Source organism: Hymenobacter seoulensis (assembly GCF_054780535.1).
Map to the genome: position 1 here is coordinate 1 of NZ_BAAGWD010000009.1, position 57,671 is coordinate 57,671.

The window sequence follows — 57,671 nt, forward strand, 5'->3', positions numbered from 1 at the left end:
TGTCTACGTTTCTCGCCTCTGAATTTCAGCGCTTCTATCATCAGTATGGCTTCCTGCCGGGCGCCGGAGACTATTACACGACCGCTGAAGGGAACACTTTCGTGGTGCGCCTGCGCGGATACGATGCCGAAAGTCAGACGCTCTTTCTGGTGGTGGATGAAGCGACCCAGAGCAACGTCACCGAACACTAGTAGCGACGCAGATCCACTATTGTATCAATTTTGGTTAGGCCCGGGTATCGGCGAAGGCTCAGAGCTCTGAGTTCAGAACCTAAGATACCTAGTTACAGGAGCTAACGGCAGCTGACGTCGATCGAATTTTTCAAAAGAAGAGAAGGGGCACCTGCACAACCCGGCCTGAACTGGACAAGATGCCGGCCCTGCTCCGACCAGGCGATACGGTAATCGTCAACCGTCTCTCACGCTTAGGGTACCATACCGCGCACCGGATCCACCTCATTGCCGACCTCAGCCGGCAAGACGTACGCTTTGTGGCGCCGGAATTACGGATCGATACGAACTACGCCGGCTACCTGGTACTGACGATATGTGCTGCTCTGACGGAGTTTGAGCGGGGGAGCAGCGGGGAGTGGCGACAGGCCGGTATGGCGTTAGCCACGGTGCAAAGCAAACACCTGGGCCCCCAGCCAGGCGTGGACGAAGAAAAGCTCACGAAGGTAAAGACGTGCTTGGCTGCTGGGCTCTCGGTGCATTAAACGAGCGAGGGTACAGGCAGCAGCAAGAGTACAGTAAAGCGGTATAGAGGCTTGCTTAGTAGGGAAGCCAAGTTAGTTTGGAAACCGAGTATTAGGTATGGCCTTCAGCAATAGTCGGATACGTGAGTTGTAATTAAGCTACTGGTTGGTATATTTCTGAGCCTATCGGCGCCTACGTAGTGTGGACCCATGGAAGATTATTGCGCCCAAGAGAGTATGCATGTTCTCCAAGCCTCTCGGATGCTTTCCGTGGGGCTGCTGGTTATGTTATCCGTACTGCTGTATGTAACGGGCTAGAAAAGCTAGGGCGCTCAACGTAGCAGCAGGGTAAGCACTGATGTCGAACTTCCTGAAGCAATCAGGCACTCAATACAGTCTAGCCGGCTAGCTGCTTCTTACTTTGCCAGGCAAAAATCCCTTCGTGAAGCACGAAGGGATTTTTTGGAATCATGCCGGAAAGCACAGTCACACACCTTACGCCTTCCACGCGACTAAAATACACTATTTAATTAATATAGTTATATATATTGAAAGTTGACATTTCTGCTAGTTGATCATCGGCATCGAATATGCCCAACTTGCGTAGGTAGCCGTGAGGCGGCCGGGGTGCAGCAACGGCAATTCCTCCACGGCTTGCAGCACTGCTGCCTCTGCCCGCGTGCGGGCACCAGTCTCGGGTATTTCCCCGTACTGAATCTGAGCCTGGAAGATACCCCCGTAGGGACCGACGATAAAGCCGACCGGAATTGTATCTGGTTGTAATTCCGTCGGATCCAAATGGGGTGTTGCCGAGCGACTGAGCCAATGGGCCAGCTCGCGATACGACTCGCGCTGCTCAGATCGGAACTCCGGTTTGCCGGTGAGGCTGGGCATCTGATCGGCTGTATAGTACAGCTGGGTAGAATCCCGGCCTGCGTAGGGATGCGCGCGGGCAATGGCCTGTCGTTGAGCCACTGCAGCACGGGTGAGGGCTGCTCGCCGGGCTTTTATCCGCGCTTGCTCCTGCTCCTCGGCAGCCTGCTGGTCGGCAGGCGATACTGCACGGGTACTATGGCCACTCACTTCGTAGACAAAGAAAGCCAGCACCCCCACCGGGGCCAGGCCCAGCAGGATAGCCAGCACGTGGCCGAATTTGCGAGAGAAGCAGCCGGCAATCAGCCCACCAAAACCCAGCAACACACTGAAGAAAATCAGCAAGTAAGAGCCCGCCTGGAAGTCGTCCTGGTCTCTGGAGAAATTCGTGAACTCAATCACGACCACGCCCCCCACGACCGCGCAGCTCCCCACTAAGCAAAGCACGAACAGGGTCAGGCTACTCATACCCGAGGAGCGGGCGGGTAGTGAGGTGGTCTAGGCACGACGGACAGAAGAAGGACGTATATTTCTTCTGTCATGGCAACCAAAACCAGCGGGGCGTCGCCCGACAAACGGCGTAAACATGACGAGGCGTTCAAGGCCGAAGCGCTGCGTCTAGCCGGCGAGAGCCGCAGCACGCAGGCTGCGGCGCAGCAGCTTGGGGCTGATGCCCAGCTGCCGCGCCGCAGCCTGCGTGCTGCGGCTCGTGGCCGAGGTGGGCAGCGAGGAAGTGGCGCGCGACCCGGAGGTCCGCGCCCTGCGGGCCCGCCTCAAACGGGCAGAGCAGGAGCTCAGTATTTTAAGAAAGCCTTAGTCAGTTGCCTGCTATACGCACAGGCTTGGCCAGCCGACCCGGCGCGCAGCAGTTGGGCCGCGTGGCACTCTTCCTGGTAGTAGCCCTGACCAGCTGTCAAGACCAACGACTGGCCGGCCGGATGCAGGTGCCAGTTATTGCGGGCGCCCGGCCTGAAGGTCACGTCGCCGACGGTGCAGTCGGTCGGATTCTCGCCGGTCAGCATGGTGACCCAAGCCGTGCCAGTAAAGTACTCGGACGGACCGCGCTTCGTGCCGGCCGGCGTGCTGTGGTGGTTGGTGGGCTTGCTCATACTAATTTGCATATAGTCCGCTGCGGCATGCGGGAGTTGGCTATACAAAGGTCTGGCAAGCAAGCCCCTGTATAAATAAGCTTTTCAAAGGAGTTCTTATGAATATCAAACAGGTAGGCAAGCCAAGAATACAGGCGAAGTCCTGCCGCTCTCTTATTGCGCTGCTGATTTACAGGAACCCCTGCCCGGGAATTCCTGATCATCTCATCGCTTAATGAGCTGCTAAAGGTGATTACCGGGTGATTTCCGAACCGCGGTCGGGCATCTCGGTCGCCCGGCCCCGGGCCGCCTCTTGCCGCTCGGCCCGGTCGCTGCCGTGCTCAATCAAGTGGTTCCCTGCCTGCTGGCCTATGGCGTCGAGTGCCTGGCTTACCTGCGCTATTTCGGGCTGGTCGGTTCGGTACGACACTTTCATCTCCGAGTGGCGGATACCTTCGGCGTCAACCGTGCTCTGCAACTCGCTGGCTTTGGCCCCGCTCGCGGTCAAGGTTGCCTGCACCGCCTCTGCCTGCCCCCGCTCACCGGGCGAAGAGGCCGGCTCATCCACTTTGATAATTACCTGTTTCTCGCTTCCCGTGACACTGGGAGCCACTGTTTCGTTAACAGCCAGACTGGCCTCTGCGCTTGGCTTGACAGCCACATCCTGACTCCGGTCCCGATTGTGGGGTTGAATGGCCGCGGCCTCGGCCGCCAGCTGCCGGGCGGTGCGGTCAGCCCCGGGCTCAACGACGCTCACGCCCGCATACTTTTCATTGCCGGCCTCGGCGCGGGCATTGGTGTTGGTCACAATGACGTGAATAATGGCAATATCTGGCTGGTCGTTGCGGTAGCTCATGTCAAATTCTGCCCGCCGAATGCCCTGCTCATCCACGGTGCTGCGCACTTCGCTGGTCTGCATAGAGTAGCCTGAATTATCCAGAATTGCTTTCCAGGCCTCCGCGCGGCCGGTGGTGTTGGCTTCCAACTCATCCACCTTCCAGGTCGCCGTTTTGACTTCGGCCGGCGAAGGAGCGGCCAAGCTGACAACCGCGGCGGCTTCAGCGAAGCGGGCCCGGCCGCGCAGGTCTTCCCGCTCCGCTTCCTCGAACTTGCGGCCGGCTGGCAGGGGATTATCGTGGATGTACTCTTTTAGTAGCACCAGGCCAGCGTCTTTGGCGTGCACGAACTGCGCGGTGTGCTCCGCCGCTTCCAGCTCGCTGCGGTATGAGCGGGTTGACCGTTGCTGCTGTTCCTCGGATGTTGCTGCTCCCAGCACTGCCTGGTTAAAGCGTTTATCGTTCCGTTCACGCTCCTGCTGCGCTTCGGGGCTGCTTTCCCGCTCGCGCCGGGCCTGGCGCTCGGCCTCCCGCTGTTCCCGCTGCTGGCGCTCGGATTCCCGCTGCTGCTCTTCACGCTGAGCGGCGGCCCGAATCTGCTCGGCACTCAGGCCCTGGTTGGTGTACTCCAGCTCCTTGTTGAAATCCTTGGCCAGCGGGTAATCCACGCGCAGAAAGCTTTCCTGCTGGCGCTCGGCCTCGGCCCGCAGCTGCTCGCGCTGCCGGTACAGCTCCTGGGCCACCACCTCCAGCTGGGCCGTGTCGGCGCGGGCCACGGTCAGGCGCAGGATGGTGGCCTGCTCGGTGCTGCGCTGTATTTCCACCGCCAGCGAGGGGCCGTCCTGCTGGGTCTGGTTGATGTGCTCCACCCGCTCGCGCAGCTGCTGCACCTGGCCGGCGCCCTGCTCGGCCGAGTCGTGGTGAAAGGTCACCTTCAGGCTGGTGTGGTACTTGTCGCTGGTGGCGTGCCACTCCACGGGCCGCGAGGCTTCGCGGTAGGCTTCCTGCTCGGCCACCGGCACCAGCGGCCGGGCTGGCTGCAGCTCGTTGAGGTAGTTGATGTTGAACTGCCGGCCGCCGGCGTCGCGGTCGTTGGCCAGCACTACTTCCCGGGGTTGCTGCTTGTCGATGACGCGCTGAATCAGGGCCACCTGGGCCTCGGTGGGCGTGCCGCTGGTGGCAATGTAGAGCGTGTTCCGGGGGTCCTGCCCGTGCTTGAGCTGGAAGTGCGAGAGCGAGTCAATGGCCGACTCGCTCACCACCACGCGCTCCACCGGCGTGTCCTTGCCCTCGGTGGGGTGGGACACCCAAATGCCGTTTTTGGGCAGCGGTAGCAGGCTTTTGTAGTGCTCGTTCTTCTGCTCCACGCTGGCCAGCCCGTGCTCGTTATACAGCGGAAAGGCCGTGTTTCGGTGCTCGTTCTGCTGCGCCGTGAAGATGCGCCCCTGAAAGGCCGGGCTGTCAATCGTGCTATCTGTAATACCCCGGCTGTACAGGTAGCCGCGGTCAGTCAGTTCCTTTTTGACGCCCAGCACCTCGGAAATCAGGCGGGTGCGGCGCTCTTCCTCGGCCTGCCGGGCCGCGTGCTCCGGGTCGCCCACGGGCAGGCTGCTTAGGCGCGCGGGGTGGGGCGGGGTGGCGTACTGCGTTGCATACTGGCGGGCCGGGGCGGGCGCGCCGTCGAGGTACTCGCGCAGCTGCTGGCGCACCTGGCCCAGATTGAGGCCGTGGCCACCCCGGCCGCCCCGGGTCTTGGCAAAGTCGATGATGGAGCCCGCGTCGCGGGCGTCGCCGGGATTCAGATATACCTGGTGGCCCCCGGCCTTGCGGGTGACGATGACGTGCTCGTCATCCTTGACCAAGTGGTGCCAGTCGCCGCGGCGGCTTTCCTTTTTGATGGTGTAGCCCTGGCGCTGGGCGTAGTCTACCAGGTCAATGTCGCGCTTGAAGCGGTCGAGCTCGGTGGGGTCGTTTTCCCGGGGTGCGTTCATGGGGTGGGGCGAGAGGATGTGGAGCCGGACAGCTCCACATCCTCCCAGCGCCCGGACGGGCCCGGCAGGAAAGCTATCTGGGGTTAAGTAGTCGGCGGCGGGTTACCGGCCCGCTGCGCGGCCGCGTCGAAGAAGGCCAGCTGCTCACGGAACTGGGCCAGGAGCTCGGCGCTGCCGAACACGTACTGGTTGGCGCCGCTGCCGATGTCGATGCGCACGATTTCGGTGGACACGCCCAGCGCGCGCAGCACCTTTTGCACGAGGCGCAGCTCGTCGCGCTTGAGCTTGCCGTTCTTCAGGTTGACGACGTTGGTATAGGTCAGGCCATGCTGGGCACAAAAAACGGTTAAATCGCCCTGGGGAAGGGCTTTTAGACGGGACTGCACGTAGCGCAGGCACTCGGGGTAGGGCGCGGACAGGCTAAGGTCAGGAAACCCCAACGGGGCGGATAGGTGGTCGGATGACGACATGCGAAGAGGTGTGCTGCAGGGGCAGTAGGGAGCTAAAAAATCGGAGCAATACTCCAAAGGACGCAAACCACGGCTATAAGATGCCATGCCCGCCGGGAAAAACTCAAATCTTCTATCTACTACCGCCTGCGGAGTTGCAACTACTAGCACTCCACCTCGCTGGTAGCCATTTCATACGACCAAGTAGTTTTTAAGTTTTCACTAACTTTTTACTAACACTGACGCGCTTCTTCCCGTAAGGGGCCGGTATGCGCTCTGGAATACTCTTACTGGTGGTGATACTGGCCCTGGCCGCGCTGGCGGCGCTGCTTTGGTGGCGCTTCCGGGGCCCTGGCCAGCCGGCGGCTCCGGCTGCGGTGCTGGCCACGCGCAACCACCATTCCCTGCGGACCTTCCACTACGACACGGCGGCGGCCGCCGGCAAGCTGGCCGCCGCCGCCCTCACCGCCGAAGCCGGCACGGCGCTGGCCCGGCTGCTTCCCAAGGAAGACCGGGCGGTTTCAGAACCAGTGCCTTCGGCCGAAGACGAGCCTACAACGCCCCCGGCTGACGCTTCGCAGTCCGGGGCTGAACACCCGGCAGAAGCCAGCCAGGATACCCCCACGGACAAAGCACCGCGCCCGGCCTCTATCCGCCACGCAGCCGGCGCCCTGGCTTCGCTGCTGGATGCCCAGGAAGTAGCCGCAACTCCCACTGCAGCGGCTGACGAGCCAAGGCCGGAACTCGACGAGGAGCCGGCGGAAGCCCTGTTCCACAACCCCCTCACCGCGCCGGCGCCCACGGCCAACGACCAGGCCAACCGCGCCGCCGAAATCGCCCTGCGCCAACAGCGCCGCGCCCGCATGAGCGCCGATGCTGCCACCCAGCGCGCCGCTCTGAACGGCCTGTTCCCCGGCGCCGGCAGCTCTGTTCCCACCGCCAAACCTTCCTAGATGCCACACTTGGCTTTTTGGGGAGATAAGCACCCTGTTTCCACCAATATCCCTTTTCTATGCTAACCCACTTCTTTTCCCGGGCCCGTACCCACGCCGCAACGGCCACTGAAACCCTGCACACCCTGGCCGCGGCCGGCCAGACCTACCAGCCTTCCCGCGCCGAGCAGCGCGTGGCGGCGCTGCTGACCACCCTGGCCCTGGCCGCCAGCCCGGCCCGCGCCCAGCTGGGCGGCGGGGGCGCCGCGGCCGCGCTCGAAGGCGTGCAGGAAACCGTGGTGGGCATTGTGCAGGTCATTTTCGCCATCGTGCTCATCGTGGGCCTGATTCGCGTGGTGATGAAGTTCGTGCAGGGCGCGCCCGATGCGCTGGGCGCCCTGGGCTGGCTGGTGGGCGGTGTGATTCTGTGGTTCGGCTTCCAGCTCTTCAAGGACGATTTGGTCAGCGCCGTGGGCGGCGGGGACGGGGGCGTCCGCTAAGCTCATGCGCTCCTATAAATCCATCGAGCGGCCCGCCCAGGTGCTGGGAATGAACATCCAGGACCTGGGGCTAATGGTCGGCCTGTTCATCGGCTCGGTGCTGCTGCTGGGCTTTCTGGGTATGGCCGTCCACATTCCCCGCCTGGTGTACCTGCTCGTCATGCTGGTGGAGCTGGGCCTGATTCTGGGCTTGCGCTACCTGAGTAGGAAGCAGGCGCCCGGCTTTCTGATGGGCTGGCTGTCCTTCACCTTCATCCAGCCCCGCCGTTTGGCGGTGGGGCCCATTCCCACCCCTTCCACAAATGACCAAAAAGCCCAAAACGGCCGCGTTTAACGCCGTGATGCCCGTGCACAGCTTCGAGGGCGACAAGGTGGTCTTCAAGGACGGCCGCGTCGCGGTGGGCTTCCGCGTGGAGCCCGCCGAGATGGAAAGCTGGACTTCGGACGACTACGAAGCCTTCCAGACCGCGCTGGTGGGCGTGCTGCGGCCCCTGCCGGTGGGCACCATCGTGCAGAAAACCGACATCTACTACGACCGGCCCTACCGCGAAGACAAAACCCAGCAGACCTACTTCGAAAACAAGATGAACAAGCACTTCTTCGAGCGGCTGGTGCTGCTGCAGAAGTCCTACCTGTTCCTCTCCTTCGCTCCGGTAGCGGTCAAATCGCCCAAAACCAACGCGGTGAATGCGCTGGTGGCCCGCGCCGGCGAGGCCGTGCTCAAAAACCCGTTTGCCCAGCTCGTGCACACGCTCGAAACGGCCGAAAGCGGGGCCGTGGAATTCATCCAGGGCATCAAGAACCTGGGCGGCGTCACCTTCGAGCGGCTGCCAAGCGCGGAGATTCACCAGCTCTACCTGCAGTACTTCAACCTCAACTTCGACGGCCGGCCCACCCGGCAGGAGCGCGAAATCGGCAACGACCTGGGCACCTTCAGCGTGGGCGAGCACAAGGTCAACGTGCTGAGCATGGTGGGGCAGGGCTCCGACGCCTACCCGGCCGTGCGCAACTCCTACGGGGTGACGGCACCCATGCTTTACCCGCTCACCCACATCCTGCAGTGCCCGCACGTGCTGACGCAGGCCCTGCTGATTCAGGATACCCGCTCGGAATTAAGCAGCCTGGACACCGACCGCAAGCTCAACGCCTCGCTCTCCTTTCTGGCTACCCAGGACAATCACCTGCGGGCGGCCGAAGTTGAGGAGTTCACGGCCGAGGTGCGGGCCGAAAACAAGCAGATTGTGGGCCTGCACCTCTCGTGCCTGCTCTGGGACACCAACGACACCAGCCGGCGCGAGAACGTGGAGCGGGCTACAGCCGCCTTCCGCTACATGTTCGGCACCGAGAGCGTGGTCGAAAGCTACCTGGCTTTGCCCGTGTTCTTCGGTTTGCTGCCCGGCAACGCCTGGCAGGTGCCGGACCGCTGGCTGACCAGCACCGCTGACCGCGGCGCCTGCTACACCCACTGGACGGCCACCTACAAAACCGACCCGGTGGGGGAGTACCTGACCGACCGGTTCCGCAATCTGGTGCAGGTAAACCTGTTCAACACGGCCCTGGACAACCAGAACGCCATTGTCATCGGCCCCTCGGGCTCGGGCAAGAGCTACACCTTCGGTAATTTGATTGTGCAGCGCTTCGAGAAGGGCGCCCGCCAGATTATTATGGACGTGGGCGGCACCTACCGCAACGTGCTGCAGTCGCTCAACGGCGAGGACTTCGACCACACTTACTTCGAGTACGACCCGCAGCGCCCCATCGAGTTCAACCCCTTCGTCGTGCCCCGCGATGCTTCGGGCAAGTGGCTCTACAACGACGAGAAAACCAACTTCCACCTGGCCCTGCTCGCCGCGCTCTGGAAGGGCGGCAAGGACACGGCGCTGGACAAGTCGGAGCGCACCATTCTCTCGCGCTTTCTGATTGAGTACTACGCCGGCTTGAACGAAAGCCCGCGCCTGAACCAGCAGGACGAGGAGTTGCCCGGCATGGAAAGCTTCTACCGCTTTGTCGAGCAGTACGACCAGGAAATGCAGAAGCCCGTGGCCCAGCCCGGCGATGGGGTGGAGCCCGACCCGCTGGACGGGGCCCGCCGGCAGTACCAGAAAAACCTGAAGTACATCGACCTGCACCAGTTCTTCCTGGTGCTGGGCCAGTACATCACCGGAGGCCGCTACGAGCGGGTACTAAATGCCAAGCGCGACGTGGACTTGAGCGAGTACCGGCTCATCTGCTTTGACCTGGCTAAGGTGCAGGCCGACCCCGACCTGTACCCGGTGGTGGCCATGCTCATCACTGAGCTCTCGCTGGACCTGTTCCGCAAGTTTCCCGATGACATCAAGTACATCGCCCTGGACGAGGCGTGGACTATGCTCTCGGGCGTACTGTCGGAATTTATCGAGTCGATGTACCGCACCATCCGCAAAACCAATGGCTCGGTGACCATCATCACCCAGGGCATCAGTGAGATTACCAGCAGCAAGATTGGCCCGGCCATCATCAACAACTCGGCTACCAAGATCATCCTGCGCCACGTCAACCCCGACTCGCTGGCCCAGCTGCAGGCCCCGCTGGGTCTTACCGGCCACGAAATGGACTTGATTAAGTCGGTGCGCTCGACCGAGGCCCTGCGGGAGTTTTTCATCAAGCAGGGCGCCAAGGGCAAGGTCTTCGCCTTGGAAGCTTCCCCGCAGCTCGATGCCATCCTCACCTCCAAGCCCGTGGAGCGCAACTACCTGGGCAAGCTGGTGAAGTTCTATCAGCAGACCCAGCTGCGGCCCCGGACTGACAAAAACGGCCACGTGCTGCTCAACGACGAGGGCCAGATTGAGTACGAGCCGGTGCGGGTGCAGCGCCTGGACTACGCCGTGGACCAGTTTGTGGAAGATAAACAGGCTCGCACTGGGGCCCTAGCGAAATGAGTATGCTCGCGATGGTGGCCTACGGCATCGACCCGGGGTTTCTGCGGGCCTGTGACCAGACCCTGCAGGTCGTGCTCACCGCCTGCCGCTTCATCACGCCTTCGCTGATGGGCATTGCCCTGCTCTACACCATCGGGCGCGGCTTTATCTCCGGCAGCGGGCTGGCCATGGACTGGGGACCGATTATCAAGGCCACCTGGATATTTTTCCTGCTCTTCTTCTACCAGACGCTGATGGACACGCTGGGGACGGGAATCGCGGCTTTTACGGCGCTGTTTGCTACGAATCAATCAGCAGCTGAAGCCCTGCGCGACCTGACTACCCCGCCGGCAGTGGCCGCGGCAGCCCGCAACGATTCTATGGGCATCGGCGACATCGTTTCGGGTGCTTCGGCGCTGATGACGAGCATATCGGAAACGCTGTCCACGTTCACGTTTTCGGGGCTGATGACCCGGCTGTTTACGGCCACTACGGTGCTCATCATCCGCAAAATCATGACGTTCATCCAGCAGTTTATCCTGGGTTTTCTGTACGTCTGCGGCCCCATTGCCATGACCCTGTCGGTGATTCCATCATTCGGTCAGCTGGCCATGAAGTGGTTGCAGAACTTCCTGGCCGTGCAGATGTGGGGGCTCACGTTCGTTTTGCTCGACACGCTCTACAAGTTCTACGCCGAGTCGGCCCGCGCCCCCGGTGGGCTGTTTGGCAACATCGTGAACGGCCCGCAGCAGTCGGTCGATGACCAGATGTTCATGCTCACCTCGGTGGCCTTCGTGCTGCTCTACGTGATGGTGCCCTACCTCACGTCGCTGTTCATTGGCTCCTCGGCCGCCCAAGGATTCATCGGCTCCATGACGGGGATGGCCGTGGGGGCCGCTACTGCGGCCGCCGGCGTCGTGGCCCCCGGTGGGGGCGGGCTGTCGAGTGCCGTGGGCCGGGCCCTGGGCAATGGGGGAGGGGGTGGCAACCGCGGCGGTGGCAGCAGCGGTAGTTCCGCCGCCCCAAGTGCTAGCGCAGACACCGGGGGAGAAGCCGCCAGTAGTTCCGCCTCCTCGGGTCTGCCCGTCATCACCATGTCCGATGCGCTGAATCCTTCCTACCGGCAACGCGCCTCCGGCATCTGGACCAAGTAACGCACGCTTACCAAGCCATTTAACGATGAAAAGACTCCCCATATCTCCTGCTGCTATTCTGCTGGGTTGCCTTGCCTCGGGCTGCCAATCCGATAATACCACTCCGGCCGCTGGCCCAACTGAGCCTTCCGCCAAGGCTGCTGCAACGACTTCATCAGCCCAAGCTGGTATTCCGGCCCCACTGCCCCCTTCGGCCATTAATGTACTGGCTGGCGTGGAGCAGCAAACTCCCAAGCAAGGCTACCTGCAGGTAGTTTCTGCCAAGGCCCTGAAGGTCGAGCCGATGCAGGTAACACTGCCCTGGATGTGGGGCTCAGACCCGGACCGTCCCGGCGGCCGAAAAGTCGGCACCGCGCCCGGCTACCGCATTTCCTACGAAGCCGTGCTCCGCTGGAAGCCCACCAGCTACGGACCCAAGGACAAGATACCAGCTTCCCTGCCGCTGTACTCACCTAACGGAACCGATTCGCTGGCCAGCTTCCAGGTAGGAGCGGAGGGCCTTTCCAAGCCGGAGCGCTTCACCGTGTCGCAAATCCGGCCCAATACGCCCGTGACGGTGCGCGGCACTTTGTATGCCTACACCGGGCAAAACAACCAGAAACAGCCGGCGCTGGTGGTCTTCCCCTACCGTGACCCTTCCGGCCTGCCTGAACCAAACAGGATGACCTTTCTGACGCTCCATTCGGCGGGGCAGTAGGGCGCAAAGGCATCCCTCCCAACACTCACAACCACTTACGAATGGATTCCGCCAAAGACTTGAGTACCTCTTTCTCCGCCATGCGCAACCTGGCGCTGGGCAGCGTACTGGCCCTGCTGCTGGTGGCCCTGGCCTCGGGCTTTCTCGTGTACCGGGCCTACGAAAACAGCGGCCGGCGCGTGTACGTCGTCTCGCAAACCGGCTCGGTGGCGGCTCTCTCGGCCGGCAACGACGCCCACACGCCCTACGAGGCCCGCAACCTGGTGCGCCAGTTCATGCAAACCATGTTCGGCCACGACCAATACACCTATAAGGACAACCTGGACGCGGCCCTGCCCCTGATTGAGGGGCGCGGCGGCCGGCGCATCTACGAGGGCTTCACCCGCGGGCAGGTGCTGCAGAACTACGAGCGCTACGCCGCCCGCAACGTGGTGACCGTGGACAGTGTGCTGGTGGACATGAGCCGTCGGCCCTGGTCGGGCTCGGTCTACATCAAGCAGCGCATTTTCATCGGGGGCCAGCAAAAGGAGCCCCTGCCGCTGGCCGCCAAGTTCAACCTGGTGGAAACCAACCGCTCGGATGCCAACCCCTACGGGCTGCTCATCACCAACTTCGACTACATCCCCTACTCCCCGCAGCTGACGCGGGAAGAGCAGGAGCTGCTGCAGGCCCAGGAAGCCGACCGCCAACGCCGGCTGCAGGAAGCCGAGCGGGGCCTGTCTCCGACCGGCACGCCCACGGCTCCCGCGGCACCGGCCACAACCCGGGCCCCCAGCACCCCGGCCAACTAACCCTTTATCCCTTTCACCGATGCGACTTTACACTTTCCCGCCCCTGCTGGGGCTGCTCTTAGTGCTTTTACAACCCATGCCGGCGGCCGCGCAAAGTGGCCCTACCTCCCCGGCTACGGCCGGAGCTACCGCTGATAATCTGCTGGACGTGGCCGTTTCCGACTCTTCCACTACCTACCTGGTCTTCGGCGGGCCGGTGTCGCTGGTCGACGTGGGCATGGCAGGCAACTACCTGGTCAAGATTGAGGCCAACGCCGTGTTTGTGCGGGCCAAGCGCAAGCACGCGCCGCCCACGCCCCTGCTCATCCGCTACGGCTCGAAGTACTGGATGGGCCGGCTGGTGTACACGGGCCGCCCGGTGCTGCAGCTCTACGACTTCCAAAAGGACGGCACGCTGAGCATCAACGGCAAAAGCGCCGCCTCCACGGGCGCCGCGCCGGAAAACGAGCTGGCCCTGGACAAGGAGCGGGAAAAGAAAGCCGTGGTCGAGGGCAAGCTGCAGCAGCTGCGCAAAGCCCGCGAGGAGCACCAGGCCGTGGCAGTGGTCGACAACGATTTGGTGCTCTCGCTGGCCAACGTGCGCAACGACAAGGATTTCACCTACCTGCGCTTCAAGGTCATCAACAAGACCAACATCGACTACAACGTGGACTTCACCGACTTCCAGCTGGTGGAAAACGCGCAGAAGAAGTTTCTGGCCCGCAAAAAGAACGAGGCCCGGCGCCCGCTGGCTCCTTCCGGCGGGGGACCCAACCAGGTCATCACCGGCCGCACCACTGGGTACCTGACCTACGCCATTCCCCTGTACGCGGCCACCGAGCGCGGCTACCTGGAAGTGACCCTGCGCGAGCTCAACGGCGCCCGGGTGCTGGTGCTGCCCGTGCCCTCCCGCGTGATTAACCGTGCCGCTACCATCTAGTGCTGTCCGCCCTTTTCTATGGAACCCATTACTCCTCCTACCCAAGCAAACAGCCCGGCGGCCCGTCCCGAAAGCGAGCAGCCTACCCCAGCTGTCGCGCCCATCAACCGTACCCCCGCTGAAATCCTGCGCTCGAACTGGATGGCCTTTGCCGGCCTGCTGCTGGTGCTCATCATCGGTGGCCTGTTTCTGTGGCTGAAATCGGCCAAAGAAGCGGCCCAGCAGGAGCGCGAGCCGGTGGCGGCAGCTTCGGCCAACATCGAGCCGGAAATCCCCTCGGTGGAAACCGCGCCCCCGGCGCCGGCTGCTTCACCCTCGGCCCAGATTGAAGCCCAGCGCCGTGCCGAGCAGGACGCCCAGAGTGCGCCGGCCCGGGCCACCGACCAGGACGTGGTGGACGTGTTTGCCGTCGACACTACCGGTCTGGCACTGCGCAAGCGGCGCCGGGCCCAGGCCGCCGCGCAAGCCGCCGCCCGCCGCGCCGAAGCCGCCCGGCTGGCCGCGGCCGACGTGGACACCATTGAAACCACGATTCAGGACCCTTCCACGGGCTCTTACAGGGCGCAAACCCTGGTGGTACCGCGCCGGCGTATCACCGCTAGCGGCGGGGGAGCCAGCCGCCGGGCAGGTACTGGCCGCGCTGTCCGCACCGGGCGCAGCCTACTGCCTACCCGCGACGCGGACGGCACCCCGTTTGAAACCGACCCGGACGTGCTGGCCATGCTGGGCTCCTCGCCGCCGGAAACCCGCGCCGCCTACGAGCGCATGACCGGCAAGCGCTACCGCGACCCCAACCAGACCGCGCAGCTGCTGGCCACCCGGATGAGCGCCCCCGGCATGGACGGCTTTAACACGGTGAAAGTGGCGGGCGCCAGCCGGATGATGGCCCAGGGCAGCCAGCGCGAGCAGCAGCTGGCCCCGGACGTGTTTTTCAAGTGCGTCATCAACGGCGAGCAGAAGGTGCGCACCGGCTCGGTGGTCATTTTGCGCCTGCTGGAGGATGCCGTCATTTCCGGCGTCACCTTTCCCAAGAACATGGTCTTTGCCGGCGTGGCCACCGTGGGCACCAACAACGTGACGCTGGAAGTCAACCGCCTGGGCCCGACGCGGGTGCAGGCCGATATCTACGATTTCAACTACATGCCGGGCATCATGATTGACCCGGTGAAGCGCGTGGCCCGCGAAGCCGGCATGGCCGCGGGTGAGCTGCAGCAGCAGACCACCCAGGAAATCAGCACGGCCATTGACCGCTCGGCCTCCGCGGCCAACTCCGTGGTGGGCGTGGGCGGCCGGGTGGCCGCTCAGGTGCTCTCCCGGCCCAAGACCCGCACCAAGCTGCGCGACGTGCTGCTGCCCGATGGCTACCCCATCCTGATTACCACGGCGGCCGCCGGCCAGCTCGGCCCGGAAGCGGCGGCCCGCTAGTCCCTTCTTTTCACTTAATCGGATACGACGATGAAAAAGACGCTTTTGCCGGCCCTCGTGGCCTTCGCGCTACTTCTGGCTTCTGGTCATCAGGCCACTGCCCAAATGGTGGTTAACGACCCCGTGCACATGGGCGTGCACATCGGTGACTTCGCCAAGCGCCTCGCGCAGTGGACCGAAACGGTCAAAAACTACCAGGTTATCAAGGATGCCAGGCAGATTGCCGGCGTCACCAAGGACATTACCGGGCAGGTGAAGGACATCACCGACGAGACCCTGCAGCTGCAGCGCCAGGTGCAGGCCGACCTGCGCAAGGTGCAGGCCGACCTGCGCAAGGTGCAGAGCATTCAGGATTTACGCCTCTCCAACCCCCAGGAGCTGTTTGCCCGCGCCCTGGCCATGTCGGGCCGGGGGCAGAGCAACCAGTACATGCCCGTGTTCCAGAAGGCCGAGCGCCTGCGCCAGGCCCTGCAGCTCAACAATCCCCAGCAGGATTTGAACACGGTGTACGACGTGTTTTCGCGCTTCGGCTCGGGCGCCACGGCCGCGGGCGGCCGCATGAGCTCCCAGCAGTACCAGCAGAAACGCGAGGAAGCGGCCGTCTCCACGTTTGCCTACGAAGAGATGATGCAGAAGAAGAAGATTGCCACGGCCTTCGGCTACTACAAGATTGCCGACGAGATGACCCAGCAGAGCATCGAGATGAACGCCACGCTCAAGAACCCCGGCCGCTACGCCATGACCGAAGGCGAGCGGATGGTGGCGCTGAATACCTCCAACGACAACATGATTAAAGCCATGCAGCTGCGCCAGGAAGCCGACCGGCTGCTGGCCGAAGCCGCCCAGCCCGGCCCCTCGCGGCAGGCGGCCGAAATGGTCTACTCCGACATCCTGGTGCAAAACGCCCTCATCAAAGCCGACCGGGCCCGCCCCCGCAACTAACCCCTTATGAAGAATCTAGTGCTAGTGGTCCTGCTGCTGGCGGGAACCGGCGCCGTGCCGGCCTTCGCCCAGCGCCACGTCCAACACATTTCCAGCTGGGGCGCCCACCTGGGCCGCTCCGAGCAGGGCGACTACTACGAGCTGAGCTACACCAGCATGCTCACCAACCGTCTGGCCCTGCGCGCCAGCGCACTGCGCGACGCCGGCACCCTCAGCGGCCGCGGCGATTACTGCAGCTACGTGGGCCGGGTGCTGCTGGCCCCGCAGCTGTTCCGTCTGGGCGAAGTGGCCTACGTGCACCTGCTGCTGGGCGGTGCCGCCGGCTACGAGCGCACCGGCCAAAACGGTACCGCCGAGGTGGTCCCCGATGCCAAGGAGCCGCAATGCTTCACCTACGGCCCGCAGGCCGGCGCCGAAGTCGACTGCTTCCTGGGCAACCGCCTCTCGCTCGTGGCCACCGCCACCAAAGGCTACCTGTTCAACACCCCCCTTATCGACCAGTGGCCGGGCAACGCCAGCGCCGGCCTGCGCTACCACTTCCGTTAACCCCGCTTTTCTGACCGATGAAACGACTGACCTATCTGCTGCTAAGCTGCGCTGCCCTGGCTACCGCCACCAGCTGCTCCAAGGACGACGCGACTCCTTCCGGCCCCACAGAATACCAGGTGGAGTACCGCATTTCCTCTGCCACCGCCCCCACCTCGGATTACATCAGCTACGATAACGAGCGCGGCGGCATCACCACGCTCAACAACGTCCCGTTGCCGGCGACCTACCGCTTTAAGCGCACCATGAAGCAGGGCGACCACCTCAGCCTGCTGGCCAGCCTCGACGGGGGCACGGCCGCTTCGGAAATCACGGCGTCCATCCTGCTGGATGGCCGGGAAGTGAAAAAGGAAACCGGCCGCGGCGCCGACGCCCAAGTCGTGCCGGTATACGTGATTGGGCAGTAGGGAAGCAAAGCCGGTACTTTGCGACATGGATTCCGCTACCCTTCCCGTTGGCTTTCCCGACCCCTCCTTGGTCATTAACTACTCAACGGCCCTGCGCTACATCCGCTACCGGCTGAACCGGATGGCGCACGGGCAGATGAAGCCCTGGGCGAAGGAGCACCGCTTCAATTATGCCCGGCTGGTGGAAATCAAGAAGGATGACCGGCAGCTGTACGTGCCGCTGGTGCAGCGGCTGATGGCCACCTTCGGCCATCCCGCCGATGTCATCCGCCTGATTTCGTCGGATAAGGTCAAAAGCCACTACTTTTTCTTTGCGACGCTGGAGGCTTACGCGCTGTTCAGCCACGAGCTGCGAGCTTACGAGGAACTGGTCGCGCTGGCCAGCCAACAGTCGGCTTCCTTACCTGTCAAGTAAAGCAGAAGGCCAACCCGCTAATGGGTTGGCCTTCTGCTTTCAGGGCATTGCTACTCCGCCCTGATTAGCTCTCGCGGCAGACCCGCCCGCAGCTGCTCGTAGGATTCCGGGCATATGCGGATGGTGGGCTCCGCAGCGGTGCAGTATAGAAGCGTGGGGTCTACCAGCGCAATGGCGCGGTTCCAGACAGATTCGGGTAAGTTAGTGGGCAGGGATAGTAGGAGGGTAAACTCTTCTTGAATGAGCCGAATGACCAGCTTCTGCACGGTAGGGCATAGGCTGGAAAAGCGGCGATACGGACTCGCGGCCATAGAAAATATCAACGGAAAGGATGGAAAACGCCCCGCCTGCAGCCCCCGCAGGGAACCGGGCAGGTTTAGCTTATCAGCACAGCTTACCAGTGAAGGAAACTGCTGGTGGCTGATTACAGGAAGTGGGGAGCGTTATGCCAGGGAGCCCACGAATAGGGCGGGCCGCTGCTGGATGGGCAGCGGCTGCCGGTGAGCCCAGCGCAGCCAGTCCGCAGAATGAACCGCTGACGAGGGGTAACTATGCAAAGCGGAGGATTTCTGAGCTAGCATACTCGGCAATCAGTTTGACAAGCAAAGCTATCCAATACGGGCAAAACCGGCAGCTGTTACGCTTTTCAACCTGCAAAATTGATAGCATCCGGGCCCGGCCGTTGCCATATAGGGTGTACATTTTCCCGGATGGGAAGTCTCCTACCCGGTGGATGGAGCCTATGGATTCGTGTAGATGAGTTGCTGGACCAGCGTGTACGCTCCACCCTTGCGGGTTATTACAGTGAGTATCCCTTCATTGGCAGCCCGAGTTTTGTTGCTTTTGGGCTATTCGCTCAGGATGCGATGCAGTTCCAGATTAAGGTAGTAGTGATGCCCGGAGATGACTTTTTTGCCTAGAATGCCCATGTCCACCAGTTGATTTAGGTACTTACGGGCCGTGTTCTCTACGTAGAGGCCCGAATCGGTCAGGTGTTTGACCTTGGTGAAGGGCTGGGTGAAGATGCTGTTAACCAACTGCTCCGGGCGTTCCAAGTCCGTATCCGCTACCACGGCCTGCAGAATCGCATCCTTGGCCGCCACCAGGTCGTTGATTTTATCATAGGTGAGGTTGGCCGTGCTCTCCACGGCCCGTAGCATATACAACACCCACGACCTCCAGTCTCCCCGCTGCGATACCCCCGCCAGCAACGCGTAGTAGTCGCTCTTGTGGTCCATTATGTAGCGGCTCAGGAATAGGATGGGGTAATCCAGTAGCCCCTTCTGGGTCAGGTAGTGGATGTTGAACACCCGGCCGGTGCGCCCGTTGCCGTCGCGAAACGGGTGAATGGCTTCGAATTGAAAATGGCCGATGGCCATCTTCAGCACCGGGTCCAGGGGGTAGCGCTCGTCGTCGTTCATAAAGTAGAGCAGGTTTGCCAGCTTCGCCTCCAGGATGCCGGCCCCGCGGGGAGGCGTGTAAATGGCTTTCCCGGCATTGGGCCCGGAGCCGCCTTGTTTGATGTATATCTGCGCAACGGGTGGGCGAATCCCGTCGGTCGCTTGCGTGATTTGCCGGTACATCTGCGGAAAGTACTCCAGGTCAAAGGCCGGACGCTGCTGCAAGTACTCGTGCCCGTGCCACAGGGCTTCCCGGTATCGCAGCACTTCCTTCGGGGCGCCTTGGCCCGAGGCCGGCGCTTGCTCGCTGTACGCCTTGTAGAGCTCGTCGTCGGTGGTGAAGATGTTCTCAATCGCACTGGAGGCTTTGGCTTCCTGCAGGCTGATGCTGTTAATCAGCAGGCCTTGATTGGGGATGACCGCGCTCCGTCCCTGCAGTCGTCCTAATGCGGCCCGGGACTTCACCAACTGGCTCAGGATTTCGATGGTTTCCACCAGCTCCTGCGCCAAGGGTAACTCCGGCAGGGCGTTCCACGGCTTGTTGCGGTCGGGGTTTATGGGATAGCTCATTTAAGGTGTTCGCGTAGGCAGTAAGTCCGTGTGTTACGCAAACCTACCATTTCCTCAACAGACATCACCAAAGCCACCTGTTTAATGTTTACTCGGTTTTAGACCTCACGAAGCACCCAGCGCTTCATACTAAACATTAAAGCGAGCCTTGCTTTAATGTTTGCTCGAATTCAGACCTCACCAAGTGGTAAGAAATGGCAGCAGACATTAAAGCCGCCCATTTTTTAATGTTTACTTACGAAAGCCTCCTCGAATCCATAAAGTCTAAATAAACCGCAAGCTCACCTACTTTAGACATCATAATTGTTACTTGTGATACCGAAGTTGTTGCCTCAGCCTGATCCAATAATTTTTATATAGGTTCCGATAATTAAAGATTATCGGAACCTATCGCTATCTTCGCTTTTCTAGCCTTTTTTTGCCTCACTACTCCTTTATATATAGGCTACATGAAAGTCGACGCCCACCCGGTGGTAATTCCAAAGACCACGGACTCGCTCGCGGGCCTCTCCGAGCAGACAGCCCGCTACGTGGAAGCCGGCCTGCAGGGTGCCCCCAACACGGCGCGGGCCTACGCCTCGGATCTGCGTCACTTCACCCACTGGTGCCAGGCCAACCAGATCGAGCCGGTGCCCGCCACCGTCGACACGCTCGCCGGCTACGTGACCTACCTGGCCGATGCCGGTAAGAAAGTCGCGACCATTCATCGTCACCTCTCGGCCATCAGCAAGGCCCACGTACTGCGGGGGCTGGACTGTCCGACGGACAACAAGCAGTTTCAGGTCTTGCTCGACGGCATCCGCCGCGTGCACGGGGTCCGGCAAAAGCAGGCTCCCGCGTTTACCCTGGCCCAGCTCAAGCGCCTGGTGCGCGCGATTGATACCAAGACCGTAGCCGGCCTGCGCGACCGCGCGATTCTGCTACTAGGGTTTACCGGGGCTTTCCGGCGCTCGGAACTCTCGGAGTTGACCGTGCAGCAGCTGCGCTTCACGGAGGATTGCCTGATCGTCTCGCTGGCCAAGAGCAAAACCAACCAACTGGGCGAGTACGAGGAGAAGGCCATCTTCTACTCGCCCGAGGCCAAGGTCTGCCCTATCCGATCCCTGCAGGCCTGGTTGCGCCAAGTCAAGCGCGAGACCGGGCCGGTGTTCGTCTCGCTGCGCAAGGGAGAGCGACTAACCGAGGCGCGGCTCTCGGACAAAAGCATCAACGCGGTAGTACAGCGCTATCTGGGGTCCACCTACTCGGCCCACTCCCTGCGGGCGTCCTTTGTGACCGTCGCGAAGCTGGCCGGGGCCGATGACAGCGAGATCATGAACCAAACCAAGCATAAGACTTCGGCCATGATCCGACGCTATACCCGCCTGGACGATGTGCGCCAGCACAATGCGGCGCAGAAGTTAGGTCTGTAGGGTATACACCCTTACGATATACTTATCTATGATTTCATGCTAGGCAGATGCTTCCTGCAAAGGCTAGATGCCAACGCACCTGCTCGAATTACACCCCTTAGCCATAATGTTGTAATCAATGCGAAGGTAACACTGGACTGTGAAATCAGTGACAGCACTGATGCTTTGCTGATTGTTGTATTCGACCTTCGCGAAGTGCGAACCTTTCTGCTGCTGTATGAAACGAGACTCTTCCATTTTCAGCTTTCCAGTTTTTGCGGTTACTGGCTTAGGTGTAGCAGTGCTAGTGCAGCAGCTAGGTTTAAACCGAAAAAAACGTATTCAATCTCTTCATCCTGATAGAGTGAATGTACGGCAGACCATATTGGCCATCATTACAACTATAAATCCTAACAAAAGAGAACAACTGGAAAGCTTCCTGAGTGAAATCAAATCTAAGCCTAAAAACAACGCATACATTTTGTTTCATTCGCTTCCCTTACTGCATTTCGCCAGTTTTACAATAATTGATTGCCAGGGCAAGTCACCTGTACTAGTTTTTGAAAACAACTTTGACGGTGATCTTTCAGGCTATCTTGACCAAATGCTGCACCTTTTCGGAGAAGGATTACACGAGCTGTATAAGTGTTGTATTAATTGCCCGAATACTTATCAACCATCTGCATTAAAAAGCTATTTAGTTGCAAATATTGTTCGTCCAAATGCCTACCATATTGGCAATATTGGAAGATCCGCAAAAACCATAGCCGATAATGCCAACCTGCGAGAGGAACTTCAAATTTATCTGGACAAGCTATTTTCTCAAATTAAAGCAGATAATATATCAACCCTTCACCTCAGAGAAGAAATGCAGGATTTTGTAAGATCGGCTGTCGACCCGAACTTATATTCCTTACTTCCTCCGCGCCAGACAATATCTGAAAAAGTCATTCCATGGATTAGGCTAACAATAGCCGGTGTATTATCCATTGGCCTTTTGCCTCTGGTAATAATTGCACTTTTGATTTTACGAATAAAGGAAAAAACTGACCGAACTGACACGCAACCATTACTTCCCTCTAATATTCAAAGATTAATGGCTACTGAGAATATAATAGCTCAAAGTCATCTTGCAAATTTCACAAAAATAAAACCTGGGATATTACGGCTTCTCACTTTAAAAACTGTGCTTTTTGCAGCCAATCTACTGGCGCGAACATCTAATAAAGGAAAACTCGGTGGAATTCCAAGTATTCATTTTGCCCATTGGTCAATAATTAATAACGAGTATCTTTTATTCTTAAGCAATTATGATGGTAGCTGGAGCAGTTATCTTGATGATTTCATTGATAAAGCCAGTCGGGGGCTCACTGGTATATGGAGTAACACGGTAGGATTCCCGAAAACCCGTTTCCTCCTCTTCGACGGTGCCCGTGACGAGCCAGCTTTTAAAGCATTTGCAAGAAACACGCAAGTGCCGTCACAGGTCTGGTATAGTGCTTATCCTGAATTAACGGTGCAGAATATTGATAGGGATAGCTCAATACGAGAAGACCTTTTCACTGATTTATCCCAAACAGATACTGAGAAATGGCTTAACCGATTTTAAGATGAAAATAATCGACTTTTCAGATGTCCAGGGATTTGTCCTGAGCTCCTATAGTGACAACATGCCTTGCGCTAACTACCTCTTATTGACCATCACTAACGCGGAGAAATGTCGTGGTTGGTTAACTCAAATAGCTGGCAGCGTTACCACAGGCAGGGACAGAAATAGTGACTTTGCACTTAATATAGCCTTTACCGCTAGTGCTTTTAGTAAGCTTGGTTTTACATCCTATAACCTTCTTAGTTTCTCGGTTCCTTTTCAGGAAGGGATGACTACACTCGTCCGGCAAAAATTATTGGGTGATACAGGCGATAGCGCTCCAGAAAATTGGCTGTGGGGTAACGACGCATCACCTGTAGACCTCCTGCTTTTACTGTTCGCGAATGGGGAAGACGAACTTAACAAGCAACTGACGTTACTAAAAAATGGGATTCTTGAGAATGGTGGAATTACCCTTATCCAAACACTCTCTGCTGGACGACAACCAGATTCTAAAGAGCATTTTGGCTTTTTAGATGGTATCGGGCAACCGATAATTGAAGGAACAGGTAGGGAAACAAGGCAACTAAACCGGACTCAACACGCTACTATAATTAAAGCGGGTGAGTTTATCCTTGGGCATGAGAATGAGATGCAAACAGTTGACCCTCTGCCTAATATGAATGGAATGCCTGAATTTGGTTTGAATGGCACTTACCTTGTATTTCGACAGCTAGAGCAGCACGTACACCGGTTTTGGAAGTATCTTCGAGAATCAACAAGTAATCCTGATGGGGTTAGTCTACCTGCTGACCAAATAAAACTAGGTTCAAAAATAGTTGGACGGTGGCCCAGTGGCGCACCTCTCACTATGTACCCTGATTATGATCCGGCTGCCCCATCGACTATCAATCAGGAAAATGAATTCAATTTTTCGCAAGATGACCCAGCGGGCTTTGGTTGCCCCATAGGCGCACATATTCGCCGTACTAATCCTCGGGATTCGTTATTTGATGACCCAGCTACATCATTACGGACCGTAAAACGGCATCGTATTATCAGACGTGGGCGTTCCTATGGTAACAGGACAGACAATGCCTTAATTGATGATCACCAAAACCGTGGACTGCTTTTTATTTGTATAAATAGTAGTATAGAAAGACAATTTGAATTCATCCAGCAGCATTGGGTTAATAATCAGTCGTTTGGGTCACTCTACAATGAGACGGATCCACTAATTGGACCCCGGAATAATGGAAATGTGTACAGTATGCAGGGGTGTCCTGCCAGAACGCGGATCCATAATTTACCTGATTTCGTCACTACAAGAGGGGGGGCTTACTTTTTCATGCCTGGTATTAAGTCGTTAAAGCAGTTATCAATTATTTGATGACTGTGCAATACTATTTGGCGGGGCTACAATAGCAGGTGATTGATAACTTGTCTAAAGCTTCAAACCACTTTCAGGGGCATGAACTGCGGCAGAACAGCCCTGCGCAAGAAGGCTGCCTACAAGGCCAATCTAATTAACTACAGGGGCCCAACCGTACCTAAGCGGTCGGCTCGTTATCTGCGCCCCACAAAGTAGCGCAATATGAGCAGTTAGAGAAGTTGCTGGTTGAGCGCGTAATCACAACGGCTATATGCTGTTGTCCAGTGACTTTCGCTCCACTATTATAGGGCTGGCCAAAAAGCGCAGGTATTCACCCGTTCCCTTCTGCCGATTCTGATTTTATTGCTTAGTGTCCTTTCGTAGGGATAACAAGCACTTCCAAACAATTACTTTCAACCAGCGCTTCATTGCACGCCAGTCCCTGCAGCAACGTCATTTTTCTGGGTCCCCCTCCCAAGAATATAGCCCGATATGCCCGCGAGGATGGCAGCCAGCTCGCTGCTTTGCAGGATACTAAGGATGCCGAACAGGATTACGGCAATGATGAGCACAAACAAGGTAATGAACTGCAGCCCATTACTCGATAGCAGGTTTTTCGATAACTCATTACCGGCGTTTTGGTGCACGATCAAGAAAAATGATACGAGCATTAAAGCGATCAGCAGGGAGAAATAGAGGGTAATCTGTTTTCGGAAATCCTGCTCTTTGTATTCCGGCGCTAGGGCTACGTCGATTTGCCGGCGGCAGTCATTGACGTCTTTCTCGACCGCCTCAATGCTGCGGTCAATGGTCCTCATTCTCTTCGCCGCGGCGTTAGCCTCCACAAAGTAGCTACTGATTCTAGAGAGTTTTGTCTTTAGCTGCCCCACACTTACCCAAACCGTTCTTTTCTCGCTGTCGGGGTTGCTGTTGGCAAATTCATCAAACGGATACCAGCCCAAAGCAAAATTATCAGTTACGGAAGCCAGGTGCACCTGCAGACTATCTTCGTCCTTTCTTCCATTAATTAAGTTGGCCAATCTCTGTTCGATGACTTTGGTGCTGGCCACGGTAGATGGCAAAAACGAAGAATTGCGGTGCAGGCTGGCCGAGGTATTCCTCAATGCCGCGAGCAAACCCTCGCGTTCGCTAAGGTAATTCCGTAAGCTCTTAAAATCGGTGCGCTCTTCTTCCGTCTTAAATTTGTCGCCGAAATTTGAGGTTATCGTGTCCCGTTGCAGGTGATCGGTTAACGGGAGGACCGAGTAACTACCCGGTACGTCCTGCCCGACTACTGAAAGGGCAAACCAAAAAATGAAGAAGGCCGGCAAAATGCTTTTCATAACCAACGCGGTTTTCAGGTATTGCAGAGATCGACATTTAAGGACTGGAATCACCGTTAAGGGGCAGCAAAACCTTATGTACCAACTAGGCGGAAGTAACGAGAGCGGACTTTGCTTTTAGTAATCTCACATATCGACAAAACGCTCTTGCCTCGCGCCAGCAATCACGGCCCTGAGCAGAGCAAGCCGTAACTTGGCTGTCGCGGTACATAACTTGCGGTAAGAATCAGGGACTTGCTTAGAGTAGCAGTAGGAAATCAGAGGGCGACGGTCACGCTACTTGTGTAGCTGCTCTATTCGTAATTTATGACAGCGAGCACTGATTTATTGGCTAACTGCTAAGGGCAGTCGCCGTAACCGTATTTGGAGTAGGGCGTGCCATTATCATCGTAGCAGATGTAAGTCCATTTCGGTCTAGGGCCACGCTCATTGGACCCGACATTCTCAGCACGTATATTGGTTGCCGTAGTAGATAACGTGGGCGAATCAGCGGCCACCGCAGGTTTTGTCTTGGTGGGGTGCTGTAGGGTCATACTCGTGAGCCTCATCCCAGCTAAGGCCGGTGTGCGGGCAATGAACGCCTTAATCTCCTGTTGTAGCGCGGTCAGGGCCGGCCGAAGGTCTTTGGGTACTTTGGGACGCTTGTTCGCCATGGCCGTGCGGAATTAGCGGTTGTACAATTGGAAAAAGGTCGTGGCGGAAATGGGAGTACCGCTGGCGGGGATAGTCGTTGCCACGACGGTCAAGGTGCCCGTGGTGCTGATGCCTCCGGGCGAGTAGCGAATTTTGGCGGCCCCGGTCGCATCGGTCGAGGCCGTGGCAACACCGTTCAAGAAGTTCCCCACCGGCGTGCTGCCCGCCAGCACGTCGAACCGAACTGGATGGCCCACGCTGGGTTTGCCCCGGCGCCCGGAACTCAGCGTAGCTGTGAGGGTCACCTGGTTGTTGAACCGATTGGAAACGGCAAAGGAGTCAACGCTGACCGTGAGGGCGGTGGGGTATGCCTGGTCAAAAGTAAAAACGGCCTTCTCTTGGGCCTCCACTCCACCAGCTGTGGCCGTCACCTCGGCGGTGCCCGTGCGCACGCTGGCCACTTCGGCTTCGGCCGTGAATTCTTCGCCCGCATCGACGGTTAGCGTGTCGGCCTGGTTGGCTTTAAAAAAGCCGAGGGACGTTTTAAAAAGTATTTGGCGGCGATTCCGGGCAGCGGCGTCCGACACGCGGGCCTGCACCCGCAGGCTGCTGTCGCCGTTGGCAACGGCCTTACCCGTCGTGGTCAGCACGCGAACGATCGTCGGATCGGCGGTAGCGTAATCATCCGAGTTAAAGCAGGCGCTGCAACTGCCACCCAGTAACCCCCAAACCAGCAGGCGTAAAAAAAGTCTCATTACTTGAAAAGGGATTTTAAGCCGTTGAGGAGGTCTTTCAACTCGAGGTCGATAGCAGCGCCCGCATAAGGCGCGGCCCGCAGCGGTCGGAGGTCGGACAACGGATTGGGCGAGTACGCTTTAAACCACGCGGCACCGCCGGTGAGTTGCAAGAAGTTGGTGAGCCGTAGCCCCAATCCCGTGAGCAGAGTACCGCTGCTGAGCAATTCTTCCCGCTCGTTGGCAATGGCCAGCGACCCAAGGGTCAACCCCGTAGAAACGGTTAGGCGGTGCCGCCACGATTTGTACCGGATTTGCCGGAACTCGATGTTTTTATCAAGGGCGCGAAAGCCAACGCTGAACCCGGCATACGGGGCCAATGCCTGCGCCCGCACCGGGGTGCCGCCGTTGAACACGACCACTACACCTAGGTCGGGGATGATGCGGACCTTGTTGTCGCTGAGTAAATCCAGCTTCGAGGTCGAGCCGCTGGTGCCCACCAGGGGTCGCCGCAGCAACAGGTGATTTACCATGAATTCCCGGGAGGTTGCTTGCCGGTTGAGGATTGCTTGCAACTGGCGGCCCGCGGCTTGCAACTGGGTGCGATACTGCCCCACGCTCCCGATTAATCCTTGGATGGCGGCCGCCCGAGTTGCGTTAAGCAACGCCGCTTTGCGCAAAAATTCTTCGGTGGCATCCAACTGCGCTAGGCTGCTCTTGACGTTGGCCCGGCGTTGGCCATAATTCGCCGACTCGGCCGTTTGGGTAAGGTCGGAGCCCGATCGCACCCCCCGCACGACGTCGGCCCGCAGATTGGCGTTGGGGGCCAGCAGCAGCGTAAGAGCGTTGAGCAGACCATCCTTGGCCCGCAAATCCCGCAAACCTTTATCGGGGCAGGGGCAGGCCATGGCCAAATCCACGGCATACTGCAGGGGACGAGCCGCAAAAATCAGCTTCTTTGCCTCTTCGGCCTGCTTGTCGACTTCGCCGAGTTCTTGCTCGATAAGGGAATAGCTTCCGATAACGCTGGGGGTGGTCCGCAACCACTGGCCGTCAACCGAATCCGGGGGGGCCAAGCTCGTGATTCGCAAGCCTTGAGCGGTGAACAGCAGTTTGCCAGCCGCCGATAAACGTTGGCCGTCGGCGTCCTGGCCCAAGATGTGAACGTCGTAACGGGCCGTGTCGCGCCATCCGATGACCTGGCCGCGGGCGTCGCTGATGCTTAGTTGACGGGGGCCGTCTGGGCTGGGCTTCGGTTCCAGGATGGTATAGGCGGGATTGTCATTCACCGCCGGTACTTCGTGGTCCTGCGTTGTATTGGCAATGCCGACCAAGCCGAGTAAACGGCGCCCGAAACTCTCGCGCAGTGGCAAGCCGTTCTTTTCCCTTGGGCGAATACCCGGGCGAAATTGCGCCGAATAGTAATTCGGAGGGTCTAGTAGACGCAACTGATTTAGGGCCGGGAGCGTCACGCTTTCCGGGATTAAAAACACTTTATAAGGGGTAGTAGACTGTTCCGGACCGTTGAACTCGAGCGGCGTTGCGTAAAGCGCTTGTTCAAACCTGGCAAAATCCTCGGTGCCAGCGCCGCGGCCGCGCTTGGCCACATTGTGGCGGTGAAGTATGCGAGCCTCCCCCCGCAACGAGGCCACCGGAGCCGGCGGGGCCACCTGCTGGCTTTGGAAAACCAGCCGGCCGACCTCCAACAGGTTGGCCGCCGCATCATAGTCATTGGCGAAAAGAGTGATTTGATACTCGCGGCCAGGGTCCAGGGGCGGCACCTCGAGAATAAGCTCCGTACGGCCGGCCTTCACCACCGAGTCGATTCGGGTAAACAGCCGGTTGGTTAATCCCTTTCTGAAATCCTCAAACTTATTACGCTGGCGGGCGGCGCGGCGCGCCTCTCCTGCACGCCACCCGCTGCGTAAAAATACCCGGCGGTCGCGTCGCCGAATTTTGGGATTGCCTCGTTGGTCAACCGGTAGGATGCTGAAATGTGTCACCTTTACCCGAACGGGCAACGTGTAGCTAAGGTGAAAGCACCGGTCGAAGGGAAAAGCTTTGGTGGGAGAGTAGAAAATGGTGTCCGCTTTGACCGGGTCACCGTGCGGACACGGGGCATTAGATTCATTTACAAAGTACTGGGCGCGGCCGTGGAAACTTACTGCACATAGCAGCCCCAGCAGCCAGGCCCGCATCCAGAGAGTAAAGAAAGGAAACCACATGAGTCGAAAATGGATACGCGAAGGGAGTGAAATAACCGACTAGTAACGTGGGTAAATAATTTGTTTGGATTAATTTCTATTGATTAAATATGACTTTAATGAAAATGGCCAACACAATGAGGAGGATGCCCCCTCGGCCAGTTTTGACCGAGGCACACGTGCATTTGTACAGCTTATCGCAGCGCAGAGTGTAGCCGCAAATGCAACTCCACCGCGCAAGTAACTTACTGGGCTTGCCAGTCGAAAGCGGAAAGGACGACCATTAGAGAATTGCTTAGCCTCATATCATTTTTTCACAGCATATAGCAGCAGAGCATCCTCGTTTCCGTCAAAAGCCGTTGCGCGCATTGTTGCTTGTGGTCGTGACGGATGCCTTTGAGCCATTCCGCTAGTTCATGGTAGGTTGAAGAGCTGCCTGGACTGCTTTCAAAGCGTTTACCCTACCGTAGCCCATCTGATTATTATGGCCATTTTTATAGACCACTTTGCCTACTTTATCAGCTGTCTGAATAATAAGCTGGCGTACTTGTGCCTCCGTTAAGGCTGGATTAGCCGCCAGGATGAGGGCTGCCACCCCAGCCACAATGGGGGTCGCCGAAGAGGTGCCATTGAAATCCGTGTAGTCTTCTTGATTACCTGCAATTACATTGTAGCCATCCGTGCCCACGATATCAGTCGTATAGTTGTGTACGCCGGGCGCAGCAACATCTACTTCTGGTCCTTGGTTAGAGCCCCACCAATTCTCACCATCTCGGCTGGCTTTGGTTTTAGGCTCATCGTATTCATTGCTGGCAGAAACTGTCAGTACGTTTGGCAAGTGGCCGGGAAAGTCAACAGGACTCGAGTCATTCCCCGCAGCAATGACAATTACACATCCTCTACCCTGTCGACCTCGCGTCCGCGCCTTTTCAAATTCATTGATGATGGCATTGGACGGTGCGCCGCCTCCCCAGCTGTTGCTTAGGATCGCTGCTCCTTGTTGCCAAGCCCATTGAATAGCTGCTTTAATCGCGCTGGAGGTCGTTATCCAATCTGTCCCTTTAGCGGCTGAGTAAGCCAGGCGCACAGCCAGCAAGGCGCTTCCTCCCGCTATACCTGTAATGCCAAGTCCATTATGGGGTATGGCAGCCGCTAATCCGGCACAAGCTGTTCCATGCGCATCCCATGGCATGGGGCATTGGGGAGAACTGTTAGCCATCGCATCGAACGAGCCGATAACTGAGTCCGCTAAATCAGGATGTAGCACATCCACTCCTTCGTCTAGAATTGCAATCACCACCTCCCGCGTTGGAAGTACTAGTTGATGTGCTGCGAGGGCCTGCGTGATGTGCAGTGCGTATTGCTGCTTGGCAAATGGATCCGGCGCATTTACCACCACATCAGCAGACAGAGGCCCTTGGGGTTCCTCGGTGGGGCGAAAAGCCCTCATGCCCTTGGGCACTTGGGATTCACGGGTTGGTCTTAAGGGGGTATGCTTTCCAATAGTGATAAAATCAGGCTCAGCATAGCTAATTTCTGGAAGCCGAGCCAACCGGGTTACGGTCTCCAGTGGATCAACGCTTGCCGGCAACTGAATCAGGTACTCTTTTTCGTCCACACGTAGCACCTGGCCATTGATCGTCGCGATGATATCTTCTGCATTGCCATTAGTATCGGGGTGAAACCCGACCAGAATGCGGTCTGAGGGCACTACTTGTACTGCGCCCAAGTCGAATACCGGGACGGTCTTTTCTACTGTTGCATCGGCCGTCAGCACCGAACGGGCTGAGGTGAGTGCAACGCGTTCTAAACGCGCCTCGGACTGGGGCACATCAATCACCGTGATTTTCTCTCCTGGAATTTCAATTCTGTTGTCAAAGTCCCCTACTTCAGGTTTCGTATCGATTGATGACCGCCTTGATGCATGTGTTGAGGGCTCCTTGAATTGAACCGCAACCTTTTGGGGATTGACAGGTAGTGAAATGACTTTACCGGCAACGACGTACTCGAAATCCATCTGAAAAGGCTTTAGGTACTTGAAGGGAAGAAATCAGAAGGTTTAAAGGGAACCGTTGCCCTCCGTCGTGGCTTGGTTTATCGCCTTAGCAATTGTGTCGGGGTTAGTAGGTTTAGAGGTAGCCATATTGAAGAAAAATCGAGTGGAACAAGCATTGTAGCTATATTAACAGCACCGCACAATTCTCATTCCTATAGGCATATCGGCTGCAAGGCATAGGGTTACTAATATGGGGCTTCGTGACTGAGCATACATCAGTGATACCACTGACTTTTCAACCGGTCGCGATAGAAAAATTAAAGTGAGTAGTATAGGAGAAGCGAGGCCAAATATTTACTCTCATAAGCCGATGCGCATCGATAATCCTACCTGTTTTTAAGCATCTGATAGCTAATGCCTGCTTTTCTCATTACCACCTGGTACCGAGTTGAGTCCTGCCGTTCATTAAATGGAGCAATCAGATTTACTGGTAGCGCGTGCAATAATTGCATAACAAAGTACCAGCGCGCCTATTCAAGGCTTGTAGAGTCATACTTACCTGTAACATTCCGAGTCAAGCAGTAAACCCAAGTCTAATAATCATAGCCCTATACAATCCATTTATATGACTCTAGGCGGAACCAACAATAATTAACTAATTTTCAGTTTAATAAATAATTTAGCGGTTTTATCAATGGTGTCAGTAGGTATATTATTTGGGCGTTATCTGAGGTTATTCCTGGAAAACACAAAAAAGAACCAGATAGTACAACTGTCTGGCAAAAGGGAAAATATTGTAAGGTAAAATACTATCTAGGCAAATTGAGCTAGGTAAGCTCAAAATCAATTAGCTTGTTGCCTGTCTGAATTAGGAGTGGTCACACGAACGTGCGTTTAGAAAATTATACATGTCAGGAGCACGGTACCCTGATACTCGATAATTATATTAGAAGATCGTTTGGGTTACAACCTAGTAGTGGTTCGACCCCGGCTCTGGGTACGATTGGGGTATAAAACCCCGCATACAGCCTGAAAACGGCCTTTCTGTGTTTAACAGAGGGGCCGTTTTCAGGCTTTTGGCGTTCCAATTCACCCCATTTGTTTAACAATGAATTTCACGGCCAAGATTGTATTGCGGCAGCCGGCCCGGAAGGACGGCACCTGCCCCATCCGACTTCAGGTCATAATTCGTCGGGCTGTGAAGTTTGAATCGCTGGGTATTGCCTGGCCCCGCGAATTATTTGATGAGCAGGAAGGGCTCTGCCTGAGCTACCTCCCGAAATCGGATCGGCCGGCCAATTACTCCCAAGTGCTGCACCTGGCCACCGTGCTGGCCGGGTGCACCCCGCAGTTGCTCGAGGAGAAAGCCGAAGCCTTCAACATGATCATCGGCCAGGCCCGGGCCAAAGCCAACGAAATCTTCGTGGAGCATCGACTCACTAGGCGCAACCTGACGATGGAAGCCTTTCTATACAGCTACACCACGGAAGGCAGCCGCAATGATTTCATCGCCTGGATGCAGGCCAAGATCCAGGAGCGCTACCGGCAAGGCAAAGGCAGCCGGCTAGGCATCAGCGAAAACACGCGCAAAAATCACTTGAGCACCCTCCACTGCCTGAAGAAATTCCGCAGCGCCATCCCCTTCGACACTATTGATTCCAAATTCGTGGACGACTTTCACTCGTATTTGCTGAAGACGGTAAAGTCCGTCAACACGCGCTGGACCCGGCACCGAGATGTCAAGACCTACTTGGCGCTGGCCAAGAAGGAGCGTATCAAATTTGAGCCGGCCTATGAGGATTTCGACAATAAGACTGAGCAGGGCATTTGGAAGCCGCTTAAAACGGCCGAGCTGACCAAGCTCAAGGTCCTCTACCACCAACTGGGTGTGGGCTCGGCACGCCGCCGAATCCTGCGCCGGTTTCTTTTCAGCTGCTGCAGCTCCTTGAGACTAGGCGATCTGAAGAATCTGCACAAGGCCCAGTTGGAGGGCCAGGAGCTGACCTTCCAGATTCAGAAAACCTATGACAAGAAGCTACAGGTAATGATGCTGCCCCTCACCAAGGAAGCGCTGAGCTACCTGGAGGACTCGCGCCGGGAAGATGGCCTGGTAGGCTTCTACACCTATGCAGATCAGTATGCCAACCGGGTGCTGAAGGCTGTTGCTCAGGAATTAGGAATCGAAACCAAGCTGCACCACCACATTGGCCGGGAAACCTTCGCTACGGAGTTTATTCGCCGTGGCGGCAAGGTGGAAGTGCTCCAGAAGCTGATGGACCACGAAAAGATTGAAACGACGATGCGCTACGTCCATGTGGACGATGAAATGAAACGGGATGCCATCCGGATGCTGGATGAGCAAAACCAAGTGCAGATGGCCGTGGTAGCCTAATACTCACCCTCTCTTCCCTCCTACTCTCAGGTCCTGGCTAAGCGCCAGGGCCATTTTTATTGCCTGCCTTACTGCGTACGTCGTGCTTTGTCCAGGTCGGACAGCAATTCCTCAATGGCCCACAGCGTCTCCAGTTCATCGGTGGAAAGAGTGGTTTTCATCCGCAACAGCTCGAATAGCAGACGACGGGTAGTGTCACGGGTAGCCCCCATATCGTCGATAAAACCTAAGAATTTATCGAGCGCTGCAACAGCTGCAGGAGATAGGTCGGGCAGGTGGCCAGCATTGATTTCAGCAGGCATAGGCGTAAGAATAATAGAGTACTATACCAAATGTATCTACCTAAAACGGCAAATGCTGACTTTGCAGTCAGCATTTTGCTATAAAATTTAGCAACTATTGATATTAGCCATTCCTGGACAACTTCTGACGCATATACGCTGACCGGCGACTGTGTATCAATCCGATTATTCGATAGCGGTATTCTGGTAAGCTGATCACATCAAGTGCGACGACCACGTGGCCTTGACTCCAGACGGAAAGTAGCCAAGCTTCCACTTTGGCTGACGTAAGGAGCCGGCATCATCGGTAGCTCTTGCAGGTCGAAGCCAGGGTGCATTTCATCTTAAGCTGATACCAGCACCAACTTAGTTTGCAGCGGGATTAGCACAGGCAACTTGTGCCTGCACTGAAAGCAGCAACGACATCGACACGCCCCACAAGATAGATTTTCATAGTCCTCGAGACAGAGTGGACAAGGAGTTCGAGAACTCAAAGCTCTCTTCGTGATAAGACCTAGACAAGGACAATACTACCCACCAAATAGTGGCTTTTAGACCTGAAAGCAAGCTTATTCAATTTCGTACGACTTCTGACGTGTGGTTAATATTCTATTTAAATCATCTATATCGATTTTAGCGCAAAGCTCTTCATATGCCTTTTTAATATCATCTTTTGCAATATTCACATCAAATCTATTTTCGTATACCCAATCATATAGTTTTTCATTTAATGACACTTCATATACAGATGCTGATTTTCTTTTTTGTGTTAATATAAACGGGGATATCATTTTGTGATACCTAACTGTAAAATTATGATCTGGCACATGACGACCTAAATAATGAATATGAGCATCTTGTTTTATTCGCAAATTATAAAACTCATTTGGGCAGGGTATTGCTGCTCGCGAACCATGAAAATTCTCTGATTTCAATATTAACATCAATCCAGCTAAATCAACGAAACCCATTTCATCTGTATCTCTAAAGAAAATAATTTGACTTCTGCCATTTTCATCATTAAAAATTCTTTGAGACCCCATGAATTCACGGGACACCTTATTAATTATAAATTTAGTACAGTAATCTGATGCATGATTAACTGAACCGTATATACTCAGACAATTATCCACATAAGACATATAGCCTTTTTTCGATTCTTCACTCGTAAAGTATATCAATTTAACAGTATTCACCATAGACATCATGTCACCTAATGCAAATTCACCTTCCTCTAATATCAACTTGTAATTTTTCCAGTTTTGATACTTATGTATTTCGTATTGCTTATACAATGAATCATTTGCATAATAATTCAGGAACATACTTGCAATAATTGCTTTACCTTCATCCGAAGCTATTGAAGAAAAATTAGATGTAAGTATTTTAAATGAAGTATTCAATATATCATTTAAAAGAACTTTATTATATTCATCTCGAATCTTATTTCTATTTAAAGTCAATACTTCAGATGCAACATCTTTATGAATGTTAACTTCAAACCTTAAAAAATCAAATTCATTTCTTAAATTATTCTCAACTTTCTGACTTTTATAATAACTTATTAAACTAGCTACTCTGTTAGGATCAGCAATAAATATATTCATTCCTAAATGAGTAGTATCATCATAATATTCAAAGTTTTCCCAATCCGACTTGATATCAATATTATTATTATCAAAATTTAATTTCACAGGGAAATAACTTTTCCTAGAAAAATTTATTATTTCATCAATCATTTTAGCCACTTCAACATCCATTGAGTCATGCCTAAATGGATCAAAATTATGAACAACATTAGTGGCATTTAAATGATCGAAGCTAACAGCATATCTATCGGGTATTGCTTTAGTTTTATGCGTAAATTTCATAATAACACCAGGCTTAGTCGCGTGATTGCTTTTGTCTTTTTTAATTAAAATACCACCATCTTTTTTAGAATTGGGACTATTAAGTTCAATAACCTGAAACTGCTCATCAAAGAAGCTCTTGGTTTCAATAGTAACTTCATCAGTAACCATGAATATACTTTGAAAGCCAATTCCGAATGTCCCTGATGGCTTCATCCACACTGGCATTTTGTCGATTATGCCTTTCCGATCATAGTTTTTTGAGGAACTCCCAGTATTCATCAAAAATTTCAAGTCATTTTTAGAAATACCTGTACCCTTATCTTGTATTTTAATGTTCCAACTTATCATTCCCTCCTCTATCTCACCTTTATTTATGCCAACTTGTATTGTGTAATTATTGGCAATTTTACTAAAGTCGCTGCTAAGAGGCGAAGCCAAATCTAAATCATCATTATGCTCAAGCCAAACTCTTATTAGCGTAGAATCAACAGCATTTTGTAAAATTTCTCTTAATGATTGATAAGCACCATCATATATACCTGCACCCTGCAATAAGGCAAGTGCCTTATCAGTATCGACAGAAAACTGTGGCTTATGTTTACCATCAATAAGATCGTAGTTTTTGAGTTCAACTTTTAATGATCCAATAGTGGGCAAATAACCCAAATCTTTAGATGGAACTATTTTGTTCCAATTAATCATTTGAGAACTTATCTCAGAATTAAGATAATTAAACCAATGTTGAGTTATATTGGCAGTATCGTAATCTTCGCAATTTGCTGTTATTTCAATTTTTTCACGATCTACTCTAAAAGCTTCTATTGAAAGATGTTTTGCCTTGTGATTCAATGTATCTACTGGAATCCTAGTAAGTGTCCGAAGCATAACTTCGGAAAACCGATTATTATCTAGATCAAGAAGGTCACCTATTCTTAATAAACAAGCAATAAATCTAGGATGTGCATCTTCAATATCTATTCCAACTTCACAAAAAGGCAATTTCATAACTTCTATAAAATCTTTTGTGTGGCATGAACAAATTCTGCCCAGAATCTTAATAATTCTTTTAGGTATAACTCCTCTTGGAGAAACAATATGAATTTCTTGCAATGGATTATTAATAATATCTTGAGACCTATCAGCATGCCTCCACCTAAAAAATTCTGCTAAAATAAACTTTATGCTATCATTTAACTCTAAATTATAAGCACTGTCTTTGGACTTCAATTTACCATCTACTATTTCAAACTTTATAGCAAAGTCATGGAGCCCGTGTTTTTTATCATTTATTAATTCAACTACAAATTGTATAAACTCCGGAGAATTAATTGCCTTAACTAGTTGTTCGCCGGAAACAACCATACCCAAGTCATGCCAATATGCAGCCTCAAGAATGAACCATATGTCTATAGCTGATAGTTTGCTCAAATTATCTTTTCCTAAAATTCTAACTATATTATTTATAATAGTTACAGAGTGAGATTCATCATGCAAACTATAGTGAGGGAATAAATTTGAAACTGCCTGTAGAGCGGATGGCACAACTTTTTTATCATAGCTCCATTGCGCGAACAGAATTGAACTAGGACTATCCTTTGTTTTACTATGTAGTAGCTCTTCTAGATATTGAACCATTTTTTTACTGAGATTTTATTATTTATTAATACAGTACATACTTTGCTACTGTACTGGGTGAAATACCCATAGCACGTGCAATAACCTGATTTGAGACACCAGTAGCTTTAAGTGCTTGCACCTTTTGGATGACACTATGGTCCTTACTTGGTGGCCCCAGCTTAATACCAGCAGCCTTCTTTTTCGCCAGTGCTGCTTTGGTATTTTCACGAATCTTTATCAAATCTTGAGCTGCAATGGTGGCCAGCATCGACACAATTACATCCCCAAATGGACCGATAGAATCCAAGTAATGCTCAGTGAAAGATTTGTAGTTGACACCGTGGTCACGCAGCTCCTTTAAGTATTTCAAGGTGGTGAGCGCTCCTTCTCTGCTGAATCTATCCAGACGCCAGAACACCACCAGATCAAACTTTTTTTGGTATGCTTCAGTCAATAGTTGTTTAAACTCGGTGCGATCAGCCTTGCCACCTGATTCTTTGTCTATAAACACTTTATATATGGTGCCATGCTTTTTGGCATACTCGCGTAGCTGGTGCAGTTGGTTTTCAGGATCCTGGCCCTTGTCTTTCGTTGACACTCGGGCATAGATGGCTATTCTCATTGTGCTTAGGTATGATTGCGTTTAAAATGACTTTAATACGTCCCTCTTACGCAAGCTTAATTTCATATTAGATGAGTAGTAAATAAGCGGCTGTATAGATCTGGATCCTCATAATAGCTTGCAACTCTTCTGCACTTTTCTGCAGTTCCTTCGCTCCATGTGACAGATTCTGCTGCACGTTGTAGCCTAAAAACATCATCACTTCCCCATAGCCGCATTGCGTGGTTATTCTCCCAAAAATCTGTATCTCCAACATTTACTATATCACGGTCATAGACGGTTTCACCATACTTATCTACATGATTTGAAGCTAATGCAATCCGATATTTATCCCGAAAGTCACGGCTTTCAATGAGATCACGAGTCACATCAAACCCTAATAGATCGGATAGTGCTACATATGACTCGACATCGACTGCATACAACCCCGATTTGTATATTCTATGATTTGAAGTCTCCTTTATATGTTTCGGTCGTATCCAAACGCGTGCTTTAATTTGCTGTTGTCTCATTTTTAACGCTGTTGAGTTGTTGCTAAAGCTACTACTTGGCCTCCAATAAACGGTCGTTTACTGAAGGGCTTTAGCGGATGCTCAAACGCCCCCGAAACGCATGTTTTCGGGGGCGTTTTTTAGTACCGTTTATTGGAGGTTTAATGGAGTACTGCTGGAGGTTTGCCTTATCCTCATTCCCCGCTTTATGAGCATGCTACACGCGCTCGTTAACCTGTAGCGCGTACCTTGCCTGTGAACGCAGACGCTTCTTGTTGCACACCCTAGCTCCTGCTTGTGAACCCCTTCCATCAACTCCTATGCTTGGGCCCCCTGCTGCTCTTCTTGTTGGGTGGAGTCATCCCTCGCGTACCGCCCCGCTACTCAGTGCATCTGAACGGCCACTCCAGCGTGAGCGGGGCCGACTTTCGGGTGGAGCTCACGCGCCAGGCGGACATTTTGCTTGTGCGCTGTGGCCGGATGGATAGCATCCGGTACGCGGCCCTGCACCAGGACCCCCACTTCCGCAGGGACCTGGCCGCTGTGGAAGCGAACCAGCTGCCGGCGGCGGAGCGAACCCGTACCTTCGAGCGCCTGCTGGAATTGGCAGACCAGTACAAAGTCTACCGCTGGGACAGCCTGCGGGTCGCCACGAGTCGCTACTCCGCCTTCGTCCAGCTACTCGATTCCCTCTCCGGTAGTTCCGCCGCAGCGCTCGGCCGCTGGGAAGCGAACCAGGACCGCATTGTGCTGGATGGTACCACAGTCCACCTCGTGGTCCGAAAGGGCCAGCGCACCACTCAGGACCTGTACGTAAACTCCCCGGGCCCCGCATCTCATCCCCAGCTGTATCGCGTGCTACACGGGGCGCTCGAACTCTACCGCCAAGAGCACCCCGCCCCCTTGCTGGACCGGCAATTTACCAGGGGCTACTAACGTACCGGGAGTTATTCCAGAGGGAAAAGAGGAGGGCAGAGCACGTGCTAGCCACGAAAACCCTCCGGGAACTACGGGAAGCAGGCGGCGGACACCCAAGATTCTCTCATGCTGCCGGCAGGTCGTACGAGGTAGGTGCTGGATGATATAAGCTGAGCGCGCATGGCTGACAGCTCAGGTCATTTTACATCTTGTAAAGGAAGGTTAGCAAGGTGACATGCCGGAGCGTACCCGTTCCATGCATTAGGTTGTATTACTGGCTGGCTGTACCCAAAAGAGCCGAAGCAGACGGTATATACCAGCTGGTTTGTGGTATATAACATTCTATAAACGAGCGTTCATAGTATGTTATACGCCCTATCTTGCGGTCGCTTCCCGCTTTAGCCCCCGTTCCTGATGACTCCTGCTGCTAAACCCTTCGTCTCCTACTACCGCGTTTCCACCCTCAAGCAAGGCCAGTCCGGGCTGGGGCTCGAAGCCCAGCAGGCAGCGGTCAAGGCGTTCGTTCTGGACCCGAGTCGGATTGTCGGCGAGTTCGTGGAAGTGGAAAGCGGCAAGCGCAACCAGCGGCCCCAACTGCAGGCCGCCATCGAAGCCGCCCGCCAGCAGGGGGCGACCCTGCTCATCGCCAAGTTGGACCGGCTCTCCCGCAATGCCGGCTTCATCTTCGCTCTGCGGGATAGTGGAGTGGACTTCGTCTGCTGCGACATGCCCGACGCCAACACGCTCACCGTGGGCTTGTTTGCGGTCATCGCCCAGCACGAGCGTGAAACCATTAGTAAGCGCACCAGGGATGCGCTCACCGCGAAGAAGGCGCGGGGGCGCAGTTAGGCACGCCCGCGAACCTGACCGCCGACGTGATCCGCCAGGGGCGCGAGGTGCAACAGCAGAACGCGCGCGAGAATCAACAGAACCGCCAGGCTGCGCGCCTGGGCAAGCTCCTGCACGAGAAAGGGCACACGCTGCAGCAGATTGCGCTGGAGCTCAATGAAGCGGGCTACCGCACTCGGCGCGGCAAGCACTTCTTCCCCATGTCCGTGCAGCGCTTACTGGTCCGACATCCCGTAAAACAAGCCCCCGAGCAGTAGAGAAAACGAGACGAGCCCCGCGGGGACACCGCTTCGGCGGATGGGCGTCACGTTTTCTTGGTAAAGTACTAAACTGAATAATCCCCCGCGGTAACCGGAGCGCATTCGGTCAACTGACCCCAAACAGCCCTTTTTAAGCGTGGCGTGTACGGTTAAGCAAGTGTTATTTCTGTATAAAATCCTATTTTTAACCCAAACCGAAAGCATTTCTGCTTTTTCAGGGCGTAGACGCGCCAAAACCAGCCGTAGCGCACCGGTGGCCATCCGGTCCAGGGGCGGCAAATGCCCTTTCTCGGTGGTGCCGCCACCGAGCACATGTCAACCGGTAAGCCAACCGGTTGGCTCACCGGTTGCAAAAAGGAGTATCCCCGGGTTGTAACCGGAGCAAAACCGGGAGTATCCCCGCTCAAATGCGGCGAAAAGATTGCTTTCTGGGCTACATAAAGGCCTATATCATGCCTATTCCAGGGCGCTTTTACCGCTTTTTTGGGTTGGTAGAATGTAAAACCGGGGCTTGCGCCAGTGCATCCGCCTCCAAGGCGGGCTTTTCTGCTCCCGGCAGCACCACGGAGAGGACGGGTTCGGCCAAGGCGTGCTGCACGGCGTCGGCCACGTGCTCCAGCCGACCCTGGCTCAACTCCCACTGGATAAAGGAAAGTTGCTGCCGAAGGAATTTGACTTGCTCCCCCAGGGCCCGGGCCTGATAGGCGGCATCGGCATACTCCCCCAGCAATTCCTGGTGCACGCTCTCGCGCTGCTGGTAGTGGGCCCGCACGGCCCCTGCCTCCGCGCCCAGGGGTTGCAGCGGGCGCTGCGTGATCAGGTGCCGGGCATACGTGTTGACGGGCACGCCGGCGCGGGCGGCCTCTTCTTGCAGGGCGGCGTATTCCGATGGCGTGAGCTTAAGGCCAATCTGCGGGCGGTCTTCTTTGTAGGGCATAGGTGCAAAGATGGGGGCTGGGCGCCTCGTAGAAAAGCGCCACTAGAACATGCCGGGGCGAGCAGTAGGGCAGAAGAGCGCCGGCTCGCCCCGGCCCTAGGCCACCGAATCTTACTTCTTCAGCGGGAGGAGGAATTACGCTAGGCCATTTCCTGTGGTCTCTGCAGATCGCGTAGCCCGTTGGGTAACGCATTTGCCTAACCACTGGAGTGGGGCGAGGCGAATGCCGAGCAGGGAAATATAAGGCATGGATCAAGGCAAGCGCCATGGCATTTTTGCGTTCTTTGCTGACCACGTCCCGCAATTCTAGCACTCCCACTGCCCCATAACCCTTCCTATACTCCTGCTCCTGTCTTTGTTTTCATGACTATCTCCCGATTCTGCCTGACTATCATTCTTTTATTAATCGCTGTTTTAGCCCCCGCCCAGACGAAGTCCACGGCCGCTCCCACCCTTAACTACCATCCGATACGCACCATTGACCCCGCCGATACGGATTTCAAGGACCTGGAATTCCTGACCAGGGAAATTGGTGACGCACAGGTGGTTTTTTTAGGTGAACCCACGCATGGTGAAGGCAATGTGACCGCGGCCAAGGGCCGGCTGATTCGGTTTCTGCAGCAACGCATGGGTTTTACCACCGTGGCATTTGAGAGCGGATTTTATGAAATGCACCAGGCACAGCGGGCCATCGACGCGGGCAAAGACGGCCGGCACGCGCTGATGCAAGGCATTTTCGGGGTGTGGACCGATACCCGCGAGTTTCAGCCCACCCTGGATTTTCTAGCGACCGGCAAGATGCGCGTAACCGGGTTCGACCCACAACTGAGCGGCGGTGACTATACCGATGACCTGGTGGATGAGCTGCAACGGTTTGTGGGCTCGGCCGACCGAAACGAAGGCGTGTATGATATCTTGGAAGCTGGCATTTCCTTTATGAGCGAAAGCTTCTTCTGGTCGCCGAGCGTCTCCTATCCCGAGTATGCTTTGGCCAGTCACCTCGTCACCCAAAAGCTCCAGGCCATTGCCCGCAAAGAGCCCAGGCGCCGGGCTGAAGCCGAGTTCTGGGTGCAATGCCTGGCCGGGCTGCTCGAGCAGGGCCGGCACTACCGGCAGCGCGACCCAGGTGCCAAAACGGCCGAAACCTGGACGGTCGAAGACAGCAATTCCCGCGATGTGCAGATGGCCGAACACCTGCTGTTCTACGCCCGCCAGCACCCTACCGAGAAAATCATTTGCTGGGGCGCGGCCACGCACTTTGCCAACCGCCCGGGTGTCCTCGCGGATGACGCGCTGAAGCGGTTCACGCCCATGGGCGGACACTTCAAGCAGCACTACCCCGGCAAGGCCTACCTGCTGGCCACCACCACGGCCGGCGGCTACTATCACCCGCTGGAGCAGCCGGGCTACGACTCCACGGCCGTTGCCGCGCCCGTCGCCGGCAGCCTGGAAGCCCGGCTGGCGGCCCTGCCCCTCACCTACGGGTTTCTGAACCTGCGCGAAAGCGTTGGCGAGGCGGCCACGACGTCCGGCGCGATGAGCCACCGCGAAAAGCCTCTCACCGGTAACTGGAGCGCCGTGTTCGATGGCCTGCTGTTTCTGCGGGCCATGACCCCCACGCACGCGGCCGGCGGGCCGGCCCCTACCAGCCGGCTCGATTCGACGCGGCATGCCCCATCTCCCCGCGCACCAGCCCGCCGCGTTCCAGCCCCGGTTGCCGGCCAGTCACCAGGGAGCAGCCGCCCCGGTGCCCAGCGGACCATCGGCGGCACTGTCCGCGACGCGAAGACGGGGGAAGGCGTGTTGTTTGCCAGCATTCAGGTGGTGGGCACCACGATGGGCACCGTCTCCAACGCGCAGGGGGCCTTTTCGCTCGCCGTTCCCGCAGCGGCGGAGGGGGTGTTGCAAGTGTCGTTTGTGGGCTACAAGACCCAGCAGGTGCGCGTACCGGCCGGTTCCGTGCAGGTGCGGCTCGTGCCCGAACCCTATGCGCTGGCCGAAGTCAGCGTCACGGCCGAACGCCTGGATGCCCGCACCATCATGAAGAAAGTGTTGAAACGGCTGCCCGACAACTACGTGCAGCAAGACTACAACATGCGCGTGTACGGCCGGTCGGTGGCCACCAACCGCGACACGCTGGTGCAGGACGTGGAGCATGTGAGCACCCTTTACAACAAGGGCGGCTACCGCGAGCGGCACTACCCGAATGCCTCCTTGCAGGAAGTCAAGTGGAACAAGCAGGATACCACCGGTATGGCGCACCCTATGTTCCTGGATGAGTCCGTGGGCATCATTACCAACCTGGACGTGCTAGAGTTGAACCCCGTATTTACCCCCAAAAAATTGAAGCGGTTCGATTGGGCCCTCGGCCCGGTCGAACGCCACCAGGGAGCCGATGTGTACGTGGTGTCGTTCGTGGCCAAGCGCCACAGCCGGGCGGTGACCGGCTCGACGTGGGTACGGTCCTACACCGGCAAAATCTACGTGAATGCGGCCGACTACGCCGTAGTCAGGTGCGACCTGGTGTGGGAGCGGGACACGGCCATCTTCAATGCCAACACCCGGCGCTTTGCGAAAGAGCGGGCAAACACGTCGGCCGCCGGCGCCTTGCAAGTGCGGAAGCACCAGATTCGTCAGGTGGCCTATTACACGCAGCAGACGGGGGGCAAATACGCGCTGGCCCACACCTTTATGGAGTGGGCCGAGCAGGGCATGCATTCCGTGACCAAGCAGCCCCACGACCTGCGCTCGGGCGTCAGCCTGCAGTTTTATGCCTTCAGCACCACCCCCGTGGAAATCATCACGTATGAAAACGACGACTACGAATCCAAGCTCATGTTCAAGGGGAAGGCGTACCACGAGGCCTTTTGGCAGGCCTTCAAGCGGCCTACAGGGGGCTCAGAATAGGCGGGCGCATCCCATTCCGACGATGCCAGGCAAATACGGTAACGCATAGGGCCACTTTGTTTTGCTGCTCATAAGAAAGCTAAACCGCTATCCGTTTAACGTTTGTACCAACCTTTTAACCAAGGCCAATATCCTAGCGGCGGTTGCCTAGAAGGGGGCAAAGGATATTTATGATTCAACAAAGCGTGGGCTCTCCGCCAAGAAAGCACGTGGCTTCACGCTCAGTAAGCCAGAGAACTTCACTATCACCTCTCGTGCGCTAGACCGGGCAGTAGTGCAGCGACATGCACAGGAAGCAGTTCCTAATAAACAGGTCCGCCGATTAGCTTCCTTACTTCGGCGCGACGGGCTCACGCTGGCCGCCATCGTGGCCGAACTCAATACCCACGGCTACCGCACGCGCCGGGGCAAGGAGTTTCACAAAACCACGGTAATGCGCCTGCTAGAAGGCAGTACTATCTTGACTGATTCGAAAGAACCGGATGCGGCAGTATAAGCTCCGAAATCAGGATGCTAGGTACACCTTACGCATAGTTGCCCATTTCCTTCTGAACGTTGCTTGCCGAGCACCTATTCTGCCCCATTGCCAGCCCGTTTAGCCGGCGTAGCCTTCCCTACGGTTCTGCAGGCTGTGTCGCGAAAGGAGCGAATTATTGTGCGTAGTGGCGCGTGCGGACAACTTGAGTTGTGGGCGTTGATACAGCGAAAGAGGCCGTTGGTGTAATAATGTTTCCGGGCTACCAGCGCTAGAGTAGGTTTGAGTCATCAAGCAGGAAGGAACAAGCAGCTGAAGCAGCGCGCCTCCTTGCTGCAGTTTCACTCTCCTATTCCTTGCTTTTATGCGTCGTTCATTTTTCTGTTGCTTCCTTTTTGCAACAGCTGCCTTGGGTAGCCCCCTGGCCTGCCAAGCACAAACGGATGTAGAGGTTGCGGCCCCTGTTGCCGCCGAAACGCTCCCCGCACCGGCCTTTCATGCCGCTACGCTCTTTAAGCTAGGCACCGGCATCACCCGCGGCCTGACCCTTGGCGGGTACAGGGGCACGGCCCTGCCCTTAGTTGTCGGTGTAGAACGGCAAGTGACACCGGCCTGGTCCGTGTACGGTAACGTGTCCAGCGGCTGGCGGATAGGAGTCCGCATGGCGGCACCGGAGCGGGTTACCCGGCTAGTCTACCTGACCGAGCTTGGGGTGGATTTAGGCGTGCGCCGCTACTACCACCAGGACAAGCGCTGGGCTGCCGGGCGCGACAACCGGCCGCTAGTGGGCAACTATCTGGCCCTGCAGGCGACGACCAGTTTAACCCCAGCGTATGGCACCAAGCTGTCGCACCAGGTAACGGCCCTATCGGCGCTGTGGGGCATGCAACGGCGGCTGGGTGGCTACGGCCTGCTGGATGCCTACGTGGGTCCCGGCCTGGAAACCCGCCGGCTGGGCATGCGCCACCAGGGCCTGACGGTTCGCCCGCATCTGCAGGTCGGGATCAAGCTGAGTCTGGTGCGCTAGCCGCCATCCGCCCCGCGTGGGCACTTTTCTAGAAGCGAGTTTTATGAACACCTTTGCGCTATCCTCTACTCATTCGTTCCAGCCCGCTTTCAACGTGCCGCGCTATACATCTATTCTCTACCATCTGACAGCATGGTTCTTATATTACCTATATGAAGCCCTGTACATTCTGGCTGTTCCAGCTATTCCATTTCCCCATCCACTAGAGTCTTTATTACAATTTTCACTTTTTGCGTTTCTATTTTACACCAACAGTCAATGGCTGTTCCCCCGGTTTTTTATTCCCAAGCGGTATGGCGCTTATGCGCTAGGCCTGGTTGGTTTGACACTGGTCTTTGTCAGCGCACGTTATATTGTTACAGTACCTATTCTTTCGACTATTATTGCCAAACCTGTTTATCCATTCTACACACTTAGCGCTTTCCTCGCATTCAGTTTACAGCGTGGCGTACTCTTCTTTACCTATAGCTTCGCTTTCGCCTACACCAAGCACGCCCTCAGCATTCAAAAGCAGTTACGGGAGCAGGAGAAGCAGTTGCGGGTTCAAGAACGGGGGTTGCTGGAGGCAGACATCGCTTTCCTGAAAAGCCAGATCAACCCGCACTTCCTCTTCAACGCCCTCAACTTCCTCTACGCCCAGGTCTACCCGCTCTCCGAGCCCACGGCCAAAAGCGTGCTGTTGCTCTCCGACATCATGCGCTACGCCCTCAACGAGGGTGGCGAGCAGGGCAAGGTGATGCTCGACAAGGAGCTGCAGCACCTGCGCAATTACGTGGCCCTGAACCAGCTGCGCTTCGGCCATCAGCTGCAGGTGCAGCTGCAGGTGCAGGGTAGCACGCAGTTTCTGCTGATTCTGCCGCTGGTGCTCATCACCTTCGTCGAGAATTGCTTCAAGCACGGCGAGCTCTTCGACCCCGCCCACCCGGTGCTGGTGCAGGTGCGGGTGCAGGAAAACCAGCTCACCTTCTTTACCAGCAACCGCAAGCACGGCGGCCCGGTCGAGCACTCTACCGGCATCGGCCTGGACAACACCCGCCGGCGGCTGGCCGCTTTCTACCCCGGCCGCCACCAGCTCACGGTGCACGACACACCCGACGCCTACGCCACCCACCTGACGCTAAGCCTATAATGATCCGCTGCCTGATTGTGGACGATGAGCAGGGAGCCATCGACATCCTAAGCCAGTTCGTGGCCAAAACGCCTTTCCTGGAGCTGGTGGCCAGCACCACCCACCCCGTCGAGGCCCTGCGCCTGGTGGCCACCCAGCCCATTGATCTGGTGTTTTTGGACATTCACATGCCCCAGCTTTCCGGCCTGGAGGTGATGCCGCTGCTCACGGGCAAGTGCCAGGTGATTCTGACCACCGCCTACAGCGAATTCGCCCTCAAAGGCTTCGAACTGGAAGCCTTGGATTACCTGCTCAAGCCCATTGCCTTCGAGCGGTTTCTCAAGGCGGCCCAAAAAGCCCTCAAAGCCCAGGCTCCGCCCGTTCAGCCCATCGCCCTGCCGCCTGACAACTACATCTTTGTCAAGACGGAAAGCAAGGGCCACATGCGCAAGGTGTGCTTCGAGGACATTGTGTACGTGGAGGGCCTGAAGAACTACGTCTCCATCTACACCGAGCAGGAGCGCATTATCACCCTGCTCAACATGAAAGACCTACAGGAGCGGCTGCCGCCGACGCAGTTCATGCGGGTGCACAAATCCTACATCGTGTCACTGAATAAGATCAAGGCCCTGGACGGCAACCTGATTCTGTTTCAGGATGGCAAAGCCAGTGCCCCGCTCGGCGACACCTATCGCCGTGGCTTCTTCGAGGCTCTGCAGCGCCACGTGGTCAGCAGCAAAGGCAGTGCGGACCTGGGGTAGAGGCCAGAAGCCACCACTCCCGCTTCGGCTTTGTCGAAGGGGGGCGCCGTTTCGAGTCTAATAAACCCTGTCCCGAAGGCATCCGCCAGTTTGGGCTTTCTGTTGCTTTTTCCTCAGCTCTCATTATGTTTCTCACCTACTCCCTGCGCTGTGCGCTCTACCTGCTCGGCTGCGTGCTGTTCCTCGTTACCAGTTCGTGTTCCAAGAAAGACGACCCGGTGCCGGCGCCCACCCAGGGGCGGGTTCAGGGCACCGTTCTCCCAATCGGGGCCGCCCGCACCGTTACCCTGACCGCCGCCAACGGCCGCACAAGCACCACAACGCCGGATGCAGCAGGCGCTTTCGCTTTCCCGGATCTGGGGCCCGGCACTTACTCGCTCTCGGCCGAGCCGACCAGCAGCTACAACCCCCTGGACCCCGTTTCCTTAGTGGTCCAAGCCGGGGAAACCACCTCTGTGACCCTGACCTTTTTACGTAGCTTTCGGATTCAGGGCACCATGAGTTGGCAGCAGGGCGGCGTTCCATATACTGCTGCGGTTGTTGCCGGTGGCACCGGCCTTTCCTTCGCGCTGGAAGGCCGTACCGCTGCCGATGCCAACGGCATTTCGCGGAGCGTGAGTATTGTCCTGGGAATGCCGGGAGGCAATAATTCGGCCCCTTTCGTGGGCGCCGGGTTCTATCCACTGGGCCTGAGCGAGTTTACTTTCAGCATGTACCGCTACTTCACAACCACCTCACTCGACCAGTACGTTACGGGCAGCGGCGGAAGTTCAGTAGGCAGCGTGCTGATGAGCCGCTACGACCCGGTCGCGCTGGTGGCCTCCGGTTCCTTTGAGTTCATTGCGGTGCCCGTCACCAACGGCACCGGCAACGCCACCCCCACGCAAACCATCACCAATGGCCGGTTTGACATCACCTTTTAAGGTGACAGCAACTCCTTGTCTATTCCGTCGGGCTACTTGCCTAGGCCCTCTATCATAAGTGATAAAGGCGCGAATGGCTTTGCGCCTAGGTAACGCGTGCGGGCAGCCTGTGGGCGTTGATACAGCGAAATAGGTCGTTGGTGTAATAATGTTTCCGGGCGACGACCACAGGGGTATGTTTAACTCGTCAAGCAACAAGCAGCTGAAGTAGCCTAGAAACAAGTTCTATAAACACCTTTGCACCATCCACTTCTTTACTCTCTCAGTCAGTGAACGTGCCACGTCTTAAAACCATATTTGTTCACTTAGCAGCGTGGGTGGCCTACTATGCCTATGAATATATATTCGTTGTGGCAATGAGTGGCCCATCCCAGATTATGCTGGGCGATATTTTTCTGTTTTCGCTGTATGCCTTCATATTTTATATCCATAGCGAGTGGCTGTTTCCCCAGTTTTTTATTCCAAAACGATTCGGGGTCTACACAATAGGGGTAATTAGTGTGTTCCTCACTTATTTGGCTGTGCGCGGGGGACTTATCCAATTTGTTATTCCCTCACTCGGTATTAAGTCAACCCAGACGTTTGTTAATCTGCGTATATTTCTAGCTGTTGGCGTATTTCGTGGCGTGTATTTCTATGCCTGCAGTTTGGTGTATGCTGCTGTCAAATATGCACTTCGTACCCAGTACCAGCTGCGGATACAGGAGCGGGGGTTGCTGGAGGCAGACATCGCTTTTCTGAAAAGCCAGATCAACCCGCACTTCCTCTTCAACGCCCTCAACTTCCTCTACGCCCAGGTCTACCCGCTCTCCGAGCCCACGGCCAAAAGCGTGCTGTTGCTCTCCGACATCATGCGCTACGCCCTCAACGAGGGTGGCGAGCAGGGCAAGGTGATGCTCGACAAGGAGCTGCAGCACCTGCGCAATTACGTGGCCCTGAACCAGCTGCGCTTCGGCCATCAGCTGCAGGTGCAGCTGCAGGTGCAGGGTAGCACGCAGTTTCTGCTGATTCTGCCGCTGGTGCTCATCACCTTCGTCGAGAATTGCTTCAAGCACGGCGAGCTCTTCGACCCCGCCCACCCGGTGCTGGTGCAGGTGCGGGTGCAGGAAAACCAGCTCACCTTCTTTACCAGCAACCGCAAGCACGGCGGCCCGGTCGAGCACTCTACCGGCATCGGCCTGGACAACACCCGCCGGCGGCTGGCCGCTTTCTACCCCGGCCGCCACCAGCTCACGGTGCACGACACACCCGACGCCTACGCCACCCACCTGACGCTAAGCCTATAATGATCCGCTGCCTGATTGTGGACGATGAGCAGGGAGCCATCGACATCCTAAGCCAGTTCGTGGCCAAAACGCCTTTCCTGGAGCTGGTGGCCAGCACCACCCACCCCGTCGAGGCCCTGCGCCTAGTGGCCATCCCTTAACCAATTCCCCAGGCTGCCCCAGTTGCACGTTCTGTGTTTCCCCACTTCGGTTAGACCATCCGCGCAGCTTCGCAACGCTAAGCTTGAAACAGTCACGGCTGTCGGTCGCTGCCGGGACGCGCCCTATTGCTACTTATCCCCCTCTTCTAAAACAATCACGTATGAAGCTATCCACTCTGCCTATCGTCGCCGTTGCAGTGGTCAATCTCCTGCTGTCTGGTCTGTCGGTTCAAGCGCAATCCGTACAGTTTACTTCCTATTCTCAATTCAACGACACCCTGGTCGCCCAATTCAACCGTGGTGCTTACCACGCCATGGAAGCGTACAGCAGTCCGGCCCTGCGCCGACTAGAAGCAGCGGGCAGCTTCTCCCGATTTTTAGGCGAGTTGAAGCTTAAAACCGGGACTATCCGTTCTACAACGGTGCTCAACGAGCCGGGCAAACGCCACGTGTTTGCCTGGCAGGGCGAACAGCAGAACCTGCGCGTAGCCTTGGTGTCGTCTGCGCCCGGCGTGATTGACGACTACACCATTTCTGACTTCATCGAACAGCCCAACGGCCGCTCTACGCCGGTGCTCACGGACAACCAGCAGAAAACGGCGTTGGATGCGGCCGTGCACCGCGCCGCTACGCTTTACATGCAGCACCCCGACGCGGTCGGCATGTCCATCGGCATTTACCAGCAGGGCAAGGAAACCTTCTACAACTACGGCGAGGTAGAGAAAGGCACCGGCCGCCGGCCTACTTCTGCTACCTACTACGACATGGGCTCGGTGGTCAAAACGTTCGTGGGCACGCTGCTGGCCCAGGCCGTCATCGACCAGAAAGTGCAATTGACCGACGACATCCGCCGGTACCTGCCCGGGCAGTACCCCAATCTGGAAGTGGAAGGCCAGCCGATCCGGTTCGTCGATCTGGCCAACCATACTTCGGGGTTGCCTGGGGCCCCCCGCGTATATACAGCTGCCGTGAAGGCCCGGCAGGACCAGCTGAACCTGGCCGATAGAACGGCTACCTATAACCGGTACACGGCCGACAGCCTGCTCCATGATCTGCACAACATCCAACTCGTCACCAAACCCGGCACCACCTACCGCTACAACAACACGGCTATGCTGGTGCTGCAACTGCTGTTGGAGCGCGTCTATCAACAGCCCTACGAGCAGCTGGTGACCCGCTACGTGCGCAAGCAGTTCAACCTGCGCGACACCAAGCGCGTGTTGTCGGCCAGAGAGCAGGCCCGCTACGCCGTCGGCTATACCCGGCCGGATCTGCCCCAGGCGCACCTGAACTACACGGGCTACTGGGGCGGCCCCAACCTGAGCTCCACCGCGGCGGACCTGCTGCGCTACGCGCATGCGAATCTGCAGGAGCGTCTGCCGGCCGTACGCCTGGCGCACCTGCGCACCTGGGGCACGGCGCCGGAAACAGGATTGGGGCTGGGGTGGATGATGGATACGGATGCGCAGGACTGCCGCCGGATTTTCCACAACGGCAAGTCCGTCGGCTACAACACCCGACTAGTGCTTTATCCTGCCCAGCAGACGGCCATTGTGCTGCTGGTCAACGAGAATGTGAGCCAGAGTCGCCTGACGGAGTTGGAGGAGCAGTTGACTCGTTTGCTGCCGTAAGGGTGGTTGCCCGCGTGGTCCTGCGGCCAACCGTGAACACGGTCTCGTGAGGTATGCCAGCCCTGCACTGGTTAAGAGCATTTCGCCCAGAACGGTCTACCTGATTTGACGCGGCTCCAAACGGCTGACCAGTGAGCCCAAGCCGCCCCTAGATTGGTCTTAAACCCCGGACGAGGCAAACCAGACTGGTGCCGAACCTACTGAATATTAAGGTTCCGCCCAGCAATGGGGGTTTGCTTACTGCACTTGAGACGCACTTGAAGTTGTCTCTATTTCAGCTGTTGCCTGTGCTGCCCTTAGTTAGGCACCAGGCGCTGTGCGGCCCTGTTTTCTTTAGTTTTTCTCGGTAACGACGCAGCTTTTGTCCTGCGCGATTGCTCGTGCCCGTTGTTTTTGCCCGCATTCCCCGGCGGCACTAGCGGGCTACCACTCCGCCCCGGCCTCGTCTGGATGGTTCCCATCTATCCCCCTTTTCCCTGCGTCGATTGCCATGCACCCTCTCTTTATTCAGTTGTTTATTGTCGTCGCGACAGTTTTACAGGTGCTGCTGCCCACGCCAGTAGTTGGCCAACTAAAACCCGAGCGTGGGCCAGAGTCCACCACGGTTCCCGTGGCTGCCAAGCGCCAACTGACGGCCTTGCGCATTGCGCTGCCGATGCGGGTGGACGGCGTGCTCGACGAAGCGGCTTGGCGGGAAGCACAACCGGCCGCGGACTTTGTGCAGTTTCGGCCCCATCCCGGCGTGCCCGAACAGCACCGCACGGAGGTGCGCATCCTCTACGACGACGCTGCGCTGTACATAGGTGCCGTCATGCACGATGTAGCGGCGGACTCCATTCCCCGGGAACTGACGGCGCGCGACACCTATGGTAACGCCGACCGGTTTGGCATTTTTCTGGACCCCTACGCGGACCAGCTCAACGGCTACAGCTTTGTGGTCACTAGCAGCGGCGTTCAAGCGGACGCTCGCTATTCCCCGGCTGGCGGCGAAGACTACAACTGGAACGCCGTTTGGGAGTCGCGCACGAGCGTGCAGGGCAGCGACTGGGTTGCCGAACTGCGCATCCCGTACTCGGCCATTCGCTTCAGCACGGCCGACATGCAGGCGTGGGGCCTTAACTTTTTCCGGCTGCGCCAGCGTGAAAACCAGCGCTTTTACTGGAACGAAGTCAAGCCTCAGGTATCGGGCTTTGTGAACCAGTGGGGCACCCTGACGGGAATGCGGGGCATCAAACCACCGTTGCGTCTCTCGCTCACGCCCTACGTGTCGAGCTACGTGAACCACAATCCGCTTAATGTCGAGGGCACTAAGCGCACCACCGCGAGTTTCAGCGGTGGGGCCGACCTGAAGTGGGGCATCAACGAGAGCTTCACGCTCGACGCCACGCTGGTGCCCGACTTCGGGCAGGTGCAGAGCGACAACCAAGTGCTCAACCTTTCGCCCTTCGAAGTGCAGTTCAACGAAAACCGCCCATTCTTCACCGAAGGCACCGAACTCTTCAGCAAGGGCGGCTTATTTTACTCGCGCCGCGTAGGCGCTACGCCCATGGGCTTCGCTGGGGTGGGAAATCACCTGCACTCCGGGGAAAGGGTAGTGGCCAGCCCGGCCGAAACCCGCTTGCTGAATGCCACCAAAATATCGGGGCGTACCCGTACCGGGTTGGGGGTGGGGTTCTTTAACGCCGTGAGCAATGACGTGTACGCCACAGTGCGCCACGTGGAGAGCGGCGCAGAACGTCAGGTACTCACGCAGCCGTTTAGCAATTATAACATCATGGTGTTGGATCAGAGCCTCAAGAACAACTCGTACGTCTCGCTCATCAACACCAATGTGACGCGTGCTGGCCGCACCTACGACGCCAATGTGACCGGTGGCCTGTTTCGCTTCGCCAACAAAGCCAACAAATACGCACTGGATGGCAGTGTGATGTACTCGCGGCGGCGTGGCACCGTGTTCGACTCCGAAACGCCCGTCAGCGACCAGGATGGTTACAAGTATGGTCTCAGTTTAGGCAAAATCAGCGGCAACTGGACCTGGACCCTCAACCACGGCGTGGAGTCGGACCGCTACAACCCCAACGATTTGGGTATCCTACTCGGCAACAACAACATCTCGCAGTCAGCCAAACTCGCCTACCGTCAGTACAAACCGTTTTGGAAGGTGAACAACTTCGCCCTTTTCACCGCGGTCAACCATTCCCTGTTGTACAATCCTACCCGTTACCAGTCCCTTGGTTTCTACCTCGGCTCCAATACCACGTTCACCAAAAGCTTCACCCAGGTCGGATTCGACCTAAACGTGGACCCGGCGACGCGCAACTTTTTTGAGCCCCGCATCACCCCCCTGGGCCGCTATTTCGTGCGGGTGCCGGCCAATGGCCGACTTACCGGGTTTCTTAATTCGGATGCCCGAAGACTTTTTGCCTACGGCGTGCATGCCGGCGTGGACCGCTACCGCCTTGACGGCCGGCTGCCGAGGCCCCGGCGTACGGGCTACAGCTTCGGAGCCTACCCGCGCTACCGCGTCAACGACCACCTCACGTTCCGCTACAGTCTGGATTGGAGCCTGAGCCGCAACCAAATCGGCTACGTCAATGGCGGACTCAGTTCTGGGCAGGTCCTGGACCGTAGGCTTATTCAGGCCCTGGGCGGCGACACGCTCGCGGGCCGCGGGCCCGTAGACGTGCTGGCGGGCCGCCGCAACGTAGCCACGGTCGCCAACGTGGTGTCAGCAGCTTACACATTTACGAACCGCATGGCCTTCACGGTGCGGCTGCGCCATTACACGAGCAGTGTGCGCTACGCAACCTTCGCGCAACTCGGGCCGGCGGGCCAAGAGAGCCCGTTGATTTACGAGCGCAACCGCGATAATACTTACAACGCCTTCAATGTCGACGCGGTCTATTCGTGGTGGTTTGCGCCGGGTTCTCAGGTCAGCGTGGTCTGGAAAAACACCGGTACGACCTACCTGCAAGCCGAGCAGGCCATGCCCCAATATTTCGCCAGTTTTAGCCACTCCATCAATTCTCCGCTCAACAATTCGGTTTCGGTAAAGGTGATCTATTTCTTGGATTATCTCGCGTTCAAGACAGGAAAAGGGGGGCATCGACCAGATTGACTTGTTCGGTCAGATACGGCTGCTTAGAATAGGTCCGACAGGTTTGCACCCCAACGGCGCCACACTTTTTAATGCTCTCTATATTTCCATTTTGACCACTGGCTGGCCGCGCTACCGCTCCGGATGCGCCAAGAGATGACCACCGCCGGGTTCGCGGCCGCAAACAGCAGTTGGGCTTTTCGACGCCATTTACTGGAACGCCGCGACCTCGGGTACACGGCTTTTATGGCCCAGCAGCTTTCGGTCGAGGATTGGGCTTTCCAGCAGCAATAAGACGACGAAACCGCTTAGCGTCATTTTTCGCCCAGTTGTAACGAGTCTCCCCCAACGAACCCGATTTAAGGAGTGACATCCGGATACGGTGTGGGTGAGTCGGCACCTTTAGCAGCAGCCCCCACTATGCTTGCACCCTATGCCTCGTCGTTCCACCTTGTCCGCTACCGAGCGGCAACAACTGCTAGCCCTGATGGAGACGCCTGCCGAGTTTATCCGGCAGTATAGGCCTTGATAAAAAGTTTGGTCCAAAAGTTAATCGGCAGCCTGGGCAGCTGCCGGCTTGCGGTGGGTGGCTCCCTCCACTCTGACCTCGAAGCCCTCTTCGCCTTCAGCTGGGAGCCGCTGGCGGCCGCGGCCAGTTAATTTTCGCACCACATTAGTAACCAGGGCCACTCCCCGCAGCAAGGCACTACAGCCGGATAACGACACAAGTTTCGTTATTTCGCCCGTCCCATCAGCCATCTTACTGGGTCGGCAGCTACCTTTATCTATTACGCGCGTAACGGTCATCGCGGTACCATGAAGCTCTTTTTCACCTCGTGCTTGTGCGTCCTCTTCCTGCCGCTCCTCCACGGGCAAGGCATCAAGCAACGAGTAGATGACTACCTGATGCGGGAGTTGCAAAAATTCAACGTGCCCAACATGGAGGTAATCGTTGTCAGCCGTGACTCCGTGCTGTATACCAAATCAATCGGCGAAGCAACTGACCCGCACACCCCGTATTACCTGGGATCGGTGAGCAAGTCCTTGACCGCCTTCGGCGTGCTAACGCTGGTTGAAAACGGGCGGTTGAAGCTCGACCAACCGGTGACGACGCTTCTTCCCACGCTTCACGTCACCGGCGGCAGCACTCCGCTGACCGTTCGCCACCTGCTGAATCACACCAGCGGCATTGCCAAAAAGGCGGGGTTTGGCGCCCTACCGCCGCTACCAGAACTGGAACGCGCCGGCTTCTCGTTGGCAACCGCTCCGCAGCCCGGCCAGAAGCACGAATATTCCAACCTGAATTACGCCCTGTTGGGGCTGATTATCGAAAAAGTAAGCGGCCGAACCTTCCAACAATACATGCAGGAGCAGGTCTTTGCCCCAATGGGCATGGACCACACGTTTAGTGGGTCGTCAGCGCAGAACGAAACCCGGGTCGTGGCGCAATACCAATACTGGGGGCCTTTTCCGGTGAAGAGCCGCCAAGCTGACTATGCGCTGACCGCCGTCCCGGCCGGTTTTATTTGCAGCTCTGCGGCGGACATGGGAAAATACCTGCAGGCGAACCTTAACAAGGGCACCGTGGGCACCCGACGCGTGCTGGACAGCGGCCTGGTAGCGGCCCTGCACACCCCGTGGGCGAAAGGCAAGACCGGGTATGCCATGGGCTGGAACCAAGGCAGCTACAACGGGAAGCGGCTGTTGCAGCACCTGGGCTCCACGGCCACATCATATTCGGCCATTTTCATTTTGCCCGATGACAACCTGGGCGTGGCGGTCTTAACCAACTCCAATTCTCTGGGCTTTTCCGAAAGCCTGGTGGAGGGCATCGTAAGCATCGTCACGGGCGGGGAGGCCCACCCGGCTTCCGTAACCGAATGGTACGGGCGGTGGCTGGTGGCGTTGCTGACGCTGTTCTTGGCTGGACGGCTCGTGTACCAGGTGGCGCTCCTACTGCGCACCGGGCGCGCACATCCAGCCACCATGGGTAAAGCAGTTAGAAGCCTAGCCGTGGCCATCGGTTGTTTTGTAGGATTCGTCTTCTTGTTGCCGACCATCGCCCACGTTCCGTTCCTCAGCCTGCTGAAGCTGCAGCCCGACATCGGATGCCTGGTGCTCCTGGCGTTGGGCAGTCCGGTCGTTACCAAGCTGATTTGGACGGGGCAAGTGCTGAGAGCCCCTTCGCCCCCGAAAGGGTAGCGGTGGCCCTTTCTCCATCGGAACCCGGATGAGAAAGGCGTCAACCAGTAAGCCAACCGAAACCAGCAAGCCCTTTGTATGAGGGGGTAACCGAGGGGCCGTAATTAAAAGTGTTGAGCGAAAAGTGCATTTCAAACACCTGCCCACCCAAAAGCTACGGTGCTAAGGGCACCCGCTACAAGTGCTTACGCCACCGAAAGAGAGGTATATAGGCGCACCAAAAGGCAACTGTTGCCAAGGGTGTCACTCAGCATAATGGGCAGTACGCAGGATAGCCAGCGCGTCGGCTTTGTGCTGCTCCAGCAGCCAGATCACACGTTTGGTCTCCCGGTCTAGGGAGCGCTGATAGGCTTGTCCGGCTGGGGTGTCCGGGGGCTTTTCCCCTACCTTCAGCTGCAGCAGCATATTGATACGGGTAAGTAAGTCCCCCAACTCACTATAGAGTACGGTCCACATCGCTTGGGCCTGCTCCGGATGCTGGCGCAGCAGCTGGCGCAGATTTAACAGTTTCATGACGAGCCCGGCCAGCGCCTGTAGCCGCCCCTGCTCCCCGGCCGATAGCGTAAGGAGCTGGCGGTCAATCACGCGCAGGGGCCCAATCTGGGGCTTCTTCTGCGTGCGCAAGGGATGACCCGCATCAGTCACTAGGACGCCTAGTACAACGCCTCACAGCGACACGCTTCTGCCCTCGGCTACGTACCGCCCAACCCCTTCGAATCCCACTTCCAAACTGCGTTCCTATTCTGTCCAACTTAGCCAGATCACCTCACCCCAAACTGGACGCTCTTCATCCTGCAATACCGCGCTAGTAGGCTAAGTAAGGGTGGCTATATATAGATTTTGTGCATTACTCTTAGCGATATTTCCTATTTTTGCGGGCCCAACGCACTGACTGGCTGAGGTGGTCGGATTAGGTGAGACAGAATGGGGTCTTAATTAGAAGAGCTTGTTTTCAAAGCGATGCGGGCACTCAAAGCCGAGTGCCGAGTGCCACCGCTGGTGATTGTAGTAGTCAAAATACGTGGCCAGCTCGGCTTACGCCTCGGCTACTGAAGCGAAAGCAGATCGGTCCAGCAGCACCTCCGTCTTTACGCGGGACCAGGGGCT

Annotated in this window: 49 protein-coding genes and 1 pseudogene; 33 read left to right on the top strand and 17 right to left on the bottom strand. The window is 56.5% G+C overall.

The window, feature by feature from the left end; translation table 11 throughout:
* On the top strand, positions 1-191 hold a 191-nt coding region (locus ACYVHC_RS20605), incomplete at its 5' end, for a hypothetical protein (RefSeq protein ID WP_460615624.1).
* A gap of 119 nt (positions 192-310) precedes the next feature.
* A pseudogene (locus tag ACYVHC_RS20610) lies at positions 311-715 on the top strand (recombinase family protein); the annotation flags it as partial.
* Positions 716-1,261: 546 nt separating this feature from the next.
* Here ACYVHC_RS20610 and ACYVHC_RS20615 read toward each other — a convergent pair.
* The 4 genes from ACYVHC_RS20615 to ACYVHC_RS20630 form a co-directional block, all read right to left on the bottom strand.
* A complete protein-coding gene (locus ACYVHC_RS20615) occupies positions 1,262-2,035 on the bottom strand; it encodes a hypothetical protein (protein WP_460615625.1) in 774 nt (257 codons plus the stop codon).
* 326 nt (positions 2,036-2,361) lie between these two features.
* On the bottom strand, positions 2,362-2,688 hold the full coding sequence (locus ACYVHC_RS20620) for a cupin domain-containing protein (RefSeq protein WP_460615626.1): 327 nt from the start codon (positions 2,686-2,688) through the stop codon (positions 2,362-2,364).
* A 220-nt stretch (positions 2,689-2,908) separates the two neighbouring features.
* A complete protein-coding gene (locus ACYVHC_RS20625) occupies positions 2,909-5,482 on the bottom strand; it encodes a toprim domain-containing protein (RefSeq protein ID WP_460615627.1) in 2,574 nt (857 codons plus the stop codon).
* A gap of 83 nt (positions 5,483-5,565) precedes the next feature.
* Positions 5,566-6,039 (bottom strand): hypothetical protein, encoded by a 474-nt coding sequence (locus tag ACYVHC_RS20630; protein ID WP_460615628.1) that lies wholly within the window; start codon positions 6,037-6,039, stop codon positions 5,566-5,568.
* 161 nt (positions 6,040-6,200) lie between these two features.
* On the opposite strand from ACYVHC_RS20630, the gene ACYVHC_RS20635 reads away from it, so the two are divergent.
* From ACYVHC_RS20635 to ACYVHC_RS20695, 13 genes are read left to right on the top strand one after another with little or no spacing between them, the layout of a single operon-like run.
* Positions 6,201-6,884 carry a hypothetical protein gene (locus ACYVHC_RS20635; protein WP_460615629.1) on the top strand — a complete coding sequence of 228 codons (684 nt, stop codon included), beginning with the start codon at positions 6,201-6,203 and terminating at the stop codon, positions 6,882-6,884.
* Between the two features lie 59 nt (positions 6,885-6,943).
* Positions 6,944-7,363, top strand: coding sequence for a hypothetical protein (locus ACYVHC_RS20640; protein WP_460615630.1), 420 nt, complete (start codon positions 6,944-6,946; stop codon positions 7,361-7,363).
* Positions 7,364-7,367: 4 nt separating this feature from the next.
* Positions 7,368-7,697, top strand: coding sequence for a hypothetical protein (locus ACYVHC_RS20645; protein WP_460615631.1), 330 nt, complete (start codon positions 7,368-7,370; stop codon positions 7,695-7,697).
* Positions 7,666-10,281, top strand: a complete 2,616-nt coding sequence (locus ACYVHC_RS20650; protein WP_460615632.1) for a TraG/VirB4 family ATPase — start codon at positions 7,666-7,668, stop codon at positions 10,279-10,281. The genes ACYVHC_RS20645 and ACYVHC_RS20650 overlap by 32 nt, the downstream gene beginning before the upstream one ends.
* Positions 10,282-10,283: 2 nt before the next feature.
* Complete coding sequence (locus ACYVHC_RS20655) at positions 10,284-11,414, top strand: hypothetical protein (RefSeq protein WP_460615633.1); 1,131 nt, start codon at positions 10,284-10,286, stop codon at positions 11,412-11,414.
* Positions 11,415-11,439: 25 nt separating this feature from the next.
* On the top strand, positions 11,440-12,111 hold the full coding sequence (locus ACYVHC_RS20660) for a hypothetical protein (protein ID WP_460615634.1): 672 nt from the start codon (positions 11,440-11,442) through the stop codon (positions 12,109-12,111).
* Positions 12,112-12,152: 41 nt separating this feature from the next.
* Positions 12,153-12,902, top strand: a complete 750-nt coding sequence (locus tag ACYVHC_RS20665; protein WP_460615635.1) for a conjugal transfer protein TraK — start codon at positions 12,153-12,155, stop codon at positions 12,900-12,902.
* A 19-nt stretch (positions 12,903-12,921) separates the two neighbouring features.
* A complete protein-coding gene (locus ACYVHC_RS20670; RefSeq protein WP_460615636.1) occupies positions 12,922-13,821 on the top strand; it encodes a DUF4138 domain-containing protein in 900 nt (299 codons plus the stop codon).
* An 18-nt stretch (positions 13,822-13,839) separates the two neighbouring features.
* Positions 13,840-15,246 carry a conjugative transposon protein TraM gene (gene traM / locus ACYVHC_RS20675; RefSeq protein WP_460615637.1) on the top strand — a complete coding sequence of 469 codons (1,407 nt, stop codon included), beginning with the start codon at positions 13,840-13,842 and terminating at the stop codon, positions 15,244-15,246.
* A gap of 30 nt (positions 15,247-15,276) precedes the next feature.
* Positions 15,277-16,188: a hypothetical protein gene (locus ACYVHC_RS20680; protein WP_460615638.1), complete on the top strand. Its 912-nt coding sequence runs from the start codon at positions 15,277-15,279 to the stop codon at positions 16,186-16,188.
* 6 nt (positions 16,189-16,194) lie between these two features.
* Positions 16,195-16,734: a hypothetical protein gene (locus ACYVHC_RS20685; RefSeq protein WP_460615639.1), complete on the top strand. Its 540-nt coding sequence runs from the start codon at positions 16,195-16,197 to the stop codon at positions 16,732-16,734.
* 17 nt (positions 16,735-16,751) lie between these two features.
* Entirely contained in the window at positions 16,752-17,141 is a 390-nt protein-coding gene (locus ACYVHC_RS20690) for a hypothetical protein (protein ID WP_460615640.1), read from the top strand.
* A gap of 25 nt (positions 17,142-17,166) precedes the next feature.
* A complete protein-coding gene (locus tag ACYVHC_RS20695; RefSeq protein ID WP_460615641.1) occupies positions 17,167-17,556 on the top strand; it encodes a hypothetical protein in 390 nt (129 codons plus the stop codon).
* Positions 17,557-17,606: 50 nt separating this feature from the next.
* Here ACYVHC_RS20695 and ACYVHC_RS20700 read toward each other — a convergent pair whose 3' ends face one another.
* Positions 17,607-17,867 (bottom strand): hypothetical protein, encoded by a 261-nt coding sequence (locus ACYVHC_RS20700; protein ID WP_460615642.1) that lies wholly within the window; start codon positions 17,865-17,867, stop codon positions 17,607-17,609.
* A gap of 537 nt (positions 17,868-18,404) precedes the next feature.
* Positions 18,405-19,526, bottom strand: coding sequence for a Fic family protein (locus ACYVHC_RS20705; RefSeq protein ID WP_460615643.1), 1,122 nt, complete (start codon positions 19,524-19,526; stop codon positions 18,405-18,407).
* Positions 19,527-19,975: 449 nt separating this feature from the next.
* Here ACYVHC_RS20705 and ACYVHC_RS20710 point away from each other — a divergent pair, with 449 nt between their 5' ends.
* The 3 genes from ACYVHC_RS20710 (at position 19,976) to ACYVHC_RS20720 (ending at position 23,895) form a co-directional block, all read left to right on the top strand.
* Positions 19,976-20,938 carry a site-specific integrase gene (locus ACYVHC_RS20710; protein WP_460615644.1) on the top strand — a complete coding sequence of 321 codons (963 nt, stop codon included), beginning with the start codon at positions 19,976-19,978 and terminating at the stop codon, positions 20,936-20,938.
* Between the two features lie 217 nt (positions 20,939-21,155).
* Positions 21,156-22,526 (top strand): hypothetical protein, encoded by a 1,371-nt coding sequence (locus ACYVHC_RS20715; RefSeq protein ID WP_460615645.1) that lies wholly within the window; start codon positions 21,156-21,158, stop codon positions 22,524-22,526.
* Between the two features lies 1 nt (position 22,527).
* Entirely contained in the window at positions 22,528-23,895 is a 1,368-nt protein-coding gene (locus tag ACYVHC_RS20720; RefSeq protein WP_460615646.1) for a Dyp-type peroxidase, read from the top strand.
* 407 nt (positions 23,896-24,302) lie between these two features.
* Here the strand turns inward: ACYVHC_RS20720 and ACYVHC_RS20725 are convergent, their stop codons facing one another.
* From ACYVHC_RS20725 to ACYVHC_RS20745, 5 genes are all read right to left on the bottom strand, one after another.
* On the bottom strand, positions 24,303-25,220 hold the full coding sequence (locus ACYVHC_RS20725) for a hypothetical protein (RefSeq protein WP_460615647.1): 918 nt from the start codon (positions 25,218-25,220) through the stop codon (positions 24,303-24,305).
* Positions 25,221-25,558: 338 nt separating this feature from the next.
* The gene (locus ACYVHC_RS20730) at positions 25,559-25,873 is read right to left on the bottom strand and encodes a hypothetical protein (RefSeq protein WP_460615648.1); all 315 of its coding nucleotides are present in this window, start codon (positions 25,871-25,873) and stop codon (positions 25,559-25,561) included.
* Positions 25,874-25,885: 12 nt separating this feature from the next.
* Positions 25,886-26,608, bottom strand: a complete 723-nt coding sequence (locus tag ACYVHC_RS20735) for a hypothetical protein (protein ID WP_460615649.1) — start codon at positions 26,606-26,608, stop codon at positions 25,886-25,888.
* Complete coding sequence (locus tag ACYVHC_RS20740; RefSeq protein ID WP_460615650.1) at positions 26,608-28,812, bottom strand: hypothetical protein; 2,205 nt, start codon at positions 28,810-28,812, stop codon at positions 26,608-26,610. Before ACYVHC_RS20740 ends, ACYVHC_RS20735 begins: the two co-directional genes overlap by 1 nt.
* Before the next feature lie 388 nt (positions 28,813-29,200).
* Positions 29,201-30,808 carry a S8 family peptidase gene (locus ACYVHC_RS20745; protein ID WP_460615651.1) on the bottom strand — a complete coding sequence of 536 codons (1,608 nt, stop codon included), beginning with the start codon at positions 30,806-30,808 and terminating at the stop codon, positions 29,201-29,203.
* A gap of 1,087 nt (positions 30,809-31,895) precedes the next feature.
* Here ACYVHC_RS20745 and ACYVHC_RS20750 point away from each other — a divergent pair.
* Complete coding sequence (locus tag ACYVHC_RS20750; protein WP_460615652.1) at positions 31,896-33,179, top strand: tyrosine-type recombinase/integrase; 1,284 nt, start codon at positions 31,896-31,898, stop codon at positions 33,177-33,179.
* Positions 33,180-33,247: 68 nt separating this feature from the next.
* On the opposite strand, the gene ACYVHC_RS20755 is transcribed toward ACYVHC_RS20750, so the two are convergent.
* The 4 genes from ACYVHC_RS20755 to ACYVHC_RS20770 form a co-directional block, all read right to left on the bottom strand.
* On the bottom strand, positions 33,248-33,481 hold the full coding sequence (locus ACYVHC_RS20755) for a hypothetical protein (protein WP_460615653.1): 234 nt from the start codon (positions 33,479-33,481) through the stop codon (positions 33,248-33,250).
* Positions 33,482-34,029: 548 nt separating this feature from the next.
* Positions 34,030-36,948, bottom strand: a complete 2,919-nt coding sequence (locus tag ACYVHC_RS20760) for an HD domain-containing protein (RefSeq protein ID WP_460615654.1) — start codon at positions 36,946-36,948, stop codon at positions 34,030-34,032.
* Between the two features lie 25 nt (positions 36,949-36,973).
* Positions 36,974-37,552, bottom strand: coding sequence for a recombinase family protein (locus ACYVHC_RS20765; protein WP_460615655.1), 579 nt, complete (start codon positions 37,550-37,552; stop codon positions 36,974-36,976).
* 62 nt (positions 37,553-37,614) lie between these two features.
* The gene (locus ACYVHC_RS20770) at positions 37,615-38,064 is read right to left on the bottom strand and encodes a hypothetical protein (protein ID WP_460615656.1); all 450 of its coding nucleotides are present in this window, start codon (positions 38,062-38,064) and stop codon (positions 37,615-37,617) included.
* A gap of 276 nt (positions 38,065-38,340) precedes the next feature.
* Between ACYVHC_RS20770 and ACYVHC_RS20775 the strand changes: the two genes are divergently transcribed.
* The 3 genes from ACYVHC_RS20775 to ACYVHC_RS20785 all read left to right on the top strand — a co-directional run bounded on the left by ACYVHC_RS20775 (position 38,341) and on the right by ACYVHC_RS20785 (position 40,067).
* On the top strand, positions 38,341-38,979 hold the full coding sequence (locus ACYVHC_RS20775; RefSeq protein WP_460615657.1) for a hypothetical protein: 639 nt from the start codon (positions 38,341-38,343) through the stop codon (positions 38,977-38,979).
* Between the two features lie 396 nt (positions 38,980-39,375).
* Positions 39,376-39,810 (top strand): recombinase family protein, encoded by a 435-nt coding sequence (locus tag ACYVHC_RS20780; protein ID WP_460615658.1) that lies wholly within the window; start codon positions 39,376-39,378, stop codon positions 39,808-39,810.
* A 26-nt stretch (positions 39,811-39,836) separates the two neighbouring features.
* Positions 39,837-40,067, top strand: a complete 231-nt coding sequence (locus ACYVHC_RS20785) for a recombinase family protein (RefSeq protein WP_460615659.1) — start codon at positions 39,837-39,839, stop codon at positions 40,065-40,067.
* Between the two features lie 475 nt (positions 40,068-40,542).
* Here ACYVHC_RS20785 and ACYVHC_RS20790 read toward each other — a convergent pair whose 3' ends face one another.
* Entirely contained in the window at positions 40,543-41,007 is a 465-nt protein-coding gene (locus ACYVHC_RS20790; RefSeq protein WP_460615660.1) for a plasmid mobilization protein, read from the bottom strand.
* 363 nt (positions 41,008-41,370) lie between these two features.
* Here ACYVHC_RS20790 and ACYVHC_RS20795 point away from each other — a divergent pair, with 363 nt between their 5' ends.
* The 11 genes from ACYVHC_RS20795 (at position 41,371) to ACYVHC_RS20845 (ending at position 56,564) form a co-directional block, all read left to right on the top strand.
* Complete coding sequence (locus tag ACYVHC_RS20795) at positions 41,371-43,914, top strand: erythromycin esterase family protein (RefSeq protein WP_460615661.1); 2,544 nt, start codon at positions 41,371-41,373, stop codon at positions 43,912-43,914.
* Between the two features lie 274 nt (positions 43,915-44,188).
* The gene (locus ACYVHC_RS20800; RefSeq protein WP_460615662.1) at positions 44,189-44,410 is read left to right on the top strand and encodes a recombinase family protein; all 222 of its coding nucleotides are present in this window, start codon (positions 44,189-44,191) and stop codon (positions 44,408-44,410) included.
* A 343-nt stretch (positions 44,411-44,753) separates the two neighbouring features.
* Positions 44,754-45,416, top strand: coding sequence for a hypothetical protein (locus ACYVHC_RS20805; protein WP_460615663.1), 663 nt, complete (start codon positions 44,754-44,756; stop codon positions 45,414-45,416).
* A 322-nt stretch (positions 45,417-45,738) separates the two neighbouring features.
* On the top strand, positions 45,739-46,545 hold the full coding sequence (locus tag ACYVHC_RS20810; protein WP_460615664.1) for a sensor histidine kinase: 807 nt from the start codon (positions 45,739-45,741) through the stop codon (positions 46,543-46,545).
* A complete protein-coding gene (locus ACYVHC_RS20815; protein ID WP_460615665.1) occupies positions 46,545-47,285 on the top strand; it encodes a LytR/AlgR family response regulator transcription factor in 741 nt (246 codons plus the stop codon). The genes ACYVHC_RS20810 and ACYVHC_RS20815 overlap by 1 nt, the downstream gene beginning before the upstream one ends.
* 125 nt (positions 47,286-47,410) lie before the next feature.
* Positions 47,411-48,208 carry a carboxypeptidase-like regulatory domain-containing protein gene (locus ACYVHC_RS20820; RefSeq protein ID WP_460615666.1) on the top strand — a complete coding sequence of 266 codons (798 nt, stop codon included), beginning with the start codon at positions 47,411-47,413 and terminating at the stop codon, positions 48,206-48,208.
* Positions 48,209-48,564: 356 nt separating this feature from the next.
* Positions 48,565-49,494, top strand: a complete 930-nt coding sequence (locus ACYVHC_RS20825; RefSeq protein ID WP_460615667.1) for a sensor histidine kinase — start codon at positions 48,565-48,567, stop codon at positions 49,492-49,494.
* Positions 49,494-49,634, top strand: a complete 141-nt coding sequence (locus ACYVHC_RS20830) for a hypothetical protein (protein WP_460615668.1) — start codon at positions 49,494-49,496, stop codon at positions 49,632-49,634. Before ACYVHC_RS20825 ends, ACYVHC_RS20830 begins: the two co-directional genes overlap by 1 nt.
* A gap of 161 nt (positions 49,635-49,795) precedes the next feature.
* The gene (locus ACYVHC_RS20835; RefSeq protein WP_460615669.1) at positions 49,796-51,265 is read left to right on the top strand and encodes a serine hydrolase domain-containing protein; all 1,470 of its coding nucleotides are present in this window, start codon (positions 49,796-49,798) and stop codon (positions 51,263-51,265) included.
* Positions 51,266-51,755: 490 nt separating this feature from the next.
* On the top strand, positions 51,756-54,383 hold the full coding sequence (locus ACYVHC_RS20840) for a DUF5916 domain-containing protein (RefSeq protein ID WP_460615670.1): 2,628 nt from the start codon (positions 51,756-51,758) through the stop codon (positions 54,381-54,383).
* 795 nt (positions 54,384-55,178) lie between these two features.
* A complete protein-coding gene (locus tag ACYVHC_RS20845; protein WP_460615671.1) occupies positions 55,179-56,564 on the top strand; it encodes a serine hydrolase domain-containing protein in 1,386 nt (461 codons plus the stop codon).
* Between the two features lie 243 nt (positions 56,565-56,807).
* On the opposite strand, the gene ACYVHC_RS20850 is transcribed toward ACYVHC_RS20845, so the two are convergent.
* Positions 56,808-57,209 (bottom strand): hypothetical protein, encoded by a 402-nt coding sequence (locus ACYVHC_RS20850; RefSeq protein WP_460615672.1) that lies wholly within the window; start codon positions 57,207-57,209, stop codon positions 56,808-56,810.
* Between the last annotated feature and the right edge of the window lie 462 nt (positions 57,210-57,671).

Bases quoted from the DNA above. Each gene is read 5' to 3' on its own strand.
- ACYVHC_RS20615 (WP_460615625.1), bottom strand. From the start codon at position 2,035: ATGAGTAGCCTGACCCTGTTCGTGCTTTGCTTAGTGGGGAGCTGCGCG.
- ACYVHC_RS20620 (WP_460615626.1), bottom strand. From the start codon at position 2,688: ATGCAAATTAGTATGAGCAAGCCCACCAACCACCACAGCACGCCGGCC.
- ACYVHC_RS20625 (WP_460615627.1), bottom strand. From the start codon at position 5,482: ATGAACGCACCCCGGGAAAACGACCCCACCGAGCTCGACCGCTTCAAG.
- ACYVHC_RS20630 (WP_460615628.1), bottom strand. From the start codon at position 6,039: ATGGCATCTTATAGCCGTGGTTTGCGTCCTTTGGAGTATTGCTCCGAT.
- ACYVHC_RS20635 (WP_460615629.1), top strand. From the start codon at position 6,201: ATGCGCTCTGGAATACTCTTACTGGTGGTGATACTGGCCCTGGCCGCG.
- ACYVHC_RS20640 (WP_460615630.1), top strand. From the start codon at position 6,944: ATGCTAACCCACTTCTTTTCCCGGGCCCGTACCCACGCCGCAACGGCC.
- ACYVHC_RS20645 (WP_460615631.1), top strand. From the start codon at position 7,368: ATGCGCTCCTATAAATCCATCGAGCGGCCCGCCCAGGTGCTGGGAATG.
- ACYVHC_RS20650 (WP_460615632.1), top strand. From the start codon at position 7,666: ATGACCAAAAAGCCCAAAACGGCCGCGTTTAACGCCGTGATGCCCGTG.
- ACYVHC_RS20655 (WP_460615633.1), top strand. From the start codon at position 10,284: ATGCTCGCGATGGTGGCCTACGGCATCGACCCGGGGTTTCTGCGGGCC.
- ACYVHC_RS20660 (WP_460615634.1), top strand. From the start codon at position 11,440: ATGAAAAGACTCCCCATATCTCCTGCTGCTATTCTGCTGGGTTGCCTT.
- ACYVHC_RS20665 (WP_460615635.1), top strand. From the start codon at position 12,153: ATGGATTCCGCCAAAGACTTGAGTACCTCTTTCTCCGCCATGCGCAAC.
- ACYVHC_RS20670 (WP_460615636.1), top strand. From the start codon at position 12,922: ATGCGACTTTACACTTTCCCGCCCCTGCTGGGGCTGCTCTTAGTGCTT.
- traM (WP_460615637.1), top strand. From the start codon at position 13,840: ATGGAACCCATTACTCCTCCTACCCAAGCAAACAGCCCGGCGGCCCGT.
- ACYVHC_RS20680 (WP_460615638.1), top strand. From the start codon at position 15,277: ATGAAAAAGACGCTTTTGCCGGCCCTCGTGGCCTTCGCGCTACTTCTG.
- ACYVHC_RS20685 (WP_460615639.1), top strand. From the start codon at position 16,195: ATGAAGAATCTAGTGCTAGTGGTCCTGCTGCTGGCGGGAACCGGCGCC.
- ACYVHC_RS20690 (WP_460615640.1), top strand. From the start codon at position 16,752: ATGAAACGACTGACCTATCTGCTGCTAAGCTGCGCTGCCCTGGCTACC.
- ACYVHC_RS20695 (WP_460615641.1), top strand. From the start codon at position 17,167: ATGGATTCCGCTACCCTTCCCGTTGGCTTTCCCGACCCCTCCTTGGTC.
- ACYVHC_RS20700 (WP_460615642.1), bottom strand. From the start codon at position 17,867: ATGGCCGCGAGTCCGTATCGCCGCTTTTCCAGCCTATGCCCTACCGTG.
- ACYVHC_RS20705 (WP_460615643.1), bottom strand. From the start codon at position 19,526: ATGAGCTATCCCATAAACCCCGACCGCAACAAGCCGTGGAACGCCCTG.
- ACYVHC_RS20710 (WP_460615644.1), top strand. From the start codon at position 19,976: ATGAAAGTCGACGCCCACCCGGTGGTAATTCCAAAGACCACGGACTCG.
- ACYVHC_RS20715 (WP_460615645.1), top strand. From the start codon at position 21,156: ATGAAACGAGACTCTTCCATTTTCAGCTTTCCAGTTTTTGCGGTTACT.
- ACYVHC_RS20720 (WP_460615646.1), top strand. From the start codon at position 22,528: ATGAAAATAATCGACTTTTCAGATGTCCAGGGATTTGTCCTGAGCTCC.
- ACYVHC_RS20725 (WP_460615647.1), bottom strand. From the start codon at position 25,220: ATGAAAAGCATTTTGCCGGCCTTCTTCATTTTTTGGTTTGCCCTTTCA.
- ACYVHC_RS20730 (WP_460615648.1), bottom strand. From the start codon at position 25,873: ATGGCGAACAAGCGTCCCAAAGTACCCAAAGACCTTCGGCCGGCCCTG.
- ACYVHC_RS20735 (WP_460615649.1), bottom strand. From the start codon at position 26,608: ATGAGACTTTTTTTACGCCTGCTGGTTTGGGGGTTACTGGGTGGCAGT.
- ACYVHC_RS20740 (WP_460615650.1), bottom strand. From the start codon at position 28,812: ATGTGGTTTCCTTTCTTTACTCTCTGGATGCGGGCCTGGCTGCTGGGG.
- ACYVHC_RS20745 (WP_460615651.1), bottom strand. From the start codon at position 30,808: ATGGATTTCGAGTACGTCGTTGCCGGTAAAGTCATTTCACTACCTGTC.
- ACYVHC_RS20750 (WP_460615652.1), top strand. From the start codon at position 31,896: ATGAATTTCACGGCCAAGATTGTATTGCGGCAGCCGGCCCGGAAGGAC.
- ACYVHC_RS20755 (WP_460615653.1), bottom strand. From the start codon at position 33,481: ATGCCTGCTGAAATCAATGCTGGCCACCTGCCCGACCTATCTCCTGCA.
- ACYVHC_RS20760 (WP_460615654.1), bottom strand. From the start codon at position 36,948: ATGGTTCAATATCTAGAAGAGCTACTACATAGTAAAACAAAGGATAGT.
- ACYVHC_RS20765 (WP_460615655.1), bottom strand. From the start codon at position 37,552: ATGAGAATAGCCATCTATGCCCGAGTGTCAACGAAAGACAAGGGCCAG.
- ACYVHC_RS20770 (WP_460615656.1), bottom strand. From the start codon at position 38,064: ATGAGACAACAGCAAATTAAAGCACGCGTTTGGATACGACCGAAACAT.
- ACYVHC_RS20780 (WP_460615658.1), top strand. From the start codon at position 39,376: ATGACTCCTGCTGCTAAACCCTTCGTCTCCTACTACCGCGTTTCCACC.
- ACYVHC_RS20790 (WP_460615660.1), bottom strand. From the start codon at position 41,007: ATGCCCTACAAAGAAGACCGCCCGCAGATTGGCCTTAAGCTCACGCCA.
- ACYVHC_RS20795 (WP_460615661.1), top strand. From the start codon at position 41,371: ATGACTATCTCCCGATTCTGCCTGACTATCATTCTTTTATTAATCGCT.
- ACYVHC_RS20805 (WP_460615663.1), top strand. From the start codon at position 44,754: ATGCGTCGTTCATTTTTCTGTTGCTTCCTTTTTGCAACAGCTGCCTTG.
- ACYVHC_RS20815 (WP_460615665.1), top strand. From the start codon at position 46,545: ATGATCCGCTGCCTGATTGTGGACGATGAGCAGGGAGCCATCGACATC.
- ACYVHC_RS20820 (WP_460615666.1), top strand. From the start codon at position 47,411: ATGTTTCTCACCTACTCCCTGCGCTGTGCGCTCTACCTGCTCGGCTGC.
- ACYVHC_RS20825 (WP_460615667.1), top strand. From the start codon at position 48,565: ATGAGTGGCCCATCCCAGATTATGCTGGGCGATATTTTTCTGTTTTCG.
- ACYVHC_RS20830 (WP_460615668.1), top strand. From the start codon at position 49,494: ATGATCCGCTGCCTGATTGTGGACGATGAGCAGGGAGCCATCGACATC.
- ACYVHC_RS20835 (WP_460615669.1), top strand. From the start codon at position 49,796: ATGAAGCTATCCACTCTGCCTATCGTCGCCGTTGCAGTGGTCAATCTC.
- ACYVHC_RS20840 (WP_460615670.1), top strand. From the start codon at position 51,756: ATGCACCCTCTCTTTATTCAGTTGTTTATTGTCGTCGCGACAGTTTTA.
- ACYVHC_RS20845 (WP_460615671.1), top strand. From the start codon at position 55,179: ATGAAGCTCTTTTTCACCTCGTGCTTGTGCGTCCTCTTCCTGCCGCTC.